The sequence below is a fragment of the Novosphingobium sp. MBES04 genome (assembly GCF_000813185.1).
GTDB lineage: Bacteria > Pseudomonadota > Alphaproteobacteria > Sphingomonadales > Sphingomonadaceae > Novosphingobium > Novosphingobium decolorationis.
Genome location: NZ_DF850489.1, coordinates 1,070,922 through 1,127,567 on the forward strand (window position 1 = coordinate 1,070,922; position 56,646 = coordinate 1,127,567).

Sequence of the window (56,646 nt, forward strand, 5' to 3'; positions counted from 1 at the left end):
CGTCCCTCCGACGTCGACACCCAAGCGGTAGGTCATGCTTTCCCCATCCGTTCTCTCGCCTCGCGGCGCTGTGGTTGCTGCCCGGTTCGGCGGGGCGGCGCCTCGTGCGAGAAGCCCCTTTGTCCTTGCGGGTCAGCCAGATCTGGTTGTGCGTGGATGGCGCGGCGGCCTCCACGGTGTGCTCGAACAGTGAACGTGATCGCGTTTTCATGCTGCGCTTGCGGATAGAGTTATCCGCCCTGCGGCTTTTCGGCTTGGCGTGCGTCGGTCCAGGATGGCATCTGCACTAGGACGAGGCGGAACAAAGGAGACACCGACGATGCCACTCGACTTCGCCAGCTTGCGTCCCGCGACGCGCGAATTCCTTGCCCGCCGCGCCCGCGGCGAGGGCCTGCTGATCGACGGTGAATGGCGCAAGGCCGCCAGCGGCAACACCTTCGCGACGGTCGATCCCGCGACCGGCTCGGAACTCGGCCAGGTGGCCGCAGCGGGCGCGGACGATGTGAACGATGCCGTTGCCGCAGCCTGCGCCGCACAGGTCACGTGGGCCGCCACCATCCCCGTCGAGCGTGCGCGCATCCTCTGGAAGATCGCGGACCTCCTCGAGGCCAACATCGACGAGCTCGCCGAGATCGAGACACTCGATCAGGGCAAGCCGCTGTTCGTGGGCCGCTGGGCCGAGATCCCCGGTGCCATCAACCAGTTCCGCTTCTTTGCGGGCCAGGCCATGAACATCGAGGGCAACACGATCGAGAACTCGATCAACTACCAGCCCGAAGGCAAGCAGGTACGCAGCTGGACCGTGCGGGAGCCGGTCGGCGTTGTCGCGGCCATCGTGCCGTGGAACTCGCCGCTGGTGCTGACCGCGATGAAGCTTGCCCCGGCACTTGCCGCGGGCTGCGCGCTCGTCCTGAAGCCCGCAGAGGACACCTCGCTCTCCGCGCTGCGTCTGGCCGAGATCATGGTCGAGGCGGGGCTGCCCGCAGGTGTTCTCAACGTGATCACCGGGCTTGGCGGTGAAACCGGCGCGACGCTGGCGCAGCACAAGGACGTGGACAAGATCGCCTTCACCGGCTCGACCGCGACGGGCCGTGCGGTGCTGGACGCGGCCAAGACCAACTTCAAGCGCGTGACGCTGGAACTGGGCGGCAAGTCGCCCTCGATCGTCATGCCCGATGCGAACCTCGACCTCGCCATTCCGGGGGTGGCCAACGCCATCTACTTCAATGGTGGCCAGGTTTGCATCGCGGGCTCGCGCCTCTACGTGCATCGCTCGATCCACGACCAGGTCGTGGAAGGCGTGGCGAACTACGCCAAGAGCCTGAAGCTGGGCCACGGCCTTGAAGCCGACACGCAGATGGGCCCGGTCGTCTCGCTGCGCCATGCCGAGCGCGTCGAAGGCTTCCTGCAGCGCGCCAAGGACGCCGGTGCCACGATGCTGACCGGCGGTGAGCGTACCGGCGAGGCCGGAACCTTCATCACGCCGACCGTCGTCACGGACGTGACGCCCGACATGGAGATCGTGCGCGAGGAGGTATTCGGCCCGGTTCTCGTCGCCCAGGCCTTCGATGAGCCCGAGGAAGTGATCGCGGCCGCGAACGACAGCGAATATGGCCTTGCCGCCAGTGTCTGGACCGAAGGGCTCAGCAACGCGCACCGCATGTCGAGCGAGATCAAGGCGGGCACGGTCTGGATCAACTGCCACGCGATGTACGACCCCGCGCTTGCCATCGGCGGTGTCAAGCAGTCGGGCTGGGGCCGTGATAGCGGCAAGCAGGCGCTCGAAAGCTACCTGGAGTGGAAGACGGTCTGCGCGGTCGTCTGATTGCGCCAAGGATTCGCAAAGGATGGGAGGGGCGCTGCGGCGTCCCTCTTTTTTTGTGCCGGACCCAGTTCTTGATCGAGGTCACTGACATCAGGGCACAAGTCCGGGCGGACCGCCAAGAATTGGGCGTTAGAGCGCCCGAAATAGCGCGCATCGCACGATATTCACCGCAAGTCGGATAGTCGGGCAGTGGTGTCTAACCAGTCCGGGCACGCGGTCCATACCTGTCAGCAAGAAGCAATTAGTGGAGTCTGCTGGATATGGCTGCAGTTGAACGGTGCCAGGTAGTGATCGCGGGGGCAGGGCCGGTTGGGACGGTTCTGGCGACGCTCCTGGCTCAGGCGGGCGTCGACGTGGTCGTCCTCGAAGCGGGTAATGAATGTGCGCAGGATCTGCGCGCCTCGACCTTCCATCCGCCCTCGCTCGAAATGCTCGACCAGATCGGCATCACCCAGATGCTCATCGACAAGGGCCTCAAGGCACCGGTCTACCACTGGCGTGACCGCCAGAGCGGCGAAGTCATCGACTTCGACCTCGCCGAGATCTCGGATGTCACCAAGTACCCCTTCCGCATCCAGTGCGAGCAGTACCACCTTTCGCAGGGACTGGCCGAGGGGCTTGGCAAGTACAGCAACGCGCAGGTCCGTTTCGGCAGCCGCATCGTCTCTTTCAACGACGATGGCGCAGGCGTGGACGTCTTCGTCGAGACCATGACCGGCATCGACAAGCTGCGCTGTGACTTCCTGGTGGGTGCCGATGGTGCCAACTCGATCGTGCGCAAGTGGCTGGGCGTCGAATTCGACGGCTTCACTTATCCCGAACGCTTCCTCACGCTCTCGACCGAGCTGGAGCTGGCCGATCACCTGCCCAACCTGTGCTACGTGAACTACGTCAGCGATCCCAAGGAATGGCTCGTGCTGCTGCGCGTTCCTTCGGTGTGGCGCGTGCTGGTGCCGACCGATCCCGAGGCCGACGAGGATTACCTGCGTTCGGACGAGGTCAAGAATGGCATCTTCGACCGTCTCATCGGCGAAGGCGCGGGCAAGGACGTCAAGACCGGTCACCGCACCCTGTACCGTGTTCACCAGCGCGTTGCGAAGTCGTTCCGCGAGGGCCGCGTACTGCTGTGCGGCGATGCCTCGCACCTCAACAACCCGCTTGGCGGCTTTGGCATGAACTCGGGCATTCACGACGCGTTCAACCTGTTCGAGAAGCTGATGCCGGTGATCGAGGGCAAGGCCGACATGGATGCGAACCTTTCGCTCTATGACCGCCAGCGCCGCACCGTCACGCACAGCTTCACCCAGACCCAGACCAAGGCCAACATGGCCATGATCAAGGGCGGGCAGGACGATGCCCACCAGCAGCGCCGCCAGGCGATGCTCGACATCAAGGCCGACGACGACAAGCGCCGCGCCTACATGATGCGTCAGGCCATGTACGAGAGCCTCGAGCAGGCCAAGTCGATCACCTGATCCCCATTCGGGCACGGGGGAAGGGGGCTTGTCCGTTTTCCCCCGTGCCGCGCCCACAGGGCCCTTCGGGAAGAACGCGGCGCAAGACCGCACCAGGAAAAACACAACAACTCGCCACACCACGAAGGCGGGGAGAAACGTCATTCAACCCGCAGGCCCGCGACGGCCTGCAAAAGGAGTACATGCAATGGGAGACGTTCTCGGTTGGCGCAAGCTGCTGGGTGTCATCGCACCGTCCACCAACACGGTTGTCCAGCCCGACATGGAGCGCATGCGCCCTGAGGGTGTGACCAACCACTTCTCGCGCATCTACGTCGAGGATCCGCTGGCCCTCTCGAACGAGGACTTCATTGCGGGTACGACGCTGATCGCCGAAAACACCCTCGATGCGGTGCGCTCGGTCATGACCTGCAAGCCCGACTACCTCGTACTCGGCATGTCGGCCGTGACTTTCTACGGCGGCGTCGAAGGCGCCGCGAAGTGGAAGAAGCAGGTCGAGGACTTCGCCGGGGTCGGAGCCTCGACCGGCGCGGAATCGGTTGCCGCGGCGCTGAAGGCCTACGGCAACGTCAAGACCGTCAGCTTCGTCTCGCCCTACTACCCGGTTGCGAACGCCGAAGTGCGCCGCTTCCTCGAGGAATCGGGTTTTGAGGTGAAGCGCGACGTTCCGCTGCAGTGCAAGCGCTGGACCGACATCGCCAAGGTCACGCCCGAGCGGCTCGACGAAGTCATCGCCGAGCTTGATGGCGATGATGTCGATGCGATCGTCCAGGTCGGCACCAACCTCTCGATGGTCGATATCGCAGCCCAGTACGAGCAGAAGCTGTCCAAGCCCGTGATCGCGATCAACACCGCGACCTACTGGCACGGGCTGCGTGCCTGCGGCATCGACGACAAGATCGAAGGTCTCGGCCGCCTCCTCGCGGAATTCTGATCCCGCGCTTGCGGTATCGACGTTATTTGTCATAGCCGCAAGGCACCGGAAAAGCGCAGGGCTCCGTGGGAAATCACGGGGCCCTGTTCTTATTTGTTATATTGTTGACTCAAATCAACCTCGTGCGCGTCGTGTGGCCATACATAGGTGAAGCGCGAGAGGCCGAGGGCTCCCTGATCGGACCGCCCCGCCGCCATCCGCAGCAAGGAGGGTTTGATGTCAGCCGAAATTCCACCACCCTACACCGCGCTTCAGCGCCATCCGATGATGGCGCAGGCAAATCACGACGAGGCCTCGCGCTTCAATTTCCTCACCCAGTTCAACCGCTACCTGTCGGGGGATCTGGGCAAGGGCAACTGGCTCGCCTACGAAAATCGGGTTCTGCCCGCCTTCGAGGCGATCCATGGCCGCTCGCCGGAAAACCGCGAGGAAATCCGCGTCGCGATGAACCAGGATCCCTGGCACCGCACCTGGTCCGCGCTCAAGCGCAATTCGATGGAGATGCGCCAGCAGAACGGACGCCAGATCGTCCTGCGCCAGCTCGACGAACTCGACGCGAAGGCCAAGGCGTATAACGAGGCTTCGGGCCTGCTTGAACTCGATCCCTCGGTCGAACAGCCCCTCTACGTCACCTGCGTCGACATCCACTGCCAGCCCGGTAGCTACCATACTGAGGAACGCCCGGGCGACGTCGCGGTCGCGGCGAACTACGATGTCGGCCTCTTCGCGACGACCGGCGGCGCGCTCGGAAGTCTCAACGATGGCGGCGGTCAAGCCGTGGTCGGGTGGATCAAGGAGAACTGCCTCGACTGGTCGCCCGAGCGGGTGCTCGACGTAGGCTGCACGGTGGGCCACAACGCCGTGCCCATCGCACAAGGGTTTCCCGAGGCCGAGGTGATCGGCATCGACACCGCCGCACCTGGCTGCGCTATGGCGCGGCGCGCGCGGCCAGCCTGGGTGTAACCAACATCAAGTTCGTCCAGGCGAGTGGTGAGGACCTCTCACGCTTTCCCGACAACCATTTCGACTGGGTGCAGACGACGATGTTCCTGCACGAGACGTCGGCCTCGGCAATGCCGCGCATTCTCTCCGAATGCCACCGCGTGCTGAAACCGGGCGGGCTCCTGCTCCATGTCGAGCAGCCGCAGTATGGCCCCGATATGCCGCTTTTCGAGCAGTTCCTGCGCGACTGGGACGCCTACAACAACAATGAGCCCTTCTGGTCGGCCATGCACGGCGTGGACCTCAAGGCCGTGATGGAAGAGGCCGGCTTTCCGCTGGACGAGCAGTTCGTGTCCGGTGTGCGGGCAATTCCCGACAAGACGCTGTTCCCTGGTTCGCCCGACGGAGACAAGGAAGACTACGGACGTGCGGCCATCTGGAATGCATACGGGGCCTGGAAGCCGAAGGTTTCCAATGAGATCGCCAAGGAGATTTCGGCATGACGCAGGATCTGGACTGGATCGCACGTTCCGGCGCACGCGCCAAGGGTGGTCGCCCGGCCTTCTTTGACGAGATGGCCCTCGACCGCCTCTACTCGCTGACGCTCTCGCTGACGGCTGAACTCGCCGCCACGCGCGAACGTCTGGATACGGTGGAGCGGTTGCTCGAGCTGGAGGGCTCGATCGATCGCACCAAGATTGAAAGGTATGAGCCGGACCGCAACGCCGGCGAGGAACGGGGAATTGCCATGAGGGCGTATATCGCCCGCGTCATGCGCGGCTTCCAGCAGGAAGTCGAGGCCATGGAGGAAACCGATCCGCCCGTCACCGACTGGGTGGAGAAGCTTTCCCGCCAGGACGCCGCATCGGCTTAGGGGCGGCTCCCCCTTAGACAAGGGGAAAGTCGTGATAGAAGAAGTATTGGTACTGCGCTGGGTGCACATCATCGCCATGGTCTATTGGCTGGGCGGCGAATGGGGTGTTTTTCAGACGAGCTACAACGTGTGCAACCGCAAGCTGTCGATGGACGAGCGCCGCCGCCACATGGAGACGGCCTACCGCATCGACATCCTGGCCCGCACCGGCATCATCTCGCTGCTGCCGCTGGGTCTGCACATGGGGTACATCTATGGCCTCCATCCGTTTGGCGGTGGGTACCTCACCGCGATGTGGATCTTCATCGCACTCTGGCTCGGCCTGTGCTGGAGCGCCTTCATCAAGCGTGAAACCGATGTTGGCGTGAAGCTCACCAAGATCGACGAGAAGATCCGCTGGGTTCTCATCCCGCTGATCTTCGTGGTCGGCATCTCCTCGCTCCTGGGCCATGGTCCGCTCGAAGCGGGTGAGGGCATGCGCTGGTACGCGACGAAGCTGACGCTCTATGGCTTCACCTTGTGCATCGGGCTTGGTCTGCGCTGGATCATGCGCCTGTGGACGGTGCGCTTCCGTCGTCTGGCCGAAGGTCCCAACCCGGCCGAGGAAGCCGCTCTCGAGCGGGAGTTCATGTATGGCCGGATGATGGCCTACGTCTACTGGATAACGATTTCCGGCATCTGCTTCCTGGGTACGGTCAAGCCGTTCTGAGGGGAAAGCCGATGTTCCGATAAAGGAAATCGCAGGAGGAAAGGGCGGTCCCACAGGGATCGCCCTTTTTTCATGGGGAGGAAGGGCTCCCAAAGCCCAAGGAAAAGGGCCCCGGAAGCGTGCACTTCCGAGGCCCTTTTGCATGTCGTGTATCGGAGCGGATCAGGCCGTGCCGACCGCACCCTTGGCGGTGAGAGCGTCGATCTTCTCGGCCGAGTAGCCCAGGCTCTCGAGCACCGAGCGGCTGTCCTGGCCCGCGCCGGGGAGCGTAACCGGAGCGCCCGGGCGCTTGCCGCCCATCTGCAGCGGGATAGTGGGCAGGCGGGTCTGTTCGCCGTTGTCGAGGGTCACGTTCTCAAGGCCGCCTTCGGCAAGCTGGGGATCGTCGAACATGTCCTCGGGCTTGCCGATCGGGGCGAAGGGAAGACCCGTGCCTTCGAGCATGCCGACAACCTCGTCACGGGTCATGCCCAGGAACATCTCGCGCACCTGCGGCAGGATGCGGTCACGCGCCTTCACGCGCTCGTTGTTGGTGCGGATGCTCTCGTCGGCCCAAAGCTCGTCGAGCTGGAAGATCTTGCAGAACTTCTCCCACAGGACATCGCTGACCACGCCGATGAAGACGGGCTCGTCTCGGGTCTCGAAGACGTCGTAGATCGCCCAGGCCGAGATGCGCGCGGGCATCGGGTTGGCCGCCTTTCCGGTGACCGCGAACTGCGCCATGTGCTGGCCCACGAGGTAGATCGTGGTCTCGAACAGGCTGGCGACGACCTTCTGGCCCTTGCCGGTGCGGTGGCGTTCTTCAAGCGCGGCAAGAATGCCGATCACGCCGAACATGCCGCCCGTCACGTCGACGACGCTGGAGCCGGCGCGCAAGGGGCGTCCCGGAGGGCCCGTCATGTAGGCAAGGCCGCCCATCATCTGCGCCACTTCGTCGAGCGCGGTGCGCTCTTCGTAGGGGCCGGGCAGGAAGCCCTTTTCGGAGCAGTAGATGATGCCCGGATTGGTCTCGGCGAGTGTCTCGTAGGAGAGGCCGAGGCGATCAAGCGCGCCGGGGCGGAAGTTCTCGACGAGGACATCGGCCTTGGCGCACAGGTCCTTCGCGACCGCGATGCCTTCCGCGCTCTTGAGGTCGAGGCAGATCGACTTCTTGCCGCGGTTGTACATCGGGAAGTAGCCCGAGCCCGAACCCAGCAGCTTGCGGGTGCGGTCGCCGCCGATGGGCTCGATGCGCACGACATCGGCGCCAAGCCCGGCAAGGATGTGGCCGACCGTGGGGCCCATGACCATGTGGGTGAATTCGATGACCGTGATTCCGGCCAGCGGCGTCGGTGCGCCGCCCTGTTCAGCGCTCATCGCGCAATCCTTTCCTTGTAGTCCAGCATCGGACCTGCATCGGGCGTGAAGCCGTAAAGCGGCTCGCCCGGAAGGGCTTGTGTCAGGATCGACCGCACTTCGAGCAGTTTTTCCAGGTCGATGCCGGTGTCATAGCCCATGGAATTGAGCATGAGAACGAGATCCTCGGTGACGAGGTTGCCCGAGGCACCGGGCGCGTAGGGGCAGCCGCCCAGACCGCCGAGCGAGGAATCGATCGTGGTGATCCCCTCCTCAAGGCCAGCCAGGGCGTTGGCCAGACCCAGGCCGCGCGTGTTGTGGAGGTGCAGGGTGGTGAGCATGTCGTTGCCCACCGCGGCCTTTACCTTGCGCACGAGGCGCTTGACCTGCGCAGGGTCGGCATAGCCGGTGGTGTCGGACAGGCTGAACTCCTGGCCGCCCGCTTCGGCGGCGGCGACAGCAAGGCGCACCACGGTGTCTTCGGGAACCGCACCCTCGATGGTGCAGCCGAACGCGGTCGAGAGACCCACCGCAAAGTGGATGCCGGCATCCTTGGCGATTTCGGCCACTTTCGCGATCTCGGCGAGCATCGCGGGGTGGTCCTTCTTGACGTTGCGGATCGAGTGCGTCTCGCTCAGCGAAAAGGGGATCGACATGCCGTGAACGCCCGCCTTCGCCGCGTTCTCCGCGCCGCGCGCGTTGGGGACGAGAGCCACGACGTTGAGGCCCTCGATGCCCTTGGCGAATTCCACCAGTTCAGCGGTATCGGCCATCTGCGGCAGGAGCTTGGGAGGGACAAAGCTGCCCACCTCGATCTCCTTGACACCGGCGGCGGCCTCGGCCGCGATCCAGGCCTTCTTGGCTTCGAGCGGCATTACCTGCTTGATTGACTGCAGGCCGTCGCGCGGGCCGACTTCGGAAATGAGGATTTCGGTCATGCGGTCTTCTCCAGGTAGACCCAGGGACGCGCCGTGCGGTCGGCGTCGGTCCATGCCTCGATGGCGGGCAGGGCCTTCAATGTGAGGTCGATCACGTCGAGGCCTTCGAGCAGCATCGTGCGCGGCTCGTCCTCGATTGTGAAGCTGTGGGTGGCGTCCCCGGCCGTCACCGTCTGTGCGGGCAGATCGACCGTGATTTCCTGCCAGGCCAGCGCGTCAACGTCGGTCCGGGGCAGGGTGATCGGAAGGACGCCGTTGCGAATGCAGTTGGCGCGGAAGATCGGTGCGAAGCTCTCGGCAATGACGCAGCGGATGCCGTACTCGACGAGCGCCCAGACCGCGTGCTCGCGGCTCGAACCACAGCCGAAGTTGGCGCCGCCCAGGATCACCTGGCCGCCCCTGGCCTCGGGCATGTTGAGCTCGAAGGTCGGATCGGGGGTGCGTGCGGCAACGTCGCTGTAACGCCAGGGTGCGAAGAGGCCCTCGGCCAGGCCGGTGCGTCCGGTGCTCTTCATCTCGCGGCTCGGGATGATCGCGTCGGTATCGACGTTGTCGCGCAGGACCGGCACGGCAACCGAGGTGAGGGTTGTGAAGGGGGTCACTGCGCGCTCTCCTTGGCCAGTTCGCGCGGGTCGGCGATGACACCGGCAACGGCGCTCGCGATCACGGTTTCGGGGCTTGCGATATGGGTGCGGATGCCCGGACCCTGGCGACCCTCGAAGTTGCGGTTGGTCGAACTGATCGTTCGGCTTCCCTCGGGAAAGCGTTCACCACCTGCAAAGAAGCACAGCGAACAGCCGCTGGCGCGCCATTCGAACCCGGCTTCGGTGAAGATCGCGTCCAGCCCCTCGGCTTCGGCGGCGCGCTTGACCGCGGAACTGCCCGGCACGACCATCGCCTTCTTGATGCTAGCGGCGACCTTGCGGCCCTTGACCAGGGCCGCGGCGCGGCGAAGGTCGGAAAGGCGCGCATTGGTGCACGAGCCGACAAAGGCAACGTCGATGGGCGTGCCCAGCATCGCGGTGCCCGGGGCAAGGTCGATGTACTGGTGCGCACGCTCAGGGCCCTGCGGCACCGCGCCGTCGATCGGCATGGAATGCTGCGGGCTGGTGCCCCAGCTGACCATCGGCGCGAGCGAGGCCGCATCGATCACGATTTCGGTGTCGAAGGTGGCGCCCGCGTCGGTCGAGAGCGTCTGCCAGTAAGGATCGTCGAAATTCGTGGGCGCATAGCGGCGTCCGGCAAGGTACTCGAAAGTCTTGGCGTCAGGTGCGATGAACCCGGCCATGGCCGAGAATTCGGTCGCCATGTTGCACAAGGTCATGCGCGCTTCGATGTCGAGCGCTTCCACGGCCTCGCCTGCGAACTCGACCGCATGGCCCGCGCCGCCACCTGCACCGTGCGCGGCAATGAGAGCGAGCGCCATGTCCTTGGCGGTGACGCCCGGGGCAAGCTGGCCGGTGAAGGTGACGCGCATCGTCCGGGGCTTTTCGATGCGCAGGGTGCCGGTCGCCATGGCATGCTCGGCTTCGCTCGAACCGATGCCCCAGGCCAGCGCGCCCAGCGCCCCTTGCGTGCAAGTGTGGCTGTCGGGCGCGACAAGGGTCACACCCGGAAGCACGATGCCGAGTTCGGGCGAAATGACGTGGGTGATGCCCTGGTCAGGATCGTTGACGTCGAACAGGGTGATGCCTGCCGCCTTGGCCGCGGCGCGGGTCTCGGTGATGAAGGCCGAGCCACCTTCCATCAGCGTGCCGTCACCGCGTCCGATGCGGGTGTCGACAATGTGGTCCATCACCGCAAAGACACGGGCCGGATCGCGGACTGGACGGCCCGCCGCGGCCATCGATTTGAGCGCAGCCGCCCCCGTGCGCTCGTGCAGGAACACGCGGTCGATAGCGACAAGTCCGGCACCCGAGGTGCCGGTATCGATCCGGTGTGTTTCCCAGATCTTCTCGAAAAGTGTCTTTGGTCCCGTGGATGTCATCGTTGTTTTTTCGTCAGCCCGTTCGCAAATGGTCGAAGGGCAAGCGTCATGAGCTTGCCTCAGTGACCTGCCTAGACCTGTTCAGGGCGCGGCGTGCAAGTCTACGACCACCTTGCCCGATGAGCGAGCAGACAGGAGACGCTCGACGCCGTCATAGATCCCCTTGATCCCATGCCAGGCCGCGCTGTCGAGGTGCACCTGGAGCTTGCCGTCCTCGTAAAGACGGAAGAGACGCTCGCGCGCCTCGTCCCAATACTGGGTGAGTAGGCCGTTCATGAAACCGCGCACCGAGGCGCTCTTGTAGTAGATCGAATTGGCGATGCGCGGGGCGGTGACGATCTCGGGCTTGCCTTCAAGATCCGAGGCGGCGCCTCCAACGACGAGCCGTCCGTGGTTGGCGAGGTTCGCCAGGAAGGCGTCGTGGATCGGCCCGCTGACGGTATCGACCGCGACGTTGAGCGCGTTGTGGTATTCGCGGCCCAGCACTTGCGCCACGTCCTCGGCCTTGTAGTCGATGACGCGCGCGGCGCCGAGCGACTTCACGAAGGCACACTTCTCCGGGCCTCCGGCAATCCCCACCACATGGCATCCGCGCAGGGCAGCAAGCTGGACAAGGAAATGGCCAAGTCCCCCCGCGGCGGCCGAGATCGCGACCGTCTCGCCGTCCTTCAGTTCGCCGATACGTTCGAGGGCGACCATGGCCGACACGCCCGTCGAGGCAAGCGCGAGGTACTCGCGCGTGACCGCGGGGGCCTTGACGAAGCCGCTTGCGGGCGCGGTGTTCTCTTCGCGGTAGCCTCCCGTGAAACGGACAGAGACCGCCGCATCGCCCACCGCGAAATCGCTGACGCCTTCGCCCACCGCCTCGACCGTCCCGATGGCCTCGACCCCGGTGAAGGTTGGCAGGGCAATCTTGACGTAGTCCACGGCATCGCGCGCAATCTGCGTGTCGAAGATGCCGTTGATGCCGCAAAAACGGTTGCGCACGCGGATTTCTCCGGGCCCGGGCTCCCGGCTCGGCAGTTCGACGATATCGCAGGCTTCGCGGAAGGAGGGCGCGATCCGAGTGAGACGGATCGCGCGGTAGGTCTTCTCGACTTGGGTCATTATTGGGCGATCTTGCCCTGCGGGAAGCCCAGGCCGCCCGGATTGAACAGGCCCTTGGGATCGACCGTGTTCTTCACCGCGTCGAGCACGTCGAGGAAGGCCTCGTCCATGCGGTCCCGGTATGCATAGGAACGGCCGATCTGGAAGTGCCCCGCACCATACTTGCGCGCGATTTCCTTCACCTTCTCGCGCGCGGCGGTGACGATGGCCGTGGCTTCGGGGTGGGCGCCGAGCTGTTTCAGGCGCTTCATGTGATCGGGCTCGACCATCGATTCGTGGATCGGGCGGTACCCCTCGGGCCAGAAGAAGACCGGCTCGATGATGATCGCGTTGGTCGACATCGAGGAGGTCAGGAAGCCATTGAAGATGCCGTGCTTGTCAAAGGTTTCCTGCATCTCGTCAAAGTAGGCGCGGATCTCGGCAAAGGCCTTGGGCGCGGTCGAGAGCGAGAACTGGCCATGGACCGGAATCCAGCTTTCGCCTTCAGGACCCAGGATCGAGTTGGGCGCAGGGAAGGGCATGGCGCGGATGATCTTGGCGATCGAATTCTCGATCTCCACACCGTCGAACTTCGCAGCAATTTCGCGGGCCCGGGCAATGTCGTGGGCGACCGCCTCCTTGCAGCGCCCTTCGGCGGTGATGTGGAGCGGGTACTCTTCCTCGGGGATGAAGTTGCGGCCGCCCATGGCGATCTTGGCTGCGGCCAGCAGGCCCTTGCCCAGTGACTTCTCCTTGGAGATGACCTTGCCCAGCGTCTTCACGTCGCTCGCCATCGACATGCGCTTCATGCGCACCTTGGTGAGGCCGGGGTCGAAGCCACAGCTTTCCGCAGCAAGACCCTCACGGGCCATTTCGCCCAGCGCCTCGAGCATGGCGGGGCCGCTCTTGAACGAGAACGAGGCGGACTGCTCGAAGGCGGGAGTGCGGATGAGGCGCAGGGTGATCTCGGCCTTGAGCCCCAGCGTGCCCGAATCGCCGCAGAAGAGGCCCGCAATGTCCGGGCCGAAGTGGCGGTAGAACGGCGTGTCGCCATCCGGCCCGCGCGCGCCAGTGCGCAGGATACGCCCGTCGGCCAGCACCATGGTCAGCGCAATGACGCTCTCGCTGGTGGTGCCGTAGTGGCCTGCACCGAACATGGCGTTCAGCATCGAGAGACCGCCACCAATGGTGGAGTAGATGCCCGACATCGGCCCCCAGAACGGCGTGCGCAGGCCCTTGTCCTTGAGCGCCTCGTTCAGTTCGCGCCACGAGCACCCGGCCTGCACGGTCACGGTCATGTCCTCGGGGCTGATATTCAGCACCTTGTTCATGCGGGTGGTGTCGATGGTGATCGTGTCACTGGTCGCCGGGATATAGGCTTCGGTATAGCTCATCCCTGCGCCGCGCGGGGCAAGGGCGACCCCGGCCTCGTTTGCGGCGGCGACCACGGCGGCGAGTTCCTCGGTCGTCGCCGGGGCCACGATCAGCATGGCGACGTGATTGGAGGCAATCCAGACGTCTTCACTGAAGAGACGCAAGCGCGCCTCGTCGGAGGTGACGTGGGCCGCGCCGACGATGCCTTCAAGCTTGGCGCGAAGGTCACCCGGACACGGGGCGATGGAAGCAGGAGCGGCCGGAGCGGCGATATCGGACATGGTGTGTTTCCCGTGAGTGAGGCCGCGCGGGAGGCGTGCGGCCGGGGATTACGAAAGAAGCGAGGTAAAGGCGATGCGCATCAGGCCGGTTCGCGGCTCAGCGCGAGCTTGGCCGCGGCCTCTCCGGCAAGGCGACCGAAAGTCACGGCCGTCGCCAGCCCCATGGCCGGGAGATAGCCCCAGTGCGCCGGGCCGGAAACGGACCGCGCGGCGCCGCCACCTGCAAAGAGGTTGGGAAGTTTTGTGCCATCAGGGCGCAGGACCTGCGCGTTGCCATCGATCTGAAGGCCGCCCTGGGTGTGGAAGATCGCGCCCACCACCTTCAGCGCGCGGAAGCGCGGGGCGGGGGGAAGGTCGCCGTCCCAGACGCGGCCGAAGCTGTCGGCCGTGCCCGAGCCTTGTGCAGCGCGTGCCTCGGCCAGCGTTGCCACGAGGTTGTCGACAGGAAGGCCGAGGACCTGGGCGAGTTCTTCTTCGCTGTCTGCGAAGCGCGGGGCGTTGAGCTTGTTGAGCTCGATGATCTCGGGGATGTAGTCGACGTCCTTTTCGATGCGGTCGTCGTAGATCACCCAGACATAATCGCCCGGTTGCTGCAGCACGGGGTGCACCATGCCGGCAATATCGTCGGTCTCGTTGGTGAAGCGCTTGCCCTCGATGTTGACGAGGATGCCGCCGGCAATCGGGACGCCCGGCGGGACCGGCATGCCCTGCGGTTCGGTCAGCATGGCGTACCCCTGGTAGGAGGCCATGTCGCCAAGCGCGGCGCCAACCTTGCCGCCGACCGCGATGCCTGTGCCCTGGCTGCCTTCGTGGCCATTGTTCCGCGCTTCGGCCATTTCGGGCATGTTCGCCGCGACCATCGCATGGTTCGCCGCAAAGCCGCCGCAGGCGAGGATCAGGGTGTCGCAGCCAACCGCTTCGTGCGAACCGTCCGGGCGCGCGATGGTCACGCCGGTGATGCGGCCATCCTCATCGGCGTGGACGTCGACCAGCTTGGCTTCGGTCATGACATCGACGCCGTTGTCGTCCAGGCGGCGGTGAAGCAGGTCTACCATGTCCTGCCCGCCGTGCCCGCGCCAGCCGTGCACGCGGTAGGTGCTGTTGCCGTAGGCGGGGCGAAAGCCCGTATCGAGCTCCCAGGGCATGTCGAGGTCCTCGACCATCCAGTCGACCGTAGGTCCCGCATGATCGGCGATGGCCCGCGCCAGGACCGGGTCGGTCTGCCCCTTGGTCTTGGCCATGATGTCATCGAAATAGGTGTGCGCACTGTCCTCGATGCCCTGTGCGGCCTGGGCCTTGGTGCCCGCCGCGCAGATAAGGCCCTGCGACATGCCGGTAGAGCCCATCGGGCGCTCGTCCTGCTCGATCAGCAGCACCTCGGCCCCGGCCTTCGCGGCGGCAAGAGCGGCAATGCACCCGCAGGCGCCGCCGCCCACCACCAGCACGGGAACGGTGAATTCGAAGGTTTCGCTCATGGTGCGATCACGCCTCCCGTGCGAGTTCTTCGCCGACATCACCCGAGGCGACATCGTCATCCAGAACCGCAGCTTCGTTCTCCTGCTGCACGATGCGCAGGATGCGGGCGATGTATTCCTGGTTCCACATCTGCCGTTCGGCCGAAGCTTCCCGGGTGGGTTCGAAGGCGTCGATCTCGCCATCTTCCAGGATGCCCTTTTCGCGCAGCAAACGCTCGAGCGTGTCGTTGCGCTGGCGGGCCACCGCCAGTTCCTGGGCTACCGCCATGGTGATCGCGAGGACCTTCTCGACCTGGGGCTCGAGGAAATAGGGACGCTTGCCGGCAGGCTTGGCGCCGGCTCCGTTCAGGGCGTCGGAAAAGCTCATGCCACGGCTCCGATCACGTGCCAGGCCGCCTTGCGGCCATAGTCTTCGGTGTCATCTTCTTCCGCATCAGGGAACAGCTCGCGGTCGACCACGCCGTAGACGCCGCCATGGATCAGGCTGTCCTTTGCAAAGCCGGCATCGACCATGGCCTCGTCGAGGTCCATCTCGTGCATGCGCGACCAGAAGGGTTCGTTGTTGTAGAAGGCATCCCAGTCACGCATCGCCTGCTCGAAGAGCGGCATTTCGGGCGCATACTGGGGCTGCTCGACGTGCAGCACGATGCCGCCGGGTTTGAGCAGGCGGCGCGTTTCGCGGAAGATGTTGCGCAGCGCGGTGGTCGAAAGTTCGTGGAGGAACATCGTCGTCTGGATCCAGTCGAAGCTGGCGTCCTCGAAGCGCGACAGGTCCTCGCCGCTCGCCTGCACGAAGGAGACGTTGTCGACGCCCAGCGACTTGGCGCGGGCCAGGCCATAGCGCAGCACAGGCGCACCCAGATCGACGATGGTCATCTCGGCTTCGGGATAGGCCTGCGCCAAGGGCAGGCTGGAGTGGCCGACCGTGCCGCCGATCTCGAGGATCTTCCTGGGTGCAAAATCGGGCAGGTTCTTCTTCACCCAGTTGACCACCGCCATGCCGCCACCGTCGGAGTACTTGCCGAGAAGCCCGCTGGTGGTGACGAACCCGGCGTGGTCGTAGTTCGCGCCGTTGGTGACGTCACCCTCGAAGTACTCGGTGTGGTAGCTGCCGGGCATGCAGTGATGGTCGACCGCCGAGACGTAACGCGGGATCTCCACCGTGGGATCGAGCTGCAGACGCGGATCGCCGTCGGTCAGGTCGGCCGCAATGGCGGCGAGGCGATCGGCCTGGCGCAGCGAGGTCCAGCGTCCGGCCTGCTGGCGCTGCTCCATCGTCATGCGGCGCAGCGCAGACCAGGTCTGGAAGGCCGGGTCCTTGAGCAGCGCCTTGCGCGCTTCGTGGCGATTGGCGAGCGGCCGTCCGTTCTCGGCTTCGAACTTCGGCGCCACGCGGCTGTCGTAAGCCGCCTTCACGCCCGGCACGACGCGCGCGGCCAGGTGCCGGTTCATCTGCGCGAGGAAGTTTACGCGCTCGATCTCGTCGTGGTTGGTCTCGGGAAATACCGCATGGCGACCAATCACCCGGTAGTCGGGCGGGCCGTCATAGGCGGCGCTAGGATCATTTGCAGGTGGAGTTGTACGCGACGTCTTCACGGCCTACCTCATTTGTTATAGCCTTATGCTATATTGTCGTTACAAGAGACGCAAGAGCCGAAGCCGATGGGCCGAGGCGACACGCAAATCCAAGGGGAAACCGGATGATCATCTTCGCCGTATTCAACCTCAAACCCGGCGTTTCGGTGGAGGAATACGAAGCCTGGGCGCGGGAAACCGACCTTCCCACCGCCAACTCCCTCAAGTCCATCGACAGCTTTCGCGTGTACCGTTCGACCTCGGTTCTGGGCTCGGATGAAAAGCCGCCCTTCGGATATATCGAAGTTCTCGACGTCAACGACATGGAGCAGTTCGCCGCCGATGCGCAGAGCGAAATCATGCAGGAGGTCGCAGCGACCTTCCAGGGCATGGTCGATGTCACCTTCGTGATGACCGAGGAGCTGGTGGCATGAGGTTTGCCGGCAAGGTTGCCGTTGTTACCGGCTCGGGCCGCGAGGGTGGTCTGGGCGAAGCGATTGCCCGCCGTCTGTCGGAAGAGGGCGCCAAGGTCGTCATCTCGGACATAGGCGCGTCGCGCGATGCCTCCACGCCCGATGCCATGATCGGCAGCACGGACGAGATGAAGCGCATTGCCGATGCGATGCCGAGCGAGGCGACGACCTTCGCCTGCGACGTGCGCGACCCGGCGCAGGTCGAGGCGCTGGCCGATCATGCAATCGACACCTTCGGCTCGCTCGATATCTGGGTGAACAACGCAGGCATCGGCTACATCATGAAGCCGCTTGTCGACGTGTCGGTGGACGACTGGCGCGCGGTGATCGACGTCAATCTCAACGGCGCCTGGTTCGGCCTTCAGGCTGCGGCCAAGCGCATGATTGCAGCTGGCAAGGGCGGGCGCATCATCAACGTCGCCAGCCAGGCGGCCAAGTCGGGCTTTCCGCACGCACAGGCGTACAGCTCGTCCAAGCACGCACTGGTCGGCTTGGTCCGCTCGGCCTCGATCGAGCTGGGCCCGGAAGGCATCACGGTCAACAACGTGTGCCCCAACCACGTCACAACCGGCCTTGGCAAATGGCAGAACGAGCACTTTGCCGAGGTGCAGGGGATCAGCGTCGAGGAATACCTCAAGCGCATGGCCGCGCGTATCCCGATGGGCCGTCCGGGCCTGCCGCAGGATACCGCCTCGGCCATCGCCTTCCTCTGCTCGGACGAGGCGATCTACATCACCGGGGAGAGCATGAACGTCTCGGGCGGCGAGGAGCCGCACTGAGATGACGACCGGGGCTGAGCACACCGAAAATCCCGCGCACGTCCTCATCGACCACGCGCTGGCACTCGAATGGGAGAACATACCCGTCGAGGCACAGGAGCGGGCGCGCACCTTCCTGCACGACAGCCTGGCCGTGGGCATCGCGGGCCGTAACGCCGCCCATGCCGATGGCGTCTTCGCCCTGGCGCAGAGCTGGGGCGAGGGCGGCGCGGTCTCGGTGCTGGGACGCCCCGGTGTCCGTCTGCCTGCAGCGTCAGCGGCCTTCGTCAATGGCTTCCAGATCCACGGGCAGGAATACGACTGCGTTCATGAACCGGCCGTGCTGCATCCGATGGCGACCGCGCTCGCCGCGCTTCTGGCCGAGGCCGAGCGCGGTGATCCGGTGCGTGGCGAGGACTTTCTCGCGGCGATTGTGGCGGCGGTCGATGTCTCGGTTACCATCGGGATCGCGGCGCCCGATGCGCTCACCTTTTTCCGCCCGGCGACGGCCGGGATCTTCGGCTGCGTGGCGGGTATCGCCCGGATGCGCCGCCTGCCCCGCGCTGAGGCGCTCGATGCCTTCGGTCATGCTTTGGCGCTGACCTCGGGCACGATGCAGGCGCATGTCGAGGGCAAGCCGGCGCTGCCGGTGCAGGTCGCCAATGCGGCGCGCAATGCGCTTGTCGCCGTGGATCTCGCGCGTGTTGGAATGCCCGGCGTGGCCCATCCGCTCGACGGCCCCTTCGGCTATTTCGCGCTGATGGAAAAGCGCGAGGCACTTGCGCCCGCGCTCGCCAAGCTAGGGCAAGGGCACCGCATCACCGAGGTGAGCTGGAAGCCCTTCCCGACCGGACGGGCCGGGCATGGCGGTATCGTTGCCGTGCAGGATCTGATGGCCGGGCAGGGCCTCACCGCCGCCAATCTTGAAAGCCTCGAATACCATGCGCCGCCGCTTATCCATCGTCTTGTCGGGCGCCCGGCCAAGGCGGACATGGAGCCTGGCTACGCACGGCTGTGCATGCAGTACCTTGCGGCCGTGACCTTGCTGCGCGGCAAGGTGGCTCTGGGTGACTTCCAGCGCGCCTCGCTCGATGATCCCGAAGTTCTTGCCCTTGCGCGAAAGATCACGGTGATCGCCAACGACAATCCCGACATGGCCGCTTTTGCGCCAGCACGGGCCCTGGCCCGTACCACCGACGGCCGCACGCTGGTGCAGGATGTCGAGGCGCAGTTCGGCTCGCCCCAATGGCCGCTCTCGCGCGAGCAGCACATGGAGAAGGCGCAAGGCTGCCTCGACTTTGCAGGGCTTGGACACTGCCATGCAGATCTTTCCGCGGCCATCGACGCCTTCGCAGTGGCGCCCGACGCCATGGCCATCCTTCGCGCCACGGGCGTGATGGGCTGAGCCTTCTCTTTCCCTCTATCCCAATGCAGGACACCCGATGACCCTACTCAAATGCGCAACCCTGGTCGTTGCCGACGTGGCCGCATCGAGCGAGCGCTACACCCGTTGGATGGACTACCGCGTCGTCGACGAAGGCGCTGTCCCCGAAGATCTTGCCATCGCCTGGCAGGCCCCGGCCTCGGCCGGACGCCCCTATGCGCTTCTGCAACCAGCCTCGGGCGAGGAGGTGTTCCTGCGCTTCGTGGAAGGTGATCCGGTTGCCTCCTATGCGCCGATCCGCACGTATGGCTGGGCCGCGACCGAGATCTGCGTGAGCGACGTCATGGCGGTGAACGCCCGTATGGAGGAGAGCCCCTTCGAGATCATCGGGCCGCCCAAGGACCTCGACGGCTTTGCCACGGTCAAGCCGATGCAGGTCAAGGGCGATGACCAGGAAATCGTCTACCTGACGCAGATCCTGCAGCCGGGCGAGGAAAATGGCCTTCCGCAGCCAACCTCGCTGGTCGACCGCCCCTTCATCATGGTGCTCGCCAGCCACGATCTGCCGGCCAGCGTGAAGTGGGTGGAGGACGTGCTGGGCCTTCCCGTGATTGATCCGGTGCCGATCCGCTATTCCATGATCAACAAGGCCTTCGACCTCGATCCCGAGACCAAGACGGCCATCGTGACCGCACGCGGCGCAGGCCAGACCTTCCTTGAGATCGACCAGTACCCGGCCGAGGCGACCGTGCGCGAAAAGCACGAGGGCGACCTTCCGCCTGGCGTTGCCATCACGACCATGCTGCACCCCGACTTCGCGCGCCTGGAAGGCCACTGGGCAAGCGCGCCTGTGGTGCGTGAAGGCCCGCTCTATGCAGGTCAGCGGACGGGCATTCTGCTGACACCCGAAGGCGCGCTTCTCGAAGTGATCGAAGGGGGCGCGATCTGAGATGGACCACACCCTTGCACTCCTCACCCTGCTGCATCTGCTGATCCCGATCTACTGGCTGGGCGGTGACCTTGGCGCGTTCTATTCCTCGCGCTTTCTTGTCGATGCCAAGCGGACCGTGCCCGAGCGCCTGCTCGCGCTGCATATCCTCAACAACATCGACATGGCCCCGCGCACGGCGCTGATCCTCGCCTTTCCAACCGGCTTCACGCTGTCCGTGATGAAGGGCTGGCTCGCCGTGTCTGGTCTGGCAGTGACCGGCGTGTGGGTGGCAGGGCTGGCCTGGCTCGCGCTCGCCTGGGCGGTCCACATCCTCCATGGACCTGCGGGCAAGACCTACAAGCAGATCGATCTTGCCATCCGCTACATCGTCCTCGCCGCACTCATCGCCACAGGTGTCGCCGGTCTTGCAGGCGTTCTGGCACTACCGCTCTTCATCGCGCTCAAGTTGCTGGTGCTGGCCTTCTGCATCTTCATCGGCCTGCTCGTGCGGCGCCAGCTCGTGCCGTTGATCCCGGCGATCGTCGATCTCGCAAAGAACGGCGCAAGCCCTGAGGGCGACAAGACCATCGCAGGGGTTCTGGCCGTCACGCAGCCCACCGTGATGACGCTCTGGGCCGCCGTCCTCATCGCCTCGTTCCTCGGCATCGCCACCCCGCTGTGAGGGCGCGCCGAGTTTTCCCTGATCCCACCGATCCATCTTCCAAGAACACAGGAGCCGATTTTGCAGAAGCATCGCACCATCACCGGCAAGATCCAGTACACCTCGCGCAAGGAAGGTCGTGAAGGGGCCGACCGTGGCCGCGAAACCTTCATGTGGACCCACCATTCCGACGGCAAGAAGACGCTGCGCGCGCACTGCGAGATCGATGAGCCCAATCCCACGGTCATGCGCGACATTACCTATAGCCTCGACGAGAATGATCGTCCGATGGACTGCCTCGTGCGCCTCACGGTCGGTGACGAGTTCATGGGGGCGGGTCTCTTCATCATCGGCGAGGACACCATCGAGTGCGAAAGCTACGGCCCCTCGATCGGGCGTGTCTCGCAGTCCAGGAAGATCGGCGGCGCATTCGACGGCTTCGGTACGCACCCCATCGTTGCGGACGCTTACATCACCCGCAAGATCGACCGCTCGAAGGGCTTTCACAGCCGTCCGTTCCGCTGCTTCCTGCCGTCGCCCGACCACCGCGGTGCGACGCCGCCGCTGATCGCCGAGACGACGCTTCAGCTCGGCTATGTCGGCGACGAGACGGTGACCGTGCCCGCAGGTACGTTCGCATGCCACAAGTTCCAGTTCACCGACGAGGACGGCGACATGGTCGGCGTTTCGGGCGAAGCGCACCCGCCGTATGAGATGTGGGTGACGGCCGATGAGGATGCAATCTTCGTCCAGGGCGGCGTCGGCGGCTACATGCAGACCTGGTACGAGCTGGTCGAACTCGAACGCTGAGCGCGCGTCCAATCCGTTCCGGCGCGCGAGGTCTCAGGGGACAGCGTGCCGGGACGGGTTGACTAAGCCCCTGACGAGCGCGAAATTTGCGGTTTACGCTGCGTCGCTTCCGCACGAGTTCGTGCCGGGGTGAGGGGGCCTTGCACAGGGGCAAGTCAGAACGTGCTTGATCGCGAAGGGGCAGTTCCCCTCTATCACCAGATCTACCTCTTCTTGCGCGACGAGATCCTCTCGGGCCAGCGCCCCTTCGGCAGCGCCATGCCCACCGAGCAGGAACTGGCCGAGACGTACGATGTCTCGCGCATCACCGCGCGCCGTGTCCTCAACGACCTTGCCGAGCAGAACTACGTTGAGCGCAAGCGGCGGGTCGGCACGCGGGTCATCTTCAAGTCGCCGTCCAAGCCCATCGAGGCGAATATCGATCAGGCCTACGATTCTCTCCTCGCCTTCGGCGGCGGGACGGACGTCAAGGTGCTCAGCGTCGAGGAAGTTGCCGCGCCCCCGCGTGCCGCGGCGAGTCTGGGGCTCGAGGCAGGCGATCCCGTCATCCGCTCGGTGCGCCTGCGCGAGATGGAAGGTGTCGCGATTGGCTGGATCGTCAGCTATGTCCCGGTCGAACTGGCGCCTTACGTTACCACGGAAACTTTGGCCTCGGCGCCCATCCTGCGGCTTCTCGAGGATGTCGGGGTCAAGCTGAAATACGCGACGCAGACCATCAACGCGGTCCTGGCATTTGGTGAGATGGTCGACGCCATGGGAGCCGAACTCAACTCGCCGATCCTGCGTATCACGCGTGTGTCCTACGACGCGAACGACCGGCCCTTCATGCTGACCTATGCGCACTACCGCGCGGATCGCTTCCACATCCGCATGGACCTGAACGGCCCCGGCACCCAGTAGGATGGGGCACCGGAGCCGTCGCAGGTTCCATTTCGGTGATGCGTCAGGTCAGGAGACCTTGACCAGCACCTTGCCCTGATGTCCGCCGGACTTCAGGTATTCCAGAGCCTCTGCCATGTCCTCGAAGGCGAAGGTCTTGTCGACGACCGGCGCAAATCCGTTTGCGTCCATCGCGCGCAGCAGGTTCACCAGCATCCCGCGGCTGCCCGAGGCGATGCCCTTGATGACAAGGTTCTTGCCGATGATCGCACCGTAGTTGGGGAGCGGGCCATCGGCGCTGCCGACACCGATCAGCACGACGCGTGCGTTGCAGGCTGCCGCGTTGATCGACTGGGGCAGGGTGTGCTGGCCGCCGGTCTCGGCGATGATGTCCGCGCCCCGTCCGCCGGTCTGCCTGAGCAGTTCGCCCGCCCAGTCGGCGTGGGTGCGGTAGTTCACCGTGTAGTCGGCGCCCATCTTGCGCGCCTCATCGAGTTTCTCATCGCTCGACGAGGTGATCGCGACGAAAGCGCCGTTGGCCTTGGCGATCTGCAGCGCGGCCATCGAGACCCCGCCGGTGCCGAGCGCCAGGACAAGATCGCCCGCCTTGACCTCGCCGATTACCGACACCGCATGCCAGGCTGTCAGCGTGGCGGCGGCGAGCGGGGCGGCGGCTTCATCGGTGAGGCCCTCAGGGACCTTGACGAGGGCGCCTGCGGGCACCTTGATGTATTCGGCCGCCCAGCCATCGGTGAAGGTGCCCAGGTCCTTGCCGAAGTAGCTCATGTCGAACGGGCCATCGTGCCAGGCGACGAAGTGCGGGCACACCGCGCGGTCGCCCACGGCAACCTGCGTGACACCGTCACCGACCGAGACGACTTCGCCCAGCCCCTCGGCAAGGGGGATGCGGTCTTCAGCCTTCTTCGCGCCGTAGCGGCCTTCCAGGATCTGGATGTCGCGGTTGTTGAGGCAGGCAAGGCGCACCTTGAGCACGGCCTCGCCCGGTCCTGCGACCGGGTCGGGGCGCTCGGTGAGCGTCAGCGAGGAGATACCTTCCTGCGTTCCAAGGACGTAAGCTTTCACATCTGGCTCCTGAACTGGTCGAGAATGTCGCAGCCCCGCGCGAACCACGTGCCTTCACGCGCCTTGAGATCGCCCAGCAGCTTCTCGAAGGCGTCCATGCGGTAGGGGAGGCCGATGATGTAGGGCGTGAGGTGCATGGGCAGCATGCGCCCGCCATGGACCTTGGCCTCGGCGCTCAGCCAGTCGTGCGCGTCGAGCATCTGCTGCGCGTAGCTGTCGGCCGACTGCTGCTGCACGTTGATGATCTGGCGGTCCGACAGTTCATGGTTGAGCGGGATGTTAACGACGCCGTTGGTGAAGGCGTAGGGAAGCTCGTCGTTGACCCAGTCGCAGCAGTATTCGATGCCCGCGTCCTTGAGCAGATCCATCGTCGCAAAGCTCTGCTGGCGGGCGATCGAATGCCACCCGCGCGGCTTGACCCCGGCGACGTCGGAGAGGATCGCGATGCTTTCGGTGATGAGCTTGCGCTCATCCTCGACGGGCAGCGTGGAGGCAATCGTGCCGTTCATGTCGGTCGAGTGGGCGATGATCTCGTGGCCCGCATCGACGATGTCGCGGATGACGCTGGGATAGCGCTGCGCAATTGCCGCGTTGGCCGCGACCGAGACCTTCACGTCCGCCTTCGCAAAGGCGTCGAGCAGGCGGTAGAAGCCCACCCGCGTGCCGTATTCGCGCGAGGTGTAGTGGCGGTAGTCGGGATAGGCCGTCTGCATGTGGCCCGGCGCCTTGAAGGGCGTGCTTTCCGGCGTGATCGGGAACCATTCCAGGCTCACCACCATCCAGGTTGCGACGCTCTTCCCCTCGGGCCAGGCAAGGGGCTTGCGCTCCTCCATGACCGAATAGGGGAACAGGTCGTGGTCGTAGCCAAGGCCGCGCTTGGAGTATTCGAGGTATTCGGGATCGAGGCTCATCTTACGCCTCCTTCGTGTGAATTGCGCGCCAGGCATCGGCAATGTCGCCCGAGCGCGTGATCCACGCGCGTCCACCGTCTCCGGCATCTGCGGCAATGTGCTTCAGGACGTCCTCGAAGGGACCGATGCGGTGGGGCTGGCCGATGAGATACGAGTGGAGCGGAATGCACATGACCGTGCCCGAAGGCTCGGCGGCAAGGCGCTCGTACTGGCGGATCAGCGTGTCGGCGTATTCGCGCGGGCTCATGTTGTAGACGAAGAAACCGTAGTGGTCGTTGACCTCGAGGCTGTAGGGCATCGAGATCAGGTCGCCGGTCTTCGTCTTCACGCGCTGGGGCTGGTCGTCGTGGTAGAGGTCGCAGGTATAGTCGAGACCGTACTCGGCGATCAGATCCAGCGTGCGCGGGGTGTGGGTAAGGGCGGGCGCCAGCCATCCGCGGATCGTCTGGCCGGTCGCATCGCGCACGGTCTTGATTGAATCCTCGATGATCGCGCGTTCCTGCGCCTCGTCCATCCCGTAGGAATAGCGGGTGTTGTAGATGCCGTGGCTGAAGAATTCCCAGCCCCGCTGGTTCGCGTCCTCGACCACGTTGGGGTGGTGCTGGCACAGCGCAACCGACAGGCTGACCGAGCCCGGAAAACCGTGCTTGGACATGACTTCGGCCATGCGCCAGTGGCTGACGCGGTTGGCGTGGTCGCGTTGCGACTGGCGCACAACGTCGGGGTGCGGCATCGCCCAGGACTTGCGGTGCGGGTTGGCCGGCGGGTCGATCTCGTAGAACTCGAGGTTCGGCGAGATCCAGACCGCGACCTTCTTGTCGCCCGGCCAAGAGAACGGCTCGCGCCCGCGATAGGGCGCGAAGTCGTAGAGGCCGGGGTCCTTTTCGCCCTCGTTCATTACCGCGCCTCCAGCCAGTCGATCACCGTCTGCACCGGCTCGACATCGGCGTACTTGAGGTGCAGGTCGGTGAGATTGGCGAAGTGGTAGCTCTCGTGCTTGTCCGCGCAGGTCTCGATCGGGACGATGGTGCGGTAGCCACGGCTGAGGCTGTCGACGGCGGTGGCGCGGATGCAGCCCGAGGTCGAACCGCCGGTGACGATGACCGTGTCGACCTTGTGCCAGACGAGCAGGCTCTGCAGCGGCGTCTCGAAGAAGGCCGAGGGCATGCGCTTGGTGTAGATCATGTCGGCCGGATCGATCTCGCAGCGATCATCGAACGCGTGACGGCGCGACTCGTACTTGATGTTCTGCAGCGAGTCCGGAGTGTCGGTGCGCGTGCCCCAGACACCGGCGTCGCTCGCGTCCTCGGCGTAGGCGACGTGGGTCCAGATCACCGGCATGCCCTTTTCGCGGGCAAGGCGCGAGATCGTGTTGGTGTACTCGATCTGGCGCGGGTCGGTCTCATACGCCGTCTTGAACTCGTCGATACGGGTATAGGCGTTCTGGAAGTCCACGTTCACGATCGCCAGCTTCTCGCCGAAGCCGAACTTCGCGCGGGTGGGGTTGGCGATGACTTCCTCGAAGATCTGGCGGGCGGTCTTGCCGTCGCTGACCATCTTGGTGCCGACGATGCTCATCTGGATCTTACCTCTTTCGCAACTTGTGGGGGCTCCCGCTTCGCAAGGAAGCGCAGCGCGCGGCGACGACAATGCGCCGATGGGGGAGACCTATCCGACTAAAAGATATAGTTCTAGGTCATATTCGCGCTACCGTGGCGCAATGTCGATGGTTTGCCGGGCGATGGGGAAAGCCGGAGCAATTCATCCGCCCTGCGGATAGCGCCACAAGCACCCTGTTTCCAAAACCCTGAGTGAAGGGGATCACTGCACCCAAGCGAAACCGAAACAAGGGAGTATATCCAAATGGCCGCATGGCTCATCGTCACCGCCCGCGTCCCCGACCGCGATGCCTTCATGGCCTCTGGCTATCCGCAGGCGGCCGCCAAGATCCAGGCGCAGTACGGCGGTGAATACATCATCCGCGGCCCTGGCGGGACCGTGCTCGAAGGGCCGGGCGAAGATGGCGCGTCCGTCGTGGTGACCCAGTGGAAGGACCGCGAGGCCGCGCTCGCCTTCTGGAACTCGCCCGAATACGCCGAAGCCAAGAAGCTGCGTGAAGGGCTGGCTGAGATTTCGGTCACGCTCGTCGGCGCCTGATCGGGTCAGAATGCAGGGCAGAGGCCGCACCTGCGTGCGGTCCTGTCCGGGAGGGGGAAGATACGCATGAGGGCAGGTCGTGTGCGGCAGGGGGCTGCAGCGCTTAGTATCCTGGGTACCGTGATGGGCGGCGGTGGAATGGCCGGGGCCAAACCCGTACAGCCGCGCCAAGCAGGCGAGGTATTCACCGACTGCGCGCAAGGCTGTCCGCAGATGGTCGCGATCGCCCCGGGACGTTTCCGGATGGGGGCCGATGCTGGCGAGGAAGGTCGTCCCGAAGGTCCGGTCCGTGAAATCGCGCTTGCGCGTCCCTACGCGCTCGGCCGGTTCGAGGTGTCCAACCAGGAATATACCCTGTTCGTGGATGAGACGGGACATATCCCTTCGACCGATTGCCGCTCGCTCGATGCCGAGCGCGGGACCGTGGCCAAGACGCCCACGGCCGATTTTCGAGACCCGGGCCTTGGCGCCGGTGATGGAGCCCCGCAGATGCCGGTCGTATGCATCTCCTGGAACGATGCGCAGGCCTATCTCTCCTGGCTGAGCGCGCGAACCGGCGCGCATTACCGCCTGCCGAGCGAGGCCGAATGGGAATATGCCGCCCGCGCCGGATCGCAGGACGACTACCCCTGGGGCACCAGCGCCGACGACGGCTGCCGTCAGGCCAACATGCTTGACGAAGACGGTGCCGCCAGTGGCATGATCCCTGTCTTCGGAGGCCAAGCCGATGGCGATACCACCGCTTTGCCCCATGCCGCCTGCCACGATGGGCACGCCGGGGCCGCCCCTGTGGGCAGCTACGCGCCCAACGCCTTCGGGCTCCACGACATGATCGGCAATGTCTGGGAGTGGACCGAGGATTGCTACGCGGCGCCCTATCCCAGCGCGGTGCCCCGCGATGGTCGGCCTTACGTGGATGCCGCGGAATGCCCCTTGCGCGCGGTGCGTGGTGGCAGCTGGATCAGCACGCCTTTCCGCAACCGCGTGTCCTGGCGGGGACGTGATCCGGTGGATCAGGTCACCTGGATCTTTGGCCTGCGCGTGGCGCGCGATATCGAGGGAGACATCCAGTGACGGCCATGCCCGCCATTTTCAATCTGTCGCGTAGGGGCTTTGCGGGGGCGCTTGGCCTTGCTGCTGCCAGCTTCGTGCTGGGCATCCCGCGGGAAGGGCGCGCTGCCGAGGCAGAAGACGCCCCTGACGCGGCCCGTTTCGGGGCGATGCTGACCATCGATGGGGCGGGTCTCGTCCGGCTGATCGTGCCGTCCTCCGAACTGGGCCAGGGCACGCAGGAAGCGCTCGCCCGCATGGTGGCCGAGGAACTGGAATGCGACTGGGCGGCTCTCGAAGTGGAGTTTCCCTGGGCCGATCCGGCGTTTGCCAATCCTTTTTCGCGCAAGCAGATGACCGCCAACAGCACCTCGGTCATGGGCTACTACACCGCGATGCGGACCCTGGGCGCAGCGACCCGGATGATGCTCACGCGCGCCGCCGCGCAGCGCCTGGGCGCCGACGAAGGCGAACTCGTCGTATCGGGCGGTACGATTTCCCATTCCGCGAGCGGCCGCTCGCTGGGCTTTGGCGAAGTCGCGCGTGCCGCCTCGGCGCTGCCGGTCCCGACCGAAGTTCCTCTCAAGCCGGTTTCCGAGTTCCGGATCATCGGCTCTGCGAGCGTGCGCAAGGATCTTCTGCCCAAGGTCAACGGAAGCGCGGAGTTCGGCATCGACGTGCGCGAGGAGGGCATGCTTGTCGGCGTTCCCGTGCTCGCCCCGCATCCGCACGCGACTTTCGATCTTGCCGGGCTCGATGATGCCAGGGCTCGTCCGGGCGTGCGCGCCGTGGTGCCGGTCACCGGAGGCGTTGTGGTCGTTGCCGACCGTTTCTGGAGGGCAAAGAGCGCGGCCGAGGCCATTACTCTGACGGTCACGTCATCCCCCATTGCCGGGCTCGACGATGACACCATACGATCGCGCCTGCGCGAGGCCTTTACCACGATAGAACCTCGGGTCTTTCCCGAGATCGAGAAAGGCAGCGGCTTCCCGGGCCGTCCGATCATGCCGGACAAGCCCGCGGTCGACGCCGCGTTTGCCCAGGCCGACCGCGAGCTCGAAGCCGAGTACGAGGTGCCGTTCCTGGCGCACGCGACGCTCGAGCCGATCTGCTGCGCCGCGCGGATGGACGCCACCAGCCTCTTCGTGCGCGGCCCGCTCCAGGACCCGGAAAGCGCCCGCATTCTGGGCGCAAAGCTCTCGGGCTTGCCGCTTCAGGACGTGCGGGTCGAACTAACTTATGTGGGCGGCGGTTTTGGCCGCAAGTGGGGGACCGACTTCGTCGGCGTTGCCATCGAGGCCGCCAAAGGCGTTCCAGGCCAGTTGATCAAGACGATCTGGCCTCGCGAGCAGGACATGGCCTTCGACCAGTACCGCCCGGCCTTCGTTGCCCGCTCACGGGCGGCCCTGGCGAAGGACGGGCGCGTTGCAGCCCTGAAATCCGCGGTCGCCGGACAGTCGATCATGGCCTACCACGGCCGCGGCGATATCCTGGGCGACATGGCCGACCCGATGAGCGCGGGCAAGCTGGTCTATGAGGCCTATGCAGAGCCTTTGCGCTACGCGGAAAGCCACCGCGTCGACATGGGCGTACCGGTCGGCTTCTGGCGTTCGGTCTCGCTCTCGCAAAACAGCTTCTTCATGGAGAGCTTCATTGACGAGATCGCGCAGGAAACCGGGCAGGACCCGCTGCAGCTGCGTCTGCGTCTTCTGGATGGGCATCCGCGCATTACGCCTGTCCTCACCCGCGCGGCCGAAATGATCGGCCTTGATGCGCCACGGCCGGAGGGTACCGGACGCGGGATCGCTGTTGCCTACACCGAAGCCAATTTCTGCGCGGTGGGCATCGAGGTGGCGCTTTCAGGTGAGAACCTCAGCCTCACGCGAATTGCCTGCGCGTGCGACTGCGGGCTTATGATCGATCCGGTCAGCGTGGAAGGACAGGTTAGCGGCGGTATTGTCTTCGGCCTCCAGGCCGCCCTGTGGGGCGAGGTCCACTTTGCCGACGGCGCGCCTACGGCGCAGAACTTCTCCGACTATCGCCTGCCCATGATGATGGACGTGCCCCCGATCGAGGTCGCGCTCATGCCTGGCAGTGACCAGCCCGGGAATGTCGGTGAGGCTTCGACCCCCGCCGTCGCGCCCGCGCTTGCCAACGCCATTGTCGATGCTGGAGGACCGCGCATCCGCGCGCTCCCCATCTCCCGCACACTCTCGATCTGAAGGACGCTCTCACGATGAAGAACCTGCTCGTAAATGGCGCTCGGCGGACGGTCGAGGTGGAAGAGGACACACCGCTGCTCTGGGTGCTGCGCGAGGATCTCGATCTACCCGGCACCAAGTATGGCTGCGGCATCGGCATGTGCGGGGCCTGCACCGTTCATGTCGACGGAATGGCCGTGCGCAGCTGCCAGATGCCGCTTGCCGCCGTGGAGGAGGGGCAAGCCATCTCCACCATCGAGTCCCTCTCGGGACCGGACGAAGAGGACGCCCTGCACCCGCTCCAGCAGGCCTGGCTCGAGGAGCAGGTGCCCCAGTGCGGCTATTGCCAGAGCGGCATGATCATGGCCGCCGCCGCGTTCCTGGCCGAAACGCCCGAGCCTGACGCCGAGACAGTCCGGGCGAGCATCACCAATCTGTGCCGCTGTGGCACCTATCCGCGCATTGAGCGGGCCATCCTCAAGGCGGCAGAGGCCATGCGCGCACCTTGATCTGGGACATGGCGTAAGCCGTCGGCCTGTGCCATCTCCGGGGCATGGATACTTGCAAAGCCGAAAGCCCCCGCGATCCGCAGGCCCGCGTGCTTGCGTTCCTGGCCGATCCTGCAACGCATGGCGAGCCGGTGGAGCGCGTGGATACGCACGGGGCCAGCGTCTTCCTCGTTTCCGACAGGGCCTACAAGCTCAAGCGTGCCGTGCGCTTCTCCTACCTCGATTTTTCGAGCCTGGACAAGCGCCACGCCGTATGCCTGCGCGAACTGGAGTTGAACCGCCGTACCGCGCCGGGCCTCTACCTCGACGTCCTGCCGATCGTGGAGCGCGCCGACGCAAGCCTGGCATTCGGGACAGCCTCGCAAAGTGGTCCCGAAGTTCTCGATTGGGTCGTCGTCATGCGTCGCTTCCAGGATCGCGATCTGCTCGCGACGATGGCGAGGGAAGGGCGGCTCAAGCCCCTGATGGTTCGCGACCTTGCCGACACCATCGCCCATTTTCATCAGCACGACGCCCATTCCGTACAGGACGACGGCGTGACCCGTGTGCGCCGGGTGATCGAAGGCAATCGGCAGAGCATGGCGGCTACAGGCACCGAAATTCTCGATCCTGAGGCGTGCCAGGCCTTGCTGGAAGAGAGCCTCGCCGAACTGGAACGCGTAAGCCCGCTCCTGCAGGCCCGCGCGGCCAAAGGTTGGGTACGGCATGGGCACGGGGACCTCCATCTTGGCAACATCTGCATGTGGGAAGGGCGCCCGACACCGTTCGACTGCCTTGAATTCAATGATGAATTCGCGATCAGTGACGTGCTTTACGATCTTGCCTTCGCAGTCATGGACCTCTGGCATCGTGGCCATCACGACCTCGCCTCACTGCTGACCAATCGCTATCTCGACCGGGTGGACATGGAAGCGGATGCGCCGGCCTTGTTCCCCTTGTTTCTTTCGATGCGCGCGGCCGTTCGTGCGCATGTGCTTGCAACACAGGCAACGCAGACGCGTGACGAGGAGAGGGGGCTTGCGCTTCAGCAAGAGGCCCGGAGCTACCTGGAGGCAGCTCGGGACTTCCTGATCCCGTCACCGGCGCGCCTTGTTACGGTGGGTGGCTTCTCGGGTACGGGAAAGTCCACGCTCGCGGCGCACCTTGCTCCGGAATTGGGAACCGTGCCCGGCGCGCGCTGGCTGCGCACGGATGTCCTGCGCAAGAAATTGGCCGGTGCCGCGCCTGAGACCCGTCTGCCAGAAACGGCTTACAGCCGGGCAAATTCCGACGCCGTCTATGTCCGGCTTCTGACCCTGGCCGAGCAGACCTTGCAGGCCGGAAGCAGCGTCATCCTGGATGGTGTCTTCGCGCGCGCAAGTGAGCGCCAGGCCTTGGCGGAACTCGCGGACAAGGTCGGTGTGCCATTCGATGGACTGTGGCTCGAGGCACCACGAGAGGTCCTTCGCCATCGGATCGAAGGACGGGTCAACGACGCTTCGGACGCGGATGTCGAGGTGCTCGACCGCCAACTCCAGATGGATCCGGGCGATCTCACAGACTGGCATTGCGTTCGCGCCGAAGGATCGCCGCAGGATGTCGCAGATTCCGCGCGAAGGGCTCTCTGATCATGATGCGCACTGAGAGAGATAATATATATTATGTTAAAATATTCTGGCGGGGCGAAGCTGGATTTCGGGAAAATGACCTGCGATCACGCCCCGGTACCAAATACCTGAATCACCAGAACCAGCCCAACGATCAGGACGGCCCAGATCAGCGCCAGACGGATGAAGCGTGCTGGCCCCAATTCCCGAAGCCCCGAGTGCTGACTGACAAGCAGCAGACAGCACCCGATGGCCACGATGGACGTCAGAGTCGCCATCAGGTTCACGGCACGATCACCATCCCGTCGTAAGCGACTTCGACACCTTCGGGCACTTCACCCGAAAGCGTGGCGTAATCCATGCTCTTGTCGAGATGCGTCAGGACAGTGCGACCGACACCGGCCCGCTCAGCCAATTCGAGCGACATGCTTAGATGCGCATGGGTCGGATGGGGATCGCGCCGCAGGCAGTCCACGACAAGAAGATCGGCGTCTTCACAAAGGTCCACCATGTCCCTCGTAATTTCACTGAAGTCTGTCATGTAACACACGGATTTTCCGTCACAATCGAACCGGAAACCCGTCGACTGTGCTGGGCCGTGCGGCATTTGTGTGTGTTCGACACGGTAGCCTTCGCACAGCCTCAGGTTGTCCAGGTTTTCCAATGAGACGAGCGTTGGATACCCGAACTGGCCCGCAAAGACGTACCCGAAGCGCTGGCGCAGGCGGCGCACGGTTTCGGAGGCCGCGAAGCCGGAAATCGGACCGGCACGGCCATAGCGCAGCGGGCGAAGGTCATCGATGCCGTGGCAATGATCGGCGTGATCGTGGGTCCAGAAGACCGCATCGAGGCGATGCACGTCATTGGCCAGAAGCTGCGCACGCAGATCGGTGGGGGTGTCTACCAGAATGCGCTTGCCCGCATCGCTCTCGAGCAGGATCGCAACACGGGTGCGGCGGTTCTTCGGTTCCTTGGGGTCGCAATGCCCCCAGTCGGCGCCAAACTCACCGCCCAGACGCGGAACGCCCGTGGATGTGCCGCAACCAAGAATTGTGACCTTCATGCGCCCTGCTCCACCGGGCTTGCCTTGGTGAACAGGGCAAAGAAGTTGCGCGTGGTGTTTGCGCCGAGTTCCTCAAGGCTCTCGCCGCGAAGATCCGCGACGAAACGCGCGGTGTCCGCCGTGAAGGCCGGCTCGCACTTGCGGCCCCGGTGCGGGATAGGCGCCAGGAACGGGGAATCCGTTTCCACCAGCAGACGATCGGACGGCACATCCTTCGCAAAGGCCTGGAGGTCCTTGGCGTTCTTGAACGTCACGATGCCCGACAGGCTGATCGTGAGACCAAGATCAAGAACGGTTAGGCCGAACTCGGCGCTGGCCGTGAAGCAATGGATCAGCGCCGGAAACGCGCCCTTGTCCATCTCCTCGCGGAGGATACGGGCGGTGTCCTCTTCGGCATCGCGGGTGTGGATGATGATCGGCAGGCCCGTCTCACGCGCCACACCGATGTGGGTGCGGAACAGGTCCTGCTGCACCTCCCGGTCCGACTTGTCGTAATAGTAGTCGAGCCCGGTTTCACCGATCGCGATTACCCGCGGATGGGCCGCAGCTTCCAGCAGCGCGGCAGCGCCGAGGTCGGCGTGGGCGTCGGCTTCATGCGGGTGGATGCCGACGGACGCCCAGACATCGGGCTCGCGCTCGGCCGTTGCGACCACCTTCTCCCACTCGCTGCGGCGGGTGGAAATGTTGAGGAAGCCCTTGATGCCGGCCGCACGGGCGCGGTCGAGAACACCGTTCTGGTCCTCGACCACGCCTTCGTATTCGAGATGGCAGTGGGAATCGATGAGCATCAGGCCGCGTCACCTTCGGCCTGATCGTCGGCCAGTTCAAGACGCGGGAACACACCCTGCGGCTTTTCGACGGCATAGTCGGACGCGGCCAGAACCGCGAACCAGTCGCTCTTCTCCAACGCCTCATAGCCGCGGGCATCGGCGGCGACGCCCATCTGGTCGAGCAGCGCATCGATGGCGCTGGGAACCACCGGACGAACCGCGATGGCCAGATCGCGCACCACCTGGAAGAGTGTCATCAGGACAGCCTCCATACGCGCCGGATCGGTCTTGCGCAGGGCCCAGGGCGCCTGTTCGTCGACATACTGGTTGCAGGCGAAGACCGCCTTCATCCAGGCATCAAGACCATCGCTGAAGGCGAGATCCATGAACGCCTTGCGCATGTTGGAAATGCCCGAGGCAACCGCTTCGAAAAGCGCCACGTCCGCGTCAGATTTCTCCAAATCGGACTTAATTTCGCCGCCCATATTCTTGAAAATCATGGACAAGCTGCGCTGAGCCAGGTTGCCGAAGCTGTTGGCAAGCTCGGCGTTGCAGCGCGTGACAATGGCTTCGGGCGACCACGAGCCGTCCTGGCCGAAGGCCACTTCGCGCAGGAAGAAATAGCGCAACGTATCGACACCGAAGGTCTCGGCGAGCGCGATGGGATCGGTCACGTTGCCGACCGACTTCGATTCCTTCTGGCCGCGGTTCAAGAGGAAGCCGTGGCCGAAGACCTGCTGCGGCACGGGTACGTCCGCGCTCATCAGGAAGGCGGGCCAATAGACCGTGTGGAAACGCACAATGTCCTTGCCGATAAGGTGCAGGCTCGCGGGCCAGTAGCGGGCGTAGTCGCCTTCCTCGTTCGGGAAACCCAGGCCGGTCAGGTAGTTGGTCAGGGCATCGACCCAGACGTACATGACGTGGTTGTCCGAGCCGGGGACCTTCACACCCCAATCGAAACTGGTGCGGGAGATCGAGAGGTCGCGAAGGCCACCTTCCACGAAGCGGGTGATCTCGTTGCGGCGGCTTTCCGGTCGGATGAAGTCGCCGCTGTTGTAGAGCTCGAGCAGCTTGTCCTGGTACCTGGACAGGCGGAAGAACCACGATTCCTCGACGGTCCACTCCACCGGCGTGCCCTGCGGAGAGAGCTTGGCGCCCCCTTCCCCTTCGACGAGCTCACTTTCGTCGTAATAGGCCTCGTCGCGGACCGAGTACCAGCCCTCGTAACGGTCGAGATAGAGGTCGCCCTTGGCTTCCATCCGGCGCCACAGTTCCTGCGTCGCCTCGTGATGGCGCGGCTCGGTGGTACGGATAAATACGTCATAATCGACGTTGAGAGCGTCGCACATCTCCCGGAAATATCCGGACATTTCCGTAGCAAGTTCTGCGGGGGTCGTTCCGAGATCACGGGCCTTCTGCATCATCTTGAGGCCGTGTTCGTCGGTGCCGGTCTGGAGACGGACATCGAAGCCTTCGGCCTTGCGATGGCGGGCAATCACGTCGGCGGCGATCGCCTCGTAGGCGTGGCCGATGTGGGGCTTGCCGTTGGGGTAGGAAATGGCGGTGGTGATGTAATAAGGCTCGCCCATGGCGGCGTCACACTTTCTGTGTCCGGAGTGAATGAAGGCCGTGCGTTCGTCGGGCCCGAGGTGTCCTAGGCCCGACGTTCTCTAGGCATTGCCGAGGACGCCAGCAACCCGCCAATCTCCATTATGAGGACACCGGCGTCGAAATTGTAGGTCGGCGCGCGCACCAGAAGCTGGCTGAGGCTCTGGTAGGCCTCGATGATCGCGAGTTGCTGGTGCCCTATGGTCTCGCCCAGTTGCGCGAGGAGTACGGCACGCGCCAGTTCAATGGCGGCGAGCTGGCGATCCCGCGTCGGCCGCATGCCCATTTCCCGCGATAGGCCGCCACGCAGCGCATAGTCACGGTCTCCGTTCTGGAGGATCCGCACCATCAGGTCGTGGATCGCACCCAGGTCTTGCGCCACGAAGGTCCGGGCAAGGCCGGGCGAGCCCTGGGCCGCGCGAATGGCCGCTTGCCGGGCCGCTTCGTCCGCCTCGGGGGCCTCACGCACGAGCATGGCGCCCAGCGCGTCCTCATTGAGCGGAGCAAAGCGCAGAACACGGCAGCGCGAGCGCACGGTGGGCAGAAGACGTCCAGGCTGGTGGGCAAGCAGCAGGAAATAAGTCCCGGCAGGCGGCTCCTCCAGCACCTTGAGAAGCGCGTTGACGGCGCCCTTCTCCAGATCGTCGGCCGGATCGACGATGATCGCGCGGCGATCGCCGAGCGTCGGGCGCGTCGCGAGCTTGCGGATCATCTCGCGCACCTGGTCGACCGAGATGTTGCGCTTGGTCTGGTAGGGCTTGCCGTCCGCCTTTTTCTTGGCGTCATCGTCGCTTGCGGGAAGCGGGGTCAGGATATGAATGTCGGGGTGCGCTTCCGCGTCGATTTCACTACCTGGCAGATGGCCGACGAGTTCGCTGGCGGCCGCACGCGCAAAGGCTTTCTTGCCAAGACCTCTCGCCCCGGCAAGCAGCCAGGCATGGTGCATGCGCTGCGAGCCGAGGGCGCGCATCCATTCCTGCCAGGCGGCATCCTGGCCCCAGAAATCGCCCGTCGTCATTTTTCCGCTCCTTCGCACAAGGGCGCGATGGCCGCGAGAATGCGGGCGTGGATCTGCTCGGGCGTGCCGTTGCCGTCAATGCGCGCGAAACGCGTCTCATCGGCATCGGCCAGCGCGCGGAACGTTGCCGCGACACGGTCGTGGTAGGCCTGTTCGCGCCCGCCGATCCGGTCCGATCCTTCGGTGTCGCGCAAGGCCAGACGCCGCACCACTTCCTCGGCGGCGACTTCGACCAGCAAGGTGAGATCCGGGAGCAGCCCTTCGCTTCCGAATGCATGGAGCGTCAGGAGATCCGCGTCGGAGACGCCCCCTCCTCCGCCCTGATAGGCACGACTGGAATCGAGATACCGGTCACAGACAACCCACGCTCCCCGCTCCAGCGCCGGACGGACCAATCGCGCGACGTGATCGGCCCGGGCCGCGGCAAAGAGCAGTGCCTCGGCGCGTGCCCCCCAGCCCGCAGTATCACCTTCAACGCCGTTGAGAAGAAGGCTGCGAATGGCTTCGGCGCCCGCAGTTCCGCCCGGTTCGCGGGTCGTGATGACCTCGAACCCGCGTGCCCGCAAGGCTTCGGCCAGGAGCCGGGCCTGGGTCGACTTGCCGGCCCCTTCCCCGCCTTCGAGCGCTATGAATCGTCCAGTGGTCATCGGAAGATGTTGATAAGCCCGTTGCGCAGCCTGTCCAGCGTACCGGCCTTGGCGACGTCAGCCCCGGCGAACAGCGGCACGCGTCCGGGGGCAAGTCCTTCGACCGCGATTTCCAGATCGCCCACCCGGTCGCCCTTGGTCACCGGCGCCTTCAGCGGCCCCTGGTAATGGACCGTCAGCGTCACCTTGCGTCCTGGCGCATTGGCGGGAAGCGTCGCATGCACCTCGCGGTCGGTAACCAGCGGAACCGAGAGGTCGGCACCGTCCTGGACCTGGGCGTCGGTCACGCTCTGTCCCATGTCGAAGAGATGGCGCGCGCTCCAGTCGGAGAAACCCCATTCCAGAAGGTTGCGCGCGGCGGCGTCACGGATGCGGAAGGTTGGCGATCCGGCGAGCACCATGACGAGGCGGCGCCCCTCGCGCTCGGCCGTGCCGACGAAGTTGTAGCCCGCCTCCAGCGTGTAGCCGGTCTTGATGCCGTCCGCGCCGGGCACGATGCCCACCGTGGGATCGTGGCTGCGCATGACGACATCGCGCCACTGGTACTGCTTTACGCCCGAAAACTCCCGGTAGAGCTTGGGATGGCGCATGATCATGGCATCGGCCAGTTTCACCATGTCGCTCGCGGTGACGTAGGTCTGGCCCTCGTCCATCCAGCCATTGGGCGTGTTGTAATGGCTGCGGCTCATGCCGATGCGCTTTGCCGCCGCGTTCATCATCTCGACCCAGGCCGACACGCTTCCAGCATAGCCCTTGGCCAGTACGATGCAGGCATCGTTGCCCGAGGCCGTCATCACGCCGTGGAGCAGTTCCTCGGTCGTGGGGCGGTCGTTGCGGGTGATGTACATGGTCGAGCCCTTGGCCCACCATTCCTTCTCCGTTTCCGGATCCATCTGGAAGCGCCGGTCCAGCGGCAGCCGCCCCGCATCGATCTCCTCGAAAGCGACGAACGCGGTCATCACCTTGGTCACCGATGCGGGCAGGAAGGGAATGTCCGGCCGACGCTGTTCGAGGACCTGCCCCGAACCCAGATCGACGAGCATGCTGACGGGGATCTGGGCCAGTTCCTCGGGTGGCTTCGGGTTGCTGGTGGCGGCATGGACCTGCGTGGCCGCGGCCAGCGCGACAACCATGGCAAGCACGGCACGTTGCGCGCGTGCAAACGAACGATAGGACTTCAAGATCCGCTTCTCCGGCGCGCCCTGTCCCGGCGCGATGCTAGGCCTTTTGCAAAGGGAGAACGGCGAAGCTTGCCGCCAGGCGAGCGACCCTGACTTCTCGCGTCAGTCCCGATGCAGGATTCGGGCGTCGTTATAGCCAGCCTTGCGCGCTGTCTCCAGCGCCGCTCCCGCTTTTGCACGGTTGTCAAAGGGCCCCATGCGCACGAGCCAGAGGCGGGCCGGCTTCTCGACGAAGCCACCGAGTTCCTGCGCGAGCTTGCGGGCATTGGGTTCGACCGAAAAGGCCCCTACCTGCACCACGAAACCGGATGCTGCGGATGCGACAGGGGCTTTCGCAGGAGAAGGCGCGACCGGCTCAGGCGCAGCGGGCTTCACCGATGCCGTCGATGAGGGAGCCTTAGCGCTTGTCTCTGGCTTCAGGCCGGGGGCCGTCGCGACCTTGGGCTGCGCAGCGGGCGCCGGAAACGCAGTCGCGAACGGCCTGGCACCGCCCTGCCCCATCATCCCGGGCGACAGCTTGGGCGGCGTGGGCGGGGTGGATGGGGGAGGCAGCAGCGGCGATTGCCCGGCCAGCTTCTTGCGCAGCACTTCGAGAAGGCCCTGGGGCGTATCCATCCGGCGCGGAGCCTCTCCACCCTGGCGTAGCGCCGCACGTTCGGGTTCGGGAGGATTGACGCGGCGGACCCGGACCGGGGTATCGGAGCCGGGAGAAATGCCCAGTTGCTGCGCCGCCCCGCGCGAAAGTTCGATCAGCCGAGAGTTGGCCATCGGTCCGCGCTCTTCCAGGCGCACGAGGATGGTGTGCCCGCTTTGCAGGTCGGTGACTTCGACATAGCTGGGAAGCGGCAGCGTCTTGTGCGCCGCCGTGATGCCAGAGGTATCTGCCTGTGCCACCGACGCCACGCCGACCGCATCGTAATTGAGCTGGTCCCGGGGCGTCCAGACGGTCCTGTCGATGGTGAACGGCTCTCCGATCACCATCGGGTAATCGGCGGCGGGGCCGGTGCGCGCGGAATGGGTGTCCTGCGCCTGGACATGCGGAGCAAGGATGCTCCCCGCAAGTCCTCCAAACAGCGACAGCGTGCGCTTAACGGGCAATCTCATCTGCAAGCAATCCGACCGAGAGGGCGTAATAGTTCGAGCAGTTGTACTGCAGGATCACCCGATAATTCCCGGTTAACAGGTAGGCTGGCGTGCCCGGGCCGTCCGGTTGGAACAGTGAGGCGAGCACATCGTCGCCCAGTGCGGATTGTGGCTGAACGCCAAGAGCCTTCCACTGCGAGACCGGCATCCACTGCGAATGGCGTGCGTGCACCCGGTCGCAGGTTGGGGCTTCAAGCTTGGTTTCATAGCGTTCGGGCGAGAAACCGGAGGGCAGTGAGGCGCGCACGCCCCAAGGGCGCCCCGGCCGCCAACCCGCGTCCTGGAAATAGCGCGCAATCGAGGCCAGCGTGTCCGCCGAACTGTTGAAGATGTCGATAGTGCCGTTGCCGTCGCCATCGGTGGCGAGACGCAGGTAGACGCTGGGCAGGAACTGGGGATTGCCGATGGCTCCGGCCCAGCTTCCCTTCAGCGTGGAGGCCGGCACCCCCCTGTCGATCATCTTCATGAGCGCAATGAGTTCGCCCTCGAACAGTTCGCGGCGGCGTCCCTCCCAGGCCAGCGTCGCCAGCGAACGCGCGGTGTCGAAATTGCCGGTGTAGCCGCCGTAGTTCGTTTCATGCCCCCAGATCGCGAAAAGCACGGACGCCGGGACGCCATAGCGTCGCTCGATCCCGGGCAGGATCGAGGCCAGCCCCTGGTATTTGGCGCGCCCACGCGAAATGATGGAGGAACCCAGATGCCGCGAAAGATAGCCGGACATGGGCGGCGGTGTGTTTGAACGCCCGGGTTGCGCCGTGTCGAGTTCGATCACGCGCGGGTTCGGGGTCAGCCCGCTCAGGGTCCGCGAAATTGTCGCCTCGCTGACACCCTCGCTCCGGGCGTGCCGTGCCACGGTCTCCATGTACGCCGGGAAACTCTCCGACTGGGCACAGGCCGTGACACTGGGAAGTGAAGCAAGCGTCACCGTCGCTATGAGAGCGAGGGGGGCAGAGCGAAGGGTGCGGAATCGGAATTTCATTGCCCTTGGTTTTCGCACAAGGCTTTGCGTTTGCAAACCGGCCCACCGCGCCTTCCCACGCAAATTGCCGCATGCCACAAGGCTTTGGTCGTGCAACAGCGCCATCATCAGGCTGCAACGCCAATCTCGCACAATTCCACCTTGCACTCCGCGCACGTTTCTCTATGCGCAGGTCCAGTGCGGACAGGTGGCCGAGTGGTTTAAGGCAGCGGTCTTGAAAACCGCCGTGGGTGCAAGCTCACCGTGGGTTCGAATCCCACCCTGTCCGCCAATTACCCCTCTTTCCATGTCCACCTGAACACCGAGAAGTCCAAGGGTTTCCTTGGCTTGGTTGGTGATTCGCGTCCTTCTGCATCCAGCCCCACCCACCGGTGAGCGATTGGAAATGGGGGGAAGCCCTCCACAACTGCGGGAGCAGATCCTTCACGATCACGCCATTGCGACCGTTAGCGCCGATGGCGCCTTTGACACCAGGGCCTGGCCTGAGAGCACGCCGGGCGTTGCAGGACGCAATGAAATCGCTCGCTCGAGGCGGCAACTCGCCAAGGCAATCTGGAAACGATGGAGCGACTATCACCAGCGCAGTCTGATCGAGACAAAAATGCATCGCCTTAAGTCGCGGGTAGAACGGATCGCAGCGCGCGACCTCGACCGTAATCTTCTGGCTCTGATCAACGAAGCCTGAGCCCAGGCTTGCGGAGCCGTTCTTTCCGAACCTGTTAAGCCAGGGCGTCGTCCATTGCCTCGCACGCCAGTCGCGCTAGCCTCGGGAAGGCTTCGGCGCGGGTAATCGCCTGGGCATTCGCGGCCGTTCCGCGCAGTATGCGCCCCTTGATTCCGTGAAAAATTGCGGCGAGGCGGAACAATTGGAAGGTCATGTAGAAGCGCCAAGCGGGAATGTGTTCACGTCCCATGCGGGTGCAATAGGCCTCCACGAAGCTCTTCTCGTCGGGAATGTTGAGTGCGGCGAGATCCGCGCCCTTGAGACCAGCGACGATGTCCGGCGGCATGCGATACATCATCGCGGCATAGGCGAAATCGGCAAGCGGATGCCCGAGCGTTGACAGCTCCCAGTCAAGGACCGCGATCACGCGTGGTTCGGTGGGATGGAAAATCATGTTGTCACAGCGAAAATCGCCGTGGACGAGCGTGGTCTCATCGCCCTCGGGAATGTGGGCGGGCAACCATTCGATGAGCCTGTCCATGTCCGCGTTGCGCCCCGCGGCCGCATCGGCGAGATACTGTTTCGACCAGCGTCCGATCTGGCGCGCGAAATAATTGCCGGGCTTACCGTAATCGCCGAGCCCGAGCCCTTCGTAGTCGACCTGGTGCAGAGCAGCCAAAGTCGCATTCATCGCGTCGAAGTAAAGTGGCCGCTCCTCGCGCGAGGCTTCGGGAAACGTCGCGTCCCAGAATATGCGTCCCTCGACGAGGTCCATCACGAAGAACCAGGTCCCGATGACGGTATCGTCGGTGCAAATGCCATGAACGCGGGGGACCGGGAAACCTGTGGGGCCGAGCGCGGCCATGATCCTGGCCTCGCGCTCCACCGCGTGGGCCCCCTTGAGGATCTCGCCGGGAGGCTTGCGGCGCAGCACGTAGCGAGCGTCCGGCGTCGTCAGCTGGTAGGTCGGGTTTGACTGTCCCCCGCGGAACTGTGCGATCGAAAGCGGGCCCGCATAGCCCTCGACGTGCGCGCACATCCAGGAATCGAGCCGGTCGAGATCAATCTCGTAGCCGGGCCGAACCGGGGTGGTTCCACTGTTGGCGGCCGCGATACTGTCGGTCATGCACGCACCTGCCCTGCATCCGCGACCTGCGCCTCACGCCATTCCCGCTTGATCTTCTTGGCGAGCGACCACTTGTGAACTTCGGTCGGACCATCGTAGACGCGGAAGGCGCGTACCTCACGGAAGATCTGTTCGACTACGGTCTTGTCGGTTAGGCCGTTCCCGCCCATGACCTGCACGCAATTGTCTGCGATCCGCATCAGCGCCTCGGACACGGCAACCTTGGCCATCGAGCTTTCCTGCGTGCCGAGCCCGCCTTCGTCGAGCACGCTCGCGCACCATTCGATCATAAGCTGCGCCTGTTTGAGATCGATGCGGTTCTGCGCGAGCAGGAAGCCCACGCCCTCGTGATCGATCAGCGTCTTGCCGAAGGCCTCACGGCGGCAGGCGTAGTCGGTTGCGATTTCCTGCGCGCGGATGCAGCAGCCAAGCCAGCGCATGCAGTGGGAGAGCCGGGCCGGGCTGAGCCTGACCTGTGCATAGCGAAAGCCCTCCCCGGCCTCGCCCAGCATCTGGTCAGCCGGAACGCGCAGGTCCTTGATCTCCACGGTCGCGTGCGAACCGGGCATCGAGGTGTCTATGGTATTGGGCACATCGACGATGCGGATGGCCGGATCGGGCAAGTCGACGAGGAACATGCAGGCTCCACCCGCACTGTCAGGATCCTCGGACTTGGCCATGACGATCCCCACCCGCGCCCCGTCGGCGCCGGTGATAAAGGCTTTGCGGCCGTTGATGATCCAATGGTTGCCGTCCTTGCGGCAAGTGGTCATCATCATCATCGGATCCGATCCGGCTCCGCCCCACTCGGCCGGTTCGGTCATGAAGAAGGCGCTGCGCGCCTCTCCCGAGACCAGCGGCGCGAGGAAGCGCTCCTTGAGATGGGGCGCGGCGACGTGCCCGAGAAGATACATGTTGCCTTCGTCGGGCGCCATCGTGTTGAGCGCAACAGGTCCAAGCGGAGACAGCCCCGAACGGATGAGGACGTAGGCCGTCCCCTCCTGCGTGAGGTGCGCGCCATCCGGCAGAATATGCGGCGTCATCAGGCCTTCGGCCCGTGCAAGGGCGCGCAATTCGCGCACGAGTTCCTCGGTGGGGGCGCCATGATGGTCACGACGCGGGTCGCTTTCGTAGGGAATGATCGTCGTGCGCACGAAGGCTTCCACCTTCGCGCCGATTGCCCATGCCGGATCGTCCGCCTTCAATGCCATTGTCCTCGAACCCATTTTTCATCTGCCCCGGTGGCCCGGGCGCGTGTCCATGGCGAGGGGATAGACACTCCTGCAAGGGCCTCGCCCCCACCTTTAGGAGGGGGATCCTCGCGAGCGCTCCGACGGAGCTTCCCAAAGGTTCAGCGCGTCCTTCAAAGAGAGCTCTTGTGCCCTCGCGATGCGCCCTGGCGTCCTCGAGAAACGCGGCGCGGGTGTGGACTGCCACACCTCATCGCGCTCCACGAACACATCCCGCGCCACGTTCGCGGGATGCTCCATCGCCTCGGACAACGTGAGGACCGGCGTCACGCAGGCATCGGTTGCCGCGAAGATTGCTTCCCAGTGCGCCCGTGGGGCACGCGCAAAAGCCTGCGCGAGCGACGTTTCCAGAGCTGGCCAGCGGCTTCGTTCATGCTGGGGATAAAGCGCGACATCAAGGCCCAGTCCCGTCAGCAGCGCGGCATAAAACTGCGGCTCCAGCGCGCCGACGGCCACGTGCCCGCCATCGGCGCAGGCATAGCAACGGTAGAAGGGGGCTCCGCCATCGAGCAGGTTGGCCTGCGGCTGCTCACACCACTGCCCATTTGCAAGCAGGGCGTGGAACAGGCCCATGAGGTGGCTCACACCATCGACAATTGCCGCGTCGAGCACCTGCCCTTCTCCACTCTTGCGGGCATGGAGTATCGCGCTGACGATCCCGAAGGCGAGATAGAGCGCACCTCCCGCATAATCGCCCACGAGGTTGAGCGGAGCCTGCGGACGCCCGTCGCTCCCGCGCAGCGCGTGGAGCGCGCCGGTGATGGCCAGATAGTTGATGTCGTGCCCGGCTCGCGCATGAAACGGCCCGTTTTGCCCCCATCCCGTCGCGCGCGCATAGACAAGCCGAGGAGCCCGCTCCAGACATATGTCCGGACCGAGGCCCAGGCGCTCCATGACGCCTGGACGCATTCCCTCGATTAGCGCATCGGTGCGCGCCACCAGAGCAAGAACCCCGTCTCGTCCCGCCGTAGACTTGAGATCGACTTCGACGCTCGTGCGGCCACGGTGCAAAATGGCCGCACCTACGTCGGCATAAGCGCTCTGCCCGCCTGGACGCGTGATCCGCACCACGTCTGCGCCCATGTCGGCCAGGAGCATCCCGCAGAGCGGCACCGGCCCGATCGCGTCGAGCTCAAGGATGCGCAGGCCCTCCAGCGGACCACCGGGACGCATCGCCCCTGCCCCGTCATCGGCCTGTGCGCGGGGGCGAGCGAAGGGATCCGTCATCGAGCCGTCTCCATCTGTTCTCCTTGAATTGCCGAAAGTTACCGGACGCCTCCTCAGTACCGAATGCGCAGGCCCAGCGTGAAATAGCGCCCAATCACGTCGTAGAGGGATCCATCGTAGGCCTGATTGAAGCCCAGGTTCGTCGAGTTGGTCCGCCCCACGCGAGGCTTCTGATTGAACAGGTTGTTCACGTTGAAAAAGAACTCAGGGTTCCCAAACGTCCCCTCATCGAACGCGTAGCGCAGCGTCACGTTGGTGTAGAAGACGCTCTTTACGCTGTTGTCATCCACCGTGATCGGCAGCACCACGCGGGTCGTCTTGCCGATGTAACGCTCCTGGACCGAAAGCGAGAGGCCCCCGCTCGAGTAGGTCGCCGAGAGATTGCCCCGCCAGCGCGGCAGGCCCGGCGTTCCCGCCTGCTCGACCGTAGGCGCGCCCGGGTTGGTGAACTGGTAGGTGTCGAGATAGGTGCCGATGCCGCGCAGGCGCAGGAAGCCATCGCCCAGTGCGGTGTCGTAGTTGGCCTCGAAATCGATGCCCGAGACCCGGCCCGACTGGACATTCTGGAGCGGAGCGTTGATCTCGGTCAGCACGCCCGCATCGTCCCGGGTGATCAGGCCGCAGAACAGGGCGTTGCCCGCATCGCACTGGTCGACGACGGTCTGGAAACCCACCTGCGTGATCGAATCCGACAGCTTGATCCGGTAGTAATCGACCGACATGCCCAGGCCGGGCAGCCAGTCGGGCCGGTAGACCGCGCCGAAAGTCAGGGTCCGGGCCTTCTCGGGGCGAAGTGCGGTGTTGCTGCCCGAGAAGGTGAAGATGTTGAGGAACGTCTGGCCGTTGAAATCCGGATCGCTGATCGTGGTGACCGAGCGCACGATGCCCCCGAACAGTTCGTTGATATTCGGCGCGCGAATGTCCTGCGAAAGGCTGCCGCGCAGGCGGAAGCCATCGAAGACTTCATTCGTCACGCCCACTTTCCAGGTCGTGACGCTGCCGCTGGTGCTGTAGTTGGTGCGCCGGATAGCCGCGTTGAGGCTGAGGTCACGCGCCAGCGGGACGTCGTTCAGGAGCGGCACCTGCACTTCGCCGAAGACCTCCTTGACGTTGTAGGACCCCGCGCTGGAACTGAGGTTGCCCGCACTCCAGCCAAACGACATGCCAGTGGGATCAGCGATCTGATCGAGCGAGACCTTGCGATATTCCGCGCCGAGCGCCGCGCTGATCGGACCGGCCCAGCCTTCGAGGAGCGTTCCGTGCATCGAGGCCGCGGCAACGTCCTGCTTGGTCGTCGCGCGCGCCATCGAGGTGCCGGTGAGGTAGCCGCGCTGGGCCTCACTCAGCGGGATCTCGCCGAAGGGATCGGTCGGGACACAACCGTTGCCCGGATCCATGAGGGAGGAGCGGCACACGATCGTGCCGTCCGGTTCGAACACCGCGTCGGTCGCCAGGCGTGAGCGCGCCTGGTAGCGGCTGTTCTCGGCGCCGTAGCGGGTCTTGGAAACACTATGCGTACCATAGACGTCCAGTTCCCAGTTCCCCCACAGCTTCGCGTTGAGGCCGGTCGAGATGCTGTAGGTATCGCTCTCGAAGAACGTGACGTTGCGCCCGTAGTTGCGGTCGAGTTTGCCGAGCTGGATCGAGGTAAGTCCGTTCTCGTCCATGAGCTGGGCTATCGAGTCCGGAAGGTAAGCGTTGTCGCGCTGGATACGGTAGCGTTGCCGCCAAGGTTGAAGAAGTAGAGGTTGGGGCTGCGTGACTTGGCATGGCCGTAGCTCCTTCGGCAAAGATCTCGACGCCGTCGAAGATTTCGTACTTCGCATGGGCATAGCCGCTCACGTTCTTGACGTCGGCGCTGAGCGGCTGCGCGTAACGGGCGCCGTCGCCCCCCACCTGCAAGGCACCCGAAACCAGACTGCCAGGTGTGTAGGGGATCGGGTTGCCCGCGGCATCGAACTGGATATTGTTGAGGCCCGGCGTGATGATCCGGCCCCCGAAGGTCGCAGTGGTAATGGTCACGTTCTCGCGGAACAGGAGATCGGGCTCACCGGGCTGACCCGAGTTGGGATTGGGCATGGTCGACCATCCAGCCCGGGCATAGTCGCGTTTTTCGCCCTGGAGCAGGTCCTGGCTGTTGTAGTTGACGCTGGCCACGATGTGCCCGCGCGGGCCGAGGTTCGTGCCTCCTGCAATCTCAAAGGCCCGTGCGGCGGCGTCGCCGTAAGTCGAGAGGCTCTGGCGGGCCTCGGCCGTCAGGCCCTGGTAGTCGGTGTCGATGATGTAGTTGACCACGCCCGCGATCGCGTCCGAACCGTAGGCCGACGAGGCGCCACCGGTCACGATGTCGACACGCTTGACCAGTGATTGCGGGAACACGCCCGCGTCAACCAATCCTGAACCACCGAAGATCGCCGGTCGACGCCCATTGAGAAGGGTGAGCGTGCGGTTGGCTCCCAGGTTACGCAAGTTCGGCGTGTTCTGCGTGCTCGGACCACCGCCAATGGTGGGATTGGGCGTGGCCGGAGAGCCCGAAGCCGTCAGCTGCGGCAACTGGCGCAGCGCCTCGTTCAGGTTCGGTGCAGCGTCCTTGAGCTGGGCGGAGCTGAGCACGGTGACGGGCGTGGGGGCCTGTTCGCCGTTGGTGATCGCGCGCGAACCGGTGACGATGATCTCCTCGGCCTCCTTGGGCGCAATCGTTTGCTCTGGTGCAGGCGGCGAAGCTGGTGGCACCTCTTGTCGGGCCAGAGCTACTCCCGGAACGATGCAGGCCGCAGACGCGAGCAGACAGGTGTAAAGTCGCATTTCAGGTCTCCCCAGATCGTAATGTTATTTTTGATTTCCGGAAATTGTCGTCCGGTCGCTTTGGTTGCCCCCCCCTCTTTGAGGGGGGGGGCCTGAAAATTCCGGTACGGCGCGGATCTCCGCGCCCGGATCACCCCGGAACTTCCCCTGGACGCCCTTTGGCCGCCCAGAAGCACAGGCTGGAGGCGAGGCTGACGATGGTGACCGCGATGAGCGCCCAGCGCAGCCCTTGCGCCTCGCCCATCGACTGGGCCAGCCAATCGCTGATAAGGCCGATCGAAAGCGGCCCGAAACCCAGCCCCAGCGCGTTGAGAAGAAAGAGGAAGATGGCAAGCACCGTGGCCCGCGAACGGGCGTGCGTCATGCGCTGCACGGCGGCGTAGATCGGCCCGTACCACATGCTCTTGAGCGCGACGGGCACAACCAGCAACGCCAACGAAAAGCCTGCCGATGGAAAGACCAAGGTCGCGATGTAGAGCGGGGCCGCCAGCGCACTGCCCAGCGCGGGAACCCACAGATAGGCGTGGGGCGAGCGCCAGCGGTCGCCCAGTTGCCCGCCCAGAATGGTCCCGATAGCCCCTCCCAGACCGAAGGCGATGCCAAGACCGATGCCAAGGACCGTCGTCGGCCCGGCAAGACCCCACGCCTTGGCAAGGTCGTCCAGCTGGTCCGCATGGTTGCGCAGAAAAAACGAGGCGTAGAACGTCTGCTGGCCATAGCCCACGAAGGTGGTCAGCGCGGCACCCGCCGCGATCCACCAGAACGCGGTGTTGCGCCGCAGGCTGGCGGCCACTTCGCCCAGCGAGGGAACCGTGTCTTGACTGCGCACGGCTTTGCCCGCCTCGGCATCCGCCCTGCCACGCGGGTCACGCAGGAGCATCCGGATCAGGATCGCGAGCAGGATGCCCGGAGGCCCGACGATCCAGAACGCCCAGCGCCAGCCCAGCGCATCGACCACGAAACCGCCCAGCACCATCCCCAGAAGAGCTCCCATCGGCACGCCCAGGTTGTAGAGCGCAAGCGCGCGGGACTGGTAGGCACGCGGCGTGGCGTCCGCGATCATCGACATCGCTGGAGGACTGCCACCGGCTTCGCCAAGGCCAACCCCGATGCGCGCCGCGAAAACCTCGATGAAATTACGGCCCAGCCCAAACAGCGCGGTGCACCCGCTCCAGACCATCAGCGCGGCGGTGATGATGTTCACCCGATCGGTACGTTCGGCAAGGCGCGCGACGGGCAGGCCCAGCGTCGTGTAGAGAAGCGCGAAGCCCAGTCCACTCATCGCCCCGATCTGCCAGTCGGCCAGATCGAGGTCCGTTTTCATGTGCTCGGCCACGATGTTCACGATCTGACGATCAAGGTAGCTGAATGCGTATGTCAGGAACATCATCCCGACCAACAGGTAAGGCACGCCCGCTGAAGGCCGATCGCCTGAGTCCGCGTGCCCGGTGGAAAGGGAAGCGTTCATAGGGTCGTCTCCGCTTGGGTGCAGGAAAAGCTGGCAGCCTGGTCAATCGGACCGCCTCGATAGTGCGCATGGGCGGGATAGGCGCAGAGCGGACGTGTGTAGGTTCCGCCGAGTCCGTTTTTCGTACCTGGAGCAAGGGGGGAGGCTTCGTTCGCTTCCTCGCCAGGCACATGCCCGCGCGCCACGATCGCTTCCGGCGCCTTGTCTTCTTCGACCCACTTCACCAGTGCACCGAGCAGATCCGCTTTCTCGGGGCCGGGACCTCCGCCGCAATGGCCGACCCCGGGGGCAACGAAGAAGCGCGCGAAGTTGCCGCGCTGCGTTCCGTAGCGCTTCCCCAGGCGGTCAACGTAGCCCTGCGTCTGATAGAGCGAGTGGGTGGCGTCGGCCGCGCCGGCCCACAGGAGCAACTTGCCCGCGTGTGCACGGAAGGCATCGAGGTCCGGCGTGTCGTTGATCATGGCGATGCCCGCGGCATCGTCGGGATTGCCGCTCTGCGCCGGCCAGGCGCGGACCGGATCGGCCGGGCTCCTGGCATACGGATAGCGCAGCGCGATCGCGGGCCCCTGCTTCAGCGCGAAGGGCCGGGCCGGATCGTGCCAGACCATGCGCAGCATGTTCGAGGAAAAGTGCAGCCGGATCGAATCGGATTTTAGCTTCGCGTAATCACCCAGCCACCAGGCCCGAAAGCCCGCGCGGCGCGCGGTGATTCCGGTGTCCCAGGGATAGCCCGGATAAAGCTGATCACCCGACGCGTTGCGTACCGGCGCGTGCAAGGTGCGCAGGGCGGTCACTTGGCCAGGGAGAAGGCAGCTCGCCTCTTTTTCCCCCGGGCAGGTCACGGTGCGAAGCTGGGCGACGACTCGATGTCCACTGCATTGCCGGTAGTTGGAGACAAGTCCATCGACGAGGCCGTCCGCGCCATCGCAGGCCCGCGCGATGGCGTTCGCGGCCAGAAGGAGATCGCCATCCGAAAAGACCTTGTGGATGGCGGGTTGTCCGTCGGGATCGAGCAACCCGCGGGCGCGAGCCTCCTTCGCCAGCGCTTGCAGGCCGTGGACCGAGGACACCGACTGCATGGGCTGCAGGAACTGTGGAGCCCCGGCAAGGACGCCATCGAAGTGGTCGGGGAAACGTTGCGCCATCAGGAGCGCCTCGCGCCCTCCTTCCGAACAGCCGACAAAATAGCTATGCATCGGCGCGCCATAGAACTTCGCGGACAGCGATTTCCCGACGCGCGCGACCATGTCGTACGCGTTGAAGAAGTGATCGCGCCGGGCCTGTGGATCGCGCCCGAAGGCGGCCGATCCCCCCGCTTCGGGATCGGCGTTCGCCGCGTTGTGCCCACCGTCGGTATCAATCACCGCGAAGCCGCGAAGGAGCGGCGTGGTGTCCGAGGCGAAGACGTGATCGAGCGCTGTGGGAGTTGCTCCGTTGGAACCGCCACCGCCCAGTTGCACGAAGCGGCCGTTCCAAGCCCCTCCGACTGGCAGGCGCAGGACGAAGGCAATCGCATAGTCCCGCCCGTCCACAGGGCTGGTACGGGGATTGATTCGGCCTGCGATCCGGCAATGGCGGGGAAGCGCCTGCCCTTCCCATTCTCCGGTCTCGATGCGCGGTGCCTCAAAATTGACAGGCACGCCGAGTTCGCGGGACAGCTGGTTCCGCGCAAGGGCTGAGCATCGGGCGCCCTCGTCTCTGGTACCAGCCCAGGCGACCTCGACACGGCCCGGAGTGCCGTACGCTAGCGGCGCTCCGGCGCACGCCAGCGAGACGCACGTGCGAACCAATGAACAGGCTCTCATGGCCCCTCCCCGGTGTTCTTGCTTTTTGTCGGCTGAAGTCTGGCCCGGTTCTCGAGGCCATCCCCCATCCCAAAGCAGGGGGACGGCGATTCCGATGAAATTTTGTTGAGAAGGCTCCTGATCAGAGCGAGGAGACCAGATGTCCCCCGTCGACGCAGATATCCGCACCGGTCAGGTAGGAACCGGCGTCCGATGCGAGCAGAAGCAAAGGGCCGTCCAGCTCTTCGGCTCTGCCCAGACGGCGCTGCGGCACGCGCCGGATCAGCGCGGCGCCCGCCTCACTGGCAAAGAAGTCCGCATTGAGATCGGTCTCGATATACCCCGGGCAAAGCGCGTTTACGCGGATGCCGTGGCGCGCCCATTCGAGGGCGAGGCTGCGGGTAAGCTGCACCACCCCGGCCTTGGCCGTCGCGTAGGCGGACAAGCTGCCCGCCACGCGGTGGCCGAGGATCGAGGCGATGTTGACGATCGCCCCACCGCGTCCCGAGGCTCGCATCCCCTGCGCGGCGCAGCGGGCGACAAGGAAGACACCGGTGAGATCGGTTGAGAGAACCCGATTCCAGTCGTCGAGCGAAGTCTCCAGCGCCGGCGAGGTGATCGTCACGCCCGCGTTATTGATGACGATGTCGAAGTCCGAGCCTACGAGCGCGGCCATGACCGAACTCTCGTCGCACACATCGAGCACAACGCGCGAGGCCACATGCCCCGCTCCTCTCAGTTCGGCGACCAGGGCATCAAGGGGCTCCGTCCGGCGCGCACCAACGACGACCTCGGCCCCGGCTCGGGCCAGAACCCCGGCGAAATGCCGCCCCAAACCGGACGATGCTCCCGTCACCAGCGCGCGCTTGCCTTGCAGCGAGAGGATGTCGCTCATGCGTCTTCCCCCGCCAGGACAGGGCGGACCTGACGTACCCGTTCGGCTTCGGCGCGGACGGCCTCGATTGCCGCAGGATCGGGATGGAAGCGCGGTCCAGCCCGGTCGGCAAAGCGGGTGCAATCGGCCACGAAAGCGTCGACCCCGACGGTCGAGATGAGCGAAAGTGCGCCGCCCGTCCAGGCCGGAAAACCGATCCCGAGCACCGAGCCGAGGTCTGCGCTCGCCTCGTCGTCGATCACCCCTTCAGCCAGGCATCGAGCGCTTTCAAGCGCCTGAATGTAGAGCAAGCGCTTGGCGACATCGTCTGCGGCAGGCTGGCTCTCGGCCAGCGGGAACAGATCGGCGAGCCCTTCCCACAGATGCTTACCCTCGTCGGTAAAGGTATAGAATCCGCCACCCGTCTTGCGGCCAAGACGTCCCCTTGCGTTCATTGCCTCGACCACCGGCTCGGCATGGGCCCGCAGGAACCGCGCATCGAGGCCGTCGCGCTGGGCCTGTTCGATCACCCGCTTCTGGAGGTCGAGCGAGACCTCGTCGGTCACTGCCAGCGGTGGTGCGGGGAAGCCCGCCTCGCGCGCGGCGTTCTCGATGAGTGCGGGCGACACGCCTTCGCGCAGCATCGCCATCGCCTCGTCGATATACGTGCAGAACACGCGGCTCGTATAAAAGCCAGGGCTGTCGTGAACGAGGATCGGCGTCTTGCGCAGGCGCCCCGCCAGCGCAAAAGCATCGGCCATCGTCGCCGGAGAGGTCTCGGGCCCGGCGATGATCTCCACCAGCGGCATGCGCTCGACCGGCGAAAAGAAGTGCATGCCGATAAAGCGGGAGGGGTCGGGCAACCCTTGCGCAAGGCTGCCGATCGAAAGGGTCGACGTATTGGACGTCAGCACGCCGCCCGGGGCGAGCCCGGCTAACGCGTCCTTGTAAACCGCGCCCTTGATGTCCCGATCCTCGAAAACCGCCTCGATGATGAGGTCTGTGCCCGAAAGACCAGCCGGATCGGCGGTCGGACGAATCCGTGCGACGATCTCGTGGGCAGATTCTTCGCTGCGCCGTCCGCGCTCGACCTCTTTCGCGCGCTGCCTGGCTGCGTGGTCCTGCGCGCGCTGGGCGGCTTCAGCGCTCGTGTCGAGGAGCACGACGTCGATCCCGGCGCCGGCCGCCACGTTTGCGATGCCAGCTCCCATCATGCCTGCGCCGATCACGCCAAGACGGCCAACCTCCAGCGGTTCGTGCCCCGACGCGTCCAGATCCCGCTTTCGGGCCCGGTTCTGGCGCAGGAAGGCGCGCACGAGGTTGCCCGAAACCTTCCCGCCGATCAGCGTGCCGAAATACTTGGCTTCGATCTTCAGCCCGACGTCCATCGCCACCTGGGTGCCCTCGTAGACCGCCGAGAGGATCGCGATTGGGGCGGGATAGCGACCCCGGCGCGCCCGCAACTGGCTGGCTCGGGCCTGGAAACTGCGGGCGGCGTGCGACGCCAGAGGACCCGCGCCTCCCGGGATCTGGTAGCCCTTGACGTCCCAGGGCTGCACTCCGGCCGGCCCAGCAAGGAGCCATTCGCGCGCGCGGGCGAGAAGCGCCTCCTCGCTGTCCTCCAGGTCTTCGACGATCCCCGTCGCATGGGCTTTCGCAGGATCGAGGCGCCTTCCCTCGAGAAGGAGAGGCAGCGCCTTCTCGATGCCGAGCATGCGGGCGAGGCGCTGGGTGCCGCCGGCACCGGGCAGAAGGCCCAGCGTCACTTCGGGCAATCCGATCGCAATGTCCGCACGGGCCAGCAGGACGCGCCGGTGGCAGGCCAGCGCCAGTTCGAGCCCACCGCCGAGCGCGAGCCCGTTGATCGCGGCGACGACCGGCTTGCCGCAGGTCTCCAGCTTGCGCAGCACGCTGCCGTTGGCAATTGCCCAGGCGGCGCCTTGTGCCGGTGTCAGCCCACCGGCCTGCATGTCGAGGATCTGCTCGACATCGGCGCCCGCCATGAAACCTGAGGCCTTGCCCGAGGTGAGGATCACGCCGCGCACGGCCGGGTTGGCAGCCACGTCGTCGATGGCCCGGTCTAGATCTTCGAAGAACTCAGGCGTCAGCACGTTGAACGCGTGGCCCGGAACATCGACCTGCCAGAGCGCGATGCCCGCCTCGTCGAGAGAGGTGTGGATCGTGGTCATGATTTCAGCTTTCCTTTCAGACCCGCTCGACGATCGTGGCGATGGCCATTCCGGCCGCCGCGCACAGCGTGACGAGAGCAGTGTTGAGATCGCGGCGCTCCAGTTCGTCGATGACCGTGCCCAGAATCATCGCGCCCGTGGCGCCCAGCGGATGGCCCATGGCGATGGCTCCTCCGGCCACATTGACCCGGTCGGGCTCGATGCCCATTTCGCGCATGTAGCGCAGCACGACGCTGGCGAAGGCCTCGTTGACCTCAAACAGATCGATGTCCGAAATCTCCATCCCGGCCCGGGCCAGCGCCTTGCGCGAGACCGGCCCCGGTCCGGTCAGCATGATCGCAGGTTCGGTGCCGATGGTCGCGAAGGCGCGGATGCGCGCGCGCGGCTTGAGGCCGCTCGCCGCGGCGAAATCGGCGTTGCCCACCAGGACGGCCGCGGCGCCATCGACGATGCCGCTCGAATTGCCCGCCGTGTGGAGATGGGCGATGGTCTCGATCTCGGGATAACGCTGGAGCATGATCGCATCGAGCCCGTCGCGTTTGCCCATGCCGGCGAAGACGGGAGCCAGCTTGCCAAGGTCGGCAAGCGTGGTGCCCGCCCGGACGTGTTCGTCGCGCGCCAGCACGACCTCGCCCAGGACATCGCGGACGGGCAGGATCGAACGATCGAACCAGCCATTCTCCCAGGCATGTGCGGCGCGGGCCTGGCTCTCGATCGCGTAAGTATCGAGCGTCTCCCGGCTGAACCCTTCCATCGTCGCGATGGTGTCCGCGCCGATGCCCTGGGGGATATACCAACTGCCCCAGTTCGCACTGGGATCGCTGTAGCAGGCACCGCCATCGCCGAAGATAGGCACGCGGCTCATCGATTCGACGCCGCCAGCCACGACCGCCATGCCGTCGCCTGCGATGACCTTGGCTGCGGCAAGGTTCACCGATTCCAGCGCGGAAGCGCAGAAACGGTTGACCTGGATTCCGGTCACCCGCTCGTCGTACCCGGCGAGCAGTGCGGCGATGCGGGGCATATCGCAGCCCTGTTCACCGACCGGCGTGACGATGCCCATGATCACGTCCTCGACCAGCGCCGTATCGAGATCGCTACGTGCGCTCAGCCCTGCGAGGACCTGCCGCGCCAGTTCGATCGGCGTGATCTCGTTCAGGCCGCCGCCCGGACGGCCCTTGCCGCGCGGCGTGCGCAGGTGATCGTAGATGAAGGCCTCTGCCATGAAAAATTCCTCGCTTGAAAGTCAGCAGGTAGCGCCGGGAACGGCATCCTCGCGCCACTGAGTGTATTCGATGCGCAGTTCGCGCTTGAGCACCTTGCCCAGCGCGTTGCGCGGCAGATCCGTGCGCAACAGGAGATGGGACAGGCGCTGGTGCTTGCCGAGCCGTGCGTTGGCCCAGATGCGCAGTTCCTCGGCCTCAATAGCCGCGCCGGGATGGAGAACGACCAGCCCCAGCGGGGTCTCGTCCCATTTCGGGTGGGCGATGCCGATCACGCAAACGTCCGCGACAGCCGGATGGCTGCACAGCACGCCCTCCAGATCCGCGGGATAGATGTTCAGCCCGCCCGAGATGATCATGTCCTTCTTCCGGTCGAGGATATAGAGGAAGCCCTCTTCGTCGAGTTTCCCGACATCGCCCGAACGCACGAAGCTGCGCCCGCCCGCATCGCGCCAGATCGCCGCACGCGTGGCGTCTTCGCGCCCCGCGTATTCGCGCAGGAGCCCCGGCCCGCGGGTTGCAATCTCACCCGCTTCGCCTGGCCCGCAGATACGCCCTTCGTCGAGAATGACCAGTTCCTGCCCCATCAGCGGCTTGCCCACCGACGTCGGTTTGGCCGCCTGATCCTCGGGGCGCAGCAATGTCGATCCGCCTTCGGTGAAGCCGTAAAGTTCATAGAAGCGGCGGCCGATGAGGCCGATCAGCCGCTTCTTTTCCTCAGGTCGCAGCGGGGATCCCGCCGAGAGCAGCACGCGCAGATCGGGGAATGCGCGCCCCTCCAGACGTCCCTCGTCAAGCAGGGCGCGCAACTGGCTGGGCACGGCGAACGTGTGGGTTATTCCCTCGGCCTCAAGCGCGTCTACATAGCGTTGCGCATCGTAGCGGGCATGGATGTGGAGCGTACCGCCGACAAGCAGCGTGGGCATGACCACGAGCCAGGTCCCGGCGGTATAGAGCGCGGTCGTCACCAGTCCCCTTGCGCCGGGCGCGTAGCCCATCTCGAAGCCGTTCGACAGCGCAAAATAGGTGCGAGCGCCGTGCAGGTGGACCACCCCTTTCGGCGCGCCGGTGGTGCCCGAACTGTACATGATCGAAAAAACGTCATGGGCACCCAGCACAACTGGCGGTTCGGCCTCGTCGACACCTGCGCTGAAGTCCGCAAAGTCGCGCCAGCCTCCATGCGCCCCTTCGGGCTCAGCGAAGTCGAGACCCACGAATCCGCCAGATACTATCGCCGTCAGCTGTGGCCTGACGGCATCGACGAGATGGCGTAAGTCTGCGGTGCAAAGGACATGGCTGGCGCCGCAATCGTTGAGGATCGTTGCCACCTGATCGGCCGCCAGCATCGAGGAAATCGGCACCATAGCTGCGCCCGACTTGACGGTACCAAACATCGCCACGCACGCCGCAACGGACGAGGAGGC

At 65.0% G+C, this 56,646-nt stretch carries 51 protein-coding genes, 1 tRNA gene and 2 pseudogenes (1 of these 54 cut by a window edge); 21 read left to right on the forward strand and 33 right to left on the reverse strand.

Annotation, left to right across the window (positions count from 1 at the left end; all coding sequences use genetic code 11):
• The first annotated feature begins 319 nt into the window (after positions 1-319).
• The 7 genes from MBENS4_RS18555 to MBENS4_RS18580 all read left to right on the forward strand — a co-directional run bounded on the left by MBENS4_RS18555 (position 320) and on the right by MBENS4_RS18580 (position 6,759).
• Positions 320-1,825 (forward strand): aldehyde dehydrogenase family protein, encoded by a 1,506-nt coding sequence (locus MBENS4_RS18555; RefSeq protein ID WP_039393573.1) that lies wholly within the window; start codon positions 320-322, stop codon positions 1,823-1,825.
• A gap of 260 nt (positions 1,826-2,085) precedes the next feature.
• Positions 2,086-3,300 carry an FAD-dependent oxidoreductase gene (locus tag MBENS4_RS18560; RefSeq protein WP_039393575.1) on the forward strand — a complete coding sequence of 405 codons (1,215 nt, stop codon included), beginning with the start codon at positions 2,086-2,088 and terminating at the stop codon, positions 3,298-3,300.
• Positions 3,301-3,487: 187 nt separating this feature from the next.
• Positions 3,488-4,234, forward strand: a complete 747-nt coding sequence (locus tag MBENS4_RS18565; protein WP_039393577.1) for a maleate cis-trans isomerase family protein — start codon at positions 3,488-3,490, stop codon at positions 4,232-4,234.
• Positions 4,235-4,450: 216 nt separating this feature from the next.
• On the forward strand, positions 4,451-5,197 hold the full coding sequence (locus MBENS4_RS26895) for a class I SAM-dependent methyltransferase (protein WP_242405012.1): 747 nt from the start codon (positions 4,451-4,453) through the stop codon (positions 5,195-5,197).
• 5 nt (positions 5,198-5,202) lie between these two features.
• Complete coding sequence (locus MBENS4_RS26900; protein WP_242405064.1) at positions 5,203-5,679, forward strand: class I SAM-dependent methyltransferase; 477 nt, start codon at positions 5,203-5,205, stop codon at positions 5,677-5,679.
• Positions 5,676-6,050, forward strand: coding sequence for a hypothetical protein (locus tag MBENS4_RS18575; RefSeq protein WP_039393579.1), 375 nt, complete (start codon positions 5,676-5,678; stop codon positions 6,048-6,050). The genes MBENS4_RS26900 and MBENS4_RS18575 overlap by 4 nt, the downstream gene beginning before the upstream one ends.
• Before the next feature lie 31 nt (positions 6,051-6,081).
• Positions 6,082-6,759, forward strand: coding sequence for a hypothetical protein (locus MBENS4_RS18580; RefSeq protein WP_039393590.1), 678 nt, complete (start codon positions 6,082-6,084; stop codon positions 6,757-6,759).
• A gap of 162 nt (positions 6,760-6,921) precedes the next feature.
• Here MBENS4_RS18580 and MBENS4_RS18585 read toward each other — a convergent pair whose 3' ends face one another.
• The 9 genes from MBENS4_RS18585 to MBENS4_RS18625 all read right to left on the reverse strand — a co-directional run bounded on the left by MBENS4_RS18585 (position 6,922) and on the right by MBENS4_RS18625 (position 16,831).
• The gene (locus MBENS4_RS18585; RefSeq protein WP_039393593.1) at positions 6,922-8,115 is read right to left on the reverse strand and encodes a CaiB/BaiF CoA transferase family protein; all 1,194 of its coding nucleotides are present in this window, start codon (positions 8,113-8,115) and stop codon (positions 6,922-6,924) included.
• Entirely contained in the window at positions 8,112-9,032 is a 921-nt protein-coding gene (locus MBENS4_RS18590; protein WP_039393595.1) for a hydroxymethylglutaryl-CoA lyase, read from the reverse strand. The genes MBENS4_RS18585 and MBENS4_RS18590 overlap by 4 nt, the downstream gene beginning before the upstream one ends.
• Positions 9,029-9,634, reverse strand: a complete 606-nt coding sequence (gene leuD, locus MBENS4_RS18595; RefSeq protein ID WP_039393597.1) for a 3-isopropylmalate dehydratase small subunit — start codon at positions 9,632-9,634, stop codon at positions 9,029-9,031. Before leuD ends, MBENS4_RS18590 begins: the two co-directional genes overlap by 4 nt.
• The gene (locus MBENS4_RS18600) at positions 9,631-11,019 is read right to left on the reverse strand and encodes a 3-isopropylmalate dehydratase large subunit (RefSeq protein WP_039393599.1); all 1,389 of its coding nucleotides are present in this window, start codon (positions 11,017-11,019) and stop codon (positions 9,631-9,633) included. Before MBENS4_RS18600 ends, leuD begins: the two co-directional genes overlap by 4 nt.
• An 81-nt stretch (positions 11,020-11,100) precedes the next feature.
• Positions 11,101-12,126 carry a zinc-binding dehydrogenase gene (locus tag MBENS4_RS18605; RefSeq protein ID WP_039393601.1) on the reverse strand — a complete coding sequence of 342 codons (1,026 nt, stop codon included), beginning with the start codon at positions 12,124-12,126 and terminating at the stop codon, positions 11,101-11,103.
• On the reverse strand, positions 12,126-13,760 hold the full coding sequence (locus MBENS4_RS18610) for an FAD-binding oxidoreductase (RefSeq protein ID WP_144400998.1): 1,635 nt from the start codon (positions 13,758-13,760) through the stop codon (positions 12,126-12,128). The genes MBENS4_RS18605 and MBENS4_RS18610 overlap by 1 nt, the downstream gene beginning before the upstream one ends.
• An 80-nt stretch (positions 13,761-13,840) precedes the next feature.
• Entirely contained in the window at positions 13,841-15,235 is a 1,395-nt protein-coding gene (locus MBENS4_RS18615) for an FAD-dependent oxidoreductase (RefSeq protein WP_039393602.1), read from the reverse strand.
• A 7-nt stretch (positions 15,236-15,242) separates the two neighbouring features.
• Complete coding sequence (locus MBENS4_RS18620; protein ID WP_039393604.1) at positions 15,243-15,602, reverse strand: hypothetical protein; 360 nt, start codon at positions 15,600-15,602, stop codon at positions 15,243-15,245.
• Positions 15,599-16,831 carry a class I SAM-dependent methyltransferase gene (locus MBENS4_RS18625; RefSeq protein ID WP_052322533.1) on the reverse strand — a complete coding sequence of 411 codons (1,233 nt, stop codon included), beginning with the start codon at positions 16,829-16,831 and terminating at the stop codon, positions 15,599-15,601. Before MBENS4_RS18625 ends, MBENS4_RS18620 begins: the two co-directional genes overlap by 4 nt.
• Before the next feature lie 104 nt (positions 16,832-16,935).
• On the opposite strand from MBENS4_RS18625, the gene MBENS4_RS18630 reads away from it, so the two are divergent.
• From MBENS4_RS18630 to MBENS4_RS18660, 7 genes are all read left to right on the forward strand, one after another.
• Complete coding sequence (locus MBENS4_RS18630; protein ID WP_039393609.1) at positions 16,936-17,244, forward strand: REDY-like protein HapK; 309 nt, start codon at positions 16,936-16,938, stop codon at positions 17,242-17,244.
• Positions 17,241-18,062 carry an SDR family NAD(P)-dependent oxidoreductase gene (locus tag MBENS4_RS18635; protein WP_039393610.1) on the forward strand — a complete coding sequence of 274 codons (822 nt, stop codon included), beginning with the start codon at positions 17,241-17,243 and terminating at the stop codon, positions 18,060-18,062. The genes MBENS4_RS18630 and MBENS4_RS18635 overlap by 4 nt, the downstream gene beginning before the upstream one ends.
• A gap of 1 nt (position 18,063) precedes the next feature.
• On the forward strand, positions 18,064-19,446 hold the full coding sequence (locus MBENS4_RS18640; protein WP_039393612.1) for an MmgE/PrpD family protein: 1,383 nt from the start codon (positions 18,064-18,066) through the stop codon (positions 19,444-19,446).
• A 37-nt stretch (positions 19,447-19,483) separates the two neighbouring features.
• Entirely contained in the window at positions 19,484-20,374 is an 891-nt protein-coding gene (locus tag MBENS4_RS18645; RefSeq protein ID WP_039393614.1) for a hypothetical protein, read from the forward strand.
• 1 nt (position 20,375) lies between these two features.
• Complete coding sequence (locus MBENS4_RS18650) at positions 20,376-21,038, forward strand: hypothetical protein (protein WP_039393616.1); 663 nt, start codon at positions 20,376-20,378, stop codon at positions 21,036-21,038.
• A gap of 60 nt (positions 21,039-21,098) precedes the next feature.
• Positions 21,099-21,827, forward strand: a complete 729-nt coding sequence (locus MBENS4_RS18655) for a hypothetical protein (RefSeq protein ID WP_039393618.1) — start codon at positions 21,099-21,101, stop codon at positions 21,825-21,827.
• A 162-nt stretch (positions 21,828-21,989) separates the two neighbouring features.
• Positions 21,990-22,727, forward strand: a complete 738-nt coding sequence (locus tag MBENS4_RS18660) for a GntR family transcriptional regulator (protein WP_039393620.1) — start codon at positions 21,990-21,992, stop codon at positions 22,725-22,727.
• 48 nt (positions 22,728-22,775) lie between these two features.
• On the opposite strand, the gene MBENS4_RS18665 is transcribed toward MBENS4_RS18660, so the two are convergent.
• The 4 genes from MBENS4_RS18665 to MBENS4_RS18680 are packed head-to-tail and all read right to left on the reverse strand — an operon-like array spanning position 22,776 to position 26,278.
• Positions 22,776-23,789: a zinc-dependent alcohol dehydrogenase family protein gene (locus MBENS4_RS18665; protein ID WP_039393622.1), complete on the reverse strand. Its 1,014-nt coding sequence runs from the start codon at positions 23,787-23,789 to the stop codon at positions 22,776-22,778.
• The gene (locus MBENS4_RS18670) at positions 23,786-24,700 is read right to left on the reverse strand and encodes a polysaccharide deacetylase family protein (protein WP_039393624.1); all 915 of its coding nucleotides are present in this window, start codon (positions 24,698-24,700) and stop codon (positions 23,786-23,788) included. The genes MBENS4_RS18665 and MBENS4_RS18670 overlap by 4 nt, the downstream gene beginning before the upstream one ends.
• Before the next feature lies 1 nt (position 24,701).
• Positions 24,702-25,598, reverse strand: coding sequence for a polysaccharide deacetylase family protein (locus MBENS4_RS18675; RefSeq protein ID WP_039393626.1), 897 nt, complete (start codon positions 25,596-25,598; stop codon positions 24,702-24,704).
• Positions 25,598-26,278, reverse strand: coding sequence for an isochorismatase family protein (locus tag MBENS4_RS18680; protein WP_199904434.1), 681 nt, complete (start codon positions 26,276-26,278; stop codon positions 25,598-25,600). Before MBENS4_RS18680 ends, MBENS4_RS18675 begins: the two co-directional genes overlap by 1 nt.
• A 285-nt stretch (positions 26,279-26,563) precedes the next feature.
• Between MBENS4_RS18680 and MBENS4_RS18685 the strand changes: the two genes are divergently transcribed.
• The 5 genes from MBENS4_RS18685 to MBENS4_RS18705 all read left to right on the forward strand — a co-directional run bounded on the left by MBENS4_RS18685 (position 26,564) and on the right by MBENS4_RS18705 (position 32,224).
• Positions 26,564-26,857 (forward strand): DUF1330 domain-containing protein, encoded by a 294-nt coding sequence (locus MBENS4_RS18685; RefSeq protein WP_039393628.1) that lies wholly within the window; start codon positions 26,564-26,566, stop codon positions 26,855-26,857.
• Between the two features lie 66 nt (positions 26,858-26,923).
• Positions 26,924-27,931 carry a formylglycine-generating enzyme family protein gene (locus MBENS4_RS18690; protein WP_084592236.1) on the forward strand — a complete coding sequence of 336 codons (1,008 nt, stop codon included), beginning with the start codon at positions 26,924-26,926 and terminating at the stop codon, positions 27,929-27,931.
• Positions 27,932-27,936: 5 nt separating this feature from the next.
• On the forward strand, positions 27,937-30,129 hold the full coding sequence (locus tag MBENS4_RS18695; protein ID WP_242405065.1) for a xanthine dehydrogenase family protein molybdopterin-binding subunit: 2,193 nt from the start codon (positions 27,937-27,939) through the stop codon (positions 30,127-30,129).
• 14 nt (positions 30,130-30,143) lie between these two features.
• Positions 30,144-30,617 carry a (2Fe-2S)-binding protein gene (locus MBENS4_RS18700; RefSeq protein WP_039393631.1) on the forward strand — a complete coding sequence of 158 codons (474 nt, stop codon included), beginning with the start codon at positions 30,144-30,146 and terminating at the stop codon, positions 30,615-30,617.
• 44 nt (positions 30,618-30,661) lie between these two features.
• The gene (locus MBENS4_RS18705; protein ID WP_039393632.1) at positions 30,662-32,224 is read left to right on the forward strand and encodes a bifunctional aminoglycoside phosphotransferase/ATP-binding protein; all 1,563 of its coding nucleotides are present in this window, start codon (positions 30,662-30,664) and stop codon (positions 32,222-32,224) included.
• Between the two features lie 86 nt (positions 32,225-32,310).
• Here the strand turns inward: MBENS4_RS18705 and MBENS4_RS25535 are convergent, their stop codons facing one another.
• From MBENS4_RS25535 to MBENS4_RS18750, 9 genes are all read right to left on the reverse strand, one after another.
• Positions 32,311-32,490, reverse strand: coding sequence for a hypothetical protein (locus tag MBENS4_RS25535; RefSeq protein ID WP_039393634.1), 180 nt, complete (start codon positions 32,488-32,490; stop codon positions 32,311-32,313).
• Positions 32,487-33,266, reverse strand: coding sequence for an MBL fold metallo-hydrolase (locus tag MBENS4_RS18715; RefSeq protein ID WP_039393636.1), 780 nt, complete (start codon positions 33,264-33,266; stop codon positions 32,487-32,489). Before MBENS4_RS18715 ends, MBENS4_RS25535 begins: the two co-directional genes overlap by 4 nt.
• Positions 33,263-34,054 carry a TatD family hydrolase gene (locus MBENS4_RS18720; RefSeq protein ID WP_039393638.1) on the reverse strand — a complete coding sequence of 264 codons (792 nt, stop codon included), beginning with the start codon at positions 34,052-34,054 and terminating at the stop codon, positions 33,263-33,265. The genes MBENS4_RS18715 and MBENS4_RS18720 overlap by 4 nt, the downstream gene beginning before the upstream one ends.
• The gene (metG, locus tag MBENS4_RS18725) at positions 34,054-35,625 is read right to left on the reverse strand and encodes a methionine--tRNA ligase (RefSeq protein ID WP_039393641.1); all 1,572 of its coding nucleotides are present in this window, start codon (positions 35,623-35,625) and stop codon (positions 34,054-34,056) included. The genes MBENS4_RS18720 and metG overlap by 1 nt, the downstream gene beginning before the upstream one ends.
• Positions 35,626-35,690: 65 nt before the next feature.
• Complete coding sequence (locus MBENS4_RS18730; protein WP_039393643.1) at positions 35,691-36,662, reverse strand: DNA polymerase III subunit; 972 nt, start codon at positions 36,660-36,662, stop codon at positions 35,691-35,693.
• Positions 36,659-37,309 carry a dTMP kinase gene (gene tmk / locus MBENS4_RS18735; RefSeq protein WP_039393645.1) on the reverse strand — a complete coding sequence of 217 codons (651 nt, stop codon included), beginning with the start codon at positions 37,307-37,309 and terminating at the stop codon, positions 36,659-36,661. Before tmk ends, MBENS4_RS18730 begins: the two co-directional genes overlap by 4 nt.
• Positions 37,306-38,490, reverse strand: coding sequence for a D-alanyl-D-alanine carboxypeptidase family protein (locus MBENS4_RS18740; protein WP_039393647.1), 1,185 nt, complete (start codon positions 38,488-38,490; stop codon positions 37,306-37,308). Before MBENS4_RS18740 ends, tmk begins: the two co-directional genes overlap by 4 nt.
• Before the next feature lie 102 nt (positions 38,491-38,592).
• Positions 38,593-39,594 (reverse strand): SPOR domain-containing protein, encoded by a 1,002-nt coding sequence (locus MBENS4_RS18745; protein WP_039393649.1) that lies wholly within the window; start codon positions 39,592-39,594, stop codon positions 38,593-38,595.
• Entirely contained in the window at positions 39,578-40,495 is a 918-nt protein-coding gene (locus tag MBENS4_RS18750; protein WP_242405013.1) for a lytic murein transglycosylase, read from the reverse strand. The genes MBENS4_RS18745 and MBENS4_RS18750 overlap by 17 nt, the downstream gene beginning before the upstream one ends.
• A 298-nt stretch (positions 40,496-40,793) precedes the next feature.
• On the opposite strand from MBENS4_RS18750, the gene MBENS4_RS18755 reads away from it, so the two are divergent.
• Together MBENS4_RS18755 and MBENS4_RS18760 are read left to right on the forward strand one after the other, a co-directional pair.
• Positions 40,794-40,883: transfer RNA gene (locus MBENS4_RS18755), tRNA-Ser, on the forward strand.
• A gap of 96 nt (positions 40,884-40,979) precedes the next feature.
• Positions 40,980-41,273 (forward strand): annotated as a pseudogene (locus MBENS4_RS18760) (IS5/IS1182 family transposase); the annotation flags it as partial.
• A 58-nt stretch (positions 41,274-41,331) separates the two neighbouring features.
• On the opposite strand, the gene MBENS4_RS18765 reads toward MBENS4_RS18760, so the two are convergent.
• The 11 genes and pseudogenes from MBENS4_RS18765 to MBENS4_RS18810 form a co-directional block, all read right to left on the reverse strand.
• Complete coding sequence (locus MBENS4_RS18765; protein WP_039393653.1) at positions 41,332-42,402, reverse strand: phosphotransferase; 1,071 nt, start codon at positions 42,400-42,402, stop codon at positions 41,332-41,334.
• Positions 42,399-43,613, reverse strand: a complete 1,215-nt coding sequence (locus MBENS4_RS18770; protein WP_039393654.1) for an acyl-CoA dehydrogenase family protein — start codon at positions 43,611-43,613, stop codon at positions 42,399-42,401. Before MBENS4_RS18770 ends, MBENS4_RS18765 begins: the two co-directional genes overlap by 4 nt.
• 93 nt (positions 43,614-43,706) lie before the next feature.
• Positions 43,707-44,879, reverse strand: a complete 1,173-nt coding sequence (locus tag MBENS4_RS18775; protein WP_242405014.1) for a CaiB/BaiF CoA transferase family protein — start codon at positions 44,877-44,879, stop codon at positions 43,707-43,709.
• A gap of 53 nt (positions 44,880-44,932) precedes the next feature.
• Complete coding sequence (locus MBENS4_RS24350; RefSeq protein WP_052322537.1) at positions 44,933-46,546, reverse strand: TonB-dependent receptor domain-containing protein; 1,614 nt, start codon at positions 46,544-46,546, stop codon at positions 44,933-44,935.
• 637 nt (positions 46,547-47,183) lie between these two features.
• A pseudogene (locus MBENS4_RS26905) lies at positions 47,184-47,684 on the reverse strand (TonB-dependent receptor plug domain-containing protein); the annotation flags it as partial.
• A 130-nt stretch (positions 47,685-47,814) separates the two neighbouring features.
• Entirely contained in the window at positions 47,815-49,152 is a 1,338-nt protein-coding gene (locus tag MBENS4_RS18785; protein WP_039393656.1) for a spinster family MFS transporter, read from the reverse strand.
• A complete protein-coding gene (locus tag MBENS4_RS18790) occupies positions 49,149-50,792 on the reverse strand; it encodes a tannase/feruloyl esterase family alpha/beta hydrolase (protein WP_159108099.1) in 1,644 nt (547 codons plus the stop codon). Before MBENS4_RS18790 ends, MBENS4_RS18785 begins: the two co-directional genes overlap by 4 nt.
• A gap of 286 nt (positions 50,793-51,078) precedes the next feature.
• Positions 51,079-51,831, reverse strand: coding sequence for an SDR family NAD(P)-dependent oxidoreductase (locus tag MBENS4_RS18795; RefSeq protein ID WP_039393660.1), 753 nt, complete (start codon positions 51,829-51,831; stop codon positions 51,079-51,081).
• Positions 51,828-53,999, reverse strand: a complete 2,172-nt coding sequence (locus tag MBENS4_RS18800) for a 3-hydroxyacyl-CoA dehydrogenase NAD-binding domain-containing protein (protein ID WP_052322540.1) — start codon at positions 53,997-53,999, stop codon at positions 51,828-51,830. Before MBENS4_RS18800 ends, MBENS4_RS18795 begins: the two co-directional genes overlap by 4 nt.
• Before the next feature lie 16 nt (positions 54,000-54,015).
• The gene (locus MBENS4_RS18805) at positions 54,016-55,224 is read right to left on the reverse strand and encodes an acetyl-CoA C-acetyltransferase (protein WP_039393662.1); all 1,209 of its coding nucleotides are present in this window, start codon (positions 55,222-55,224) and stop codon (positions 54,016-54,018) included.
• A 21-nt stretch (positions 55,225-55,245) separates the two neighbouring features.
• Positions 55,246-56,646 carry the 3' portion of a class I adenylate-forming enzyme family protein gene (locus MBENS4_RS18810; RefSeq protein ID WP_084592240.1) on the reverse strand. It continues 195 nt past the right edge of the window, so 1,401 of the gene's 1,596 nt are visible here — the last part of the coding sequence; the start codon falls outside the window, past its right edge; its stop codon occupies positions 55,246-55,248.

Excerpts from the sequence above, each read along its gene's own strand:
- MBENS4_RS18720 (WP_039393638.1), bottom strand. The coding sequence starts at position 34,054 with ATGCTCATCGATTCCCACTGCCATCTCGAATACGAAGGCGTGGTCGAG.
- MBENS4_RS18670 (WP_039393624.1), bottom strand. The coding sequence starts at position 24,700 with ATGAGCCTCGATCCCGAATACCTCGAATACTCCAAGCGCGGCCTTGGC.
- MBENS4_RS18750 (WP_242405013.1), bottom strand. The coding sequence starts at position 40,495 with ATGGAGACCGTGGCACGGCACGCCCGGAGCGAGGGTGTCAGCGAGGCG.
- MBENS4_RS18610 (WP_144400998.1), bottom strand. The coding sequence starts at position 13,760 with ATGTCCGATATCGCCGCTCCGGCCGCTCCTGCTTCCATCGCCCCGTGT.
- MBENS4_RS18700 (WP_039393631.1), top strand. The coding sequence starts at position 30,144 with ATGAAGAACCTGCTCGTAAATGGCGCTCGGCGGACGGTCGAGGTGGAA.
- MBENS4_RS18575 (WP_039393579.1), top strand. The coding sequence starts at position 5,676 with ATGACGCAGGATCTGGACTGGATCGCACGTTCCGGCGCACGCGCCAAG.
- MBENS4_RS18645 (WP_039393614.1), top strand. The coding sequence starts at position 19,484 with ATGACCCTACTCAAATGCGCAACCCTGGTCGTTGCCGACGTGGCCGCA.
- MBENS4_RS18795 (WP_039393660.1), bottom strand. The coding sequence starts at position 51,831 with ATGAGCGACATCCTCTCGCTGCAAGGCAAGCGCGCGCTGGTGACGGGA.
- MBENS4_RS18590 (WP_039393595.1), bottom strand. The coding sequence starts at position 9,032 with ATGACCGAAATCCTCATTTCCGAAGTCGGCCCGCGCGACGGCCTGCAG.
- MBENS4_RS18805 (WP_039393662.1), bottom strand. The coding sequence starts at position 55,224 with ATGGCAGAGGCCTTCATCTACGATCACCTGCGCACGCCGCGCGGCAAG.
- MBENS4_RS18745 (WP_039393649.1), bottom strand. The coding sequence starts at position 39,594 with ATGAGATTGCCCGTTAAGCGCACGCTGTCGCTGTTTGGAGGACTTGCG.
- MBENS4_RS18785 (WP_039393656.1), bottom strand. The coding sequence starts at position 49,152 with ATGAACGCTTCCCTTTCCACCGGGCACGCGGACTCAGGCGATCGGCCT.
- metG (WP_039393641.1), bottom strand. The coding sequence starts at position 35,625 with ATGGGCGAGCCTTATTACATCACCACCGCCATTTCCTACCCCAACGGC.
- MBENS4_RS18800 (WP_052322540.1), bottom strand. The coding sequence starts at position 53,999 with ATGACCACGATCCACACCTCTCTCGACGAGGCGGGCATCGCGCTCTGG.
- MBENS4_RS18675 (WP_039393626.1), bottom strand. The coding sequence starts at position 25,598 with ATGAACGAGGGCGAAAAGGACCCCGGCCTCTACGACTTCGCGCCCTAT.
- MBENS4_RS24350 (WP_052322537.1), bottom strand. The coding sequence starts at position 46,546 with ATGGACGAGAACGGACTTACCTCGATCCAGCTCGGCAAACTCGACCGC.
- MBENS4_RS18620 (WP_039393604.1), bottom strand. The coding sequence starts at position 15,602 with ATGAGCTTTTCCGACGCCCTGAACGGAGCCGGCGCCAAGCCTGCCGGC.
- MBENS4_RS18635 (WP_039393610.1), top strand. The coding sequence starts at position 17,241 with ATGAGGTTTGCCGGCAAGGTTGCCGTTGTTACCGGCTCGGGCCGCGAG.
- MBENS4_RS18585 (WP_039393593.1), bottom strand. The coding sequence starts at position 8,115 with ATGAGCGCTGAACAGGGCGGCGCACCGACGCCGCTGGCCGGAATCACG.
- MBENS4_RS18640 (WP_039393612.1), top strand. The coding sequence starts at position 18,064 with ATGACGACCGGGGCTGAGCACACCGAAAATCCCGCGCACGTCCTCATC.
- MBENS4_RS18650 (WP_039393616.1), top strand. The coding sequence starts at position 20,376 with ATGGACCACACCCTTGCACTCCTCACCCTGCTGCATCTGCTGATCCCG.
- MBENS4_RS26895 (WP_242405012.1), top strand. The coding sequence starts at position 4,451 with ATGTCAGCCGAAATTCCACCACCCTACACCGCGCTTCAGCGCCATCCG.
- MBENS4_RS18600 (WP_039393599.1), bottom strand. The coding sequence starts at position 11,019 with ATGACATCCACGGGACCAAAGACACTTTTCGAGAAGATCTGGGAAACA.
- MBENS4_RS18705 (WP_039393632.1), top strand. The coding sequence starts at position 30,662 with ATGGATACTTGCAAAGCCGAAAGCCCCCGCGATCCGCAGGCCCGCGTG.
- MBENS4_RS18560 (WP_039393575.1), top strand. The coding sequence starts at position 2,086 with ATGGCTGCAGTTGAACGGTGCCAGGTAGTGATCGCGGGGGCAGGGCCG.
- MBENS4_RS18765 (WP_039393653.1), bottom strand. The coding sequence starts at position 42,402 with ATGACCGACAGTATCGCGGCCGCCAACAGTGGAACCACCCCGGTTCGG.
- MBENS4_RS18565 (WP_039393577.1), top strand. The coding sequence starts at position 3,488 with ATGGGAGACGTTCTCGGTTGGCGCAAGCTGCTGGGTGTCATCGCACCG.
- MBENS4_RS18685 (WP_039393628.1), top strand. The coding sequence starts at position 26,564 with ATGGCCGCATGGCTCATCGTCACCGCCCGCGTCCCCGACCGCGATGCC.
- MBENS4_RS18555 (WP_039393573.1), top strand. The coding sequence starts at position 320 with ATGCCACTCGACTTCGCCAGCTTGCGTCCCGCGACGCGCGAATTCCTT.
- MBENS4_RS18680 (WP_199904434.1), bottom strand. The coding sequence starts at position 26,278 with ATGAGCATCGTCGGCACCAAGATGGTCAGCGACGGCAAGACCGCCCGC.
- MBENS4_RS18630 (WP_039393609.1), top strand. The coding sequence starts at position 16,936 with ATGATCATCTTCGCCGTATTCAACCTCAAACCCGGCGTTTCGGTGGAG.
- tmk (WP_039393645.1), bottom strand. The coding sequence starts at position 37,309 with ATGACCACTGGACGATTCATAGCGCTCGAAGGCGGGGAAGGGGCCGGC.
- MBENS4_RS18730 (WP_039393643.1), bottom strand. The coding sequence starts at position 36,662 with ATGACGACGGGCGATTTCTGGGGCCAGGATGCCGCCTGGCAGGAATGG.
- MBENS4_RS18775 (WP_242405014.1), bottom strand. The coding sequence starts at position 44,879 with ATGACGGATCCCTTCGCTCGCCCCCGCGCACAGGCCGATGACGGGGCA.
- MBENS4_RS18770 (WP_039393654.1), bottom strand. The coding sequence starts at position 43,613 with ATGGCATTGAAGGCGGACGATCCGGCATGGGCAATCGGCGCGAAGGTG.
- MBENS4_RS18615 (WP_039393602.1), bottom strand. The coding sequence starts at position 15,235 with ATGAGCGAAACCTTCGAATTCACCGTTCCCGTGCTGGTGGTGGGCGGC.
- MBENS4_RS18715 (WP_039393636.1), bottom strand. The coding sequence starts at position 33,266 with ATGAAGGTCACAATTCTTGGTTGCGGCACATCCACGGGCGTTCCGCGT.
- MBENS4_RS18695 (WP_242405065.1), top strand. The coding sequence starts at position 27,937 with ATGCCCGCCATTTTCAATCTGTCGCGTAGGGGCTTTGCGGGGGCGCTT.
- MBENS4_RS18690 (WP_084592236.1), top strand. The coding sequence starts at position 26,924 with ATGAGGGCAGGTCGTGTGCGGCAGGGGGCTGCAGCGCTTAGTATCCTG.
- MBENS4_RS18605 (WP_039393601.1), bottom strand. The coding sequence starts at position 12,126 with ATGACCCAAGTCGAGAAGACCTACCGCGCGATCCGTCTCACTCGGATC.